This is a genomic window from Phenylobacterium ferrooxidans, assembly GCF_042714595.1.
Taxonomy (GTDB): domain Bacteria; phylum Pseudomonadota; class Alphaproteobacteria; order Caulobacterales; family Caulobacteraceae; genus Phenylobacterium; species Phenylobacterium ferrooxidans.
Window position 1 is genome coordinate 1 of record NZ_JAOTJD010000005.1, and the last position, 52,910, is coordinate 52,910.

At 67.5% G+C, this 52,910-nt stretch carries 64 protein-coding genes (1 of these 64 running past the window's edge); 24 read left to right on the forward strand and 40 right to left on the reverse strand.

Annotation, left to right across the window (positions count from 1 at the left end; translation table 11 throughout):
* Positions 1-121: 121 nt before the first annotated feature.
* From OCL97_RS03825 to OCL97_RS03835, 3 genes are read right to left on the reverse strand one after another with little or no spacing between them, the layout of a single operon-like run.
* Positions 122-466, reverse strand: coding sequence for a DUF423 domain-containing protein (locus tag OCL97_RS03825; RefSeq protein ID WP_377367746.1), 345 nt, complete (start codon positions 464-466; stop codon positions 122-124).
* 5 nt (positions 467-471) lie between these two features.
* The gene (locus OCL97_RS03830) at positions 472-1,902 is read right to left on the reverse strand and encodes an amidase (RefSeq protein ID WP_377367748.1); all 1,431 of its coding nucleotides are present in this window, start codon (positions 1,900-1,902) and stop codon (positions 472-474) included.
* Positions 1,903-1,905: 3 nt separating this feature from the next.
* The gene (locus OCL97_RS03835) at positions 1,906-3,186 is read right to left on the reverse strand and encodes an aminotransferase class III-fold pyridoxal phosphate-dependent enzyme (protein WP_304777277.1); all 1,281 of its coding nucleotides are present in this window, start codon (positions 3,184-3,186) and stop codon (positions 1,906-1,908) included.
* Positions 3,187-3,268: 82 nt separating this feature from the next.
* On the opposite strand from OCL97_RS03835, the gene OCL97_RS03840 reads away from it, so the two are divergent.
* Complete coding sequence (locus OCL97_RS03840) at positions 3,269-4,267, forward strand: DUF1176 domain-containing protein (protein WP_377367750.1); 999 nt, start codon at positions 3,269-3,271, stop codon at positions 4,265-4,267.
* A 4-nt stretch (positions 4,268-4,271) separates the two neighbouring features.
* Here OCL97_RS03840 and OCL97_RS03845 read toward each other — a convergent pair whose 3' ends face one another.
* Positions 4,272-4,895: an exopolysaccharide biosynthesis protein gene (locus OCL97_RS03845; RefSeq protein ID WP_377367752.1), complete on the reverse strand. Its 624-nt coding sequence runs from the start codon at positions 4,893-4,895 to the stop codon at positions 4,272-4,274.
* Positions 4,896-5,012: 117 nt separating this feature from the next.
* Here OCL97_RS03845 and OCL97_RS03850 point away from each other — a divergent pair, with 117 nt between their 5' ends.
* The 5 genes from OCL97_RS03850 to OCL97_RS03870 all read left to right on the forward strand — a co-directional run bounded on the left by OCL97_RS03850 (position 5,013) and on the right by OCL97_RS03870 (position 9,696).
* Positions 5,013-6,173, forward strand: a complete 1,161-nt coding sequence (locus OCL97_RS03850; RefSeq protein ID WP_377367754.1) for an MFS transporter — start codon at positions 5,013-5,015, stop codon at positions 6,171-6,173.
* A gap of 104 nt (positions 6,174-6,277) precedes the next feature.
* The gene (locus OCL97_RS03855; RefSeq protein WP_377367756.1) at positions 6,278-7,294 is read left to right on the forward strand and encodes a zinc-dependent alcohol dehydrogenase family protein; all 1,017 of its coding nucleotides are present in this window, start codon (positions 6,278-6,280) and stop codon (positions 7,292-7,294) included.
* Between the two features lie 106 nt (positions 7,295-7,400).
* Positions 7,401-7,925, forward strand: a complete 525-nt coding sequence (locus tag OCL97_RS03860) for a VOC family protein (protein WP_310539854.1) — start codon at positions 7,401-7,403, stop codon at positions 7,923-7,925.
* The gene (locus tag OCL97_RS03865) at positions 7,925-8,569 is read left to right on the forward strand and encodes a carboxymuconolactone decarboxylase family protein (RefSeq protein WP_377367758.1); all 645 of its coding nucleotides are present in this window, start codon (positions 7,925-7,927) and stop codon (positions 8,567-8,569) included. Before OCL97_RS03860 ends, OCL97_RS03865 begins: the two co-directional genes overlap by 1 nt.
* Before the next feature lie 128 nt (positions 8,570-8,697).
* A complete protein-coding gene (locus OCL97_RS03870) occupies positions 8,698-9,696 on the forward strand; it encodes a PhoH family protein (protein ID WP_377367760.1) in 999 nt (332 codons plus the stop codon).
* Positions 9,697-9,702: 6 nt separating this feature from the next.
* Here the strand turns inward: OCL97_RS03870 and cysN are convergent, their stop codons facing one another.
* Together cysN and cysD are read right to left on the reverse strand one after the other, a co-directional pair.
* The gene (cysN, locus tag OCL97_RS03875; protein WP_377367763.1) at positions 9,703-11,625 is read right to left on the reverse strand and encodes a sulfate adenylyltransferase subunit CysN; all 1,923 of its coding nucleotides are present in this window, start codon (positions 11,623-11,625) and stop codon (positions 9,703-9,705) included.
* Complete coding sequence (gene cysD, locus OCL97_RS03880) at positions 11,625-12,563, reverse strand: sulfate adenylyltransferase subunit CysD (RefSeq protein WP_377367765.1); 939 nt, start codon at positions 12,561-12,563, stop codon at positions 11,625-11,627. Before cysD ends, cysN begins: the two co-directional genes overlap by 1 nt.
* Positions 12,564-12,764: 201 nt before the next feature.
* Between cysD and OCL97_RS03885 the strand changes: the two genes are divergently transcribed.
* The 4 genes from OCL97_RS03885 (at position 12,765) to OCL97_RS03900 (ending at position 18,038) form a co-directional block, all read left to right on the forward strand.
* Entirely contained in the window at positions 12,765-14,276 is a 1,512-nt protein-coding gene (locus tag OCL97_RS03885) for an AlkA N-terminal domain-containing protein (RefSeq protein WP_377367767.1), read from the forward strand.
* A complete protein-coding gene (locus OCL97_RS03890) occupies positions 14,257-14,796 on the forward strand; it encodes a methylated-DNA--[protein]-cysteine S-methyltransferase (RefSeq protein ID WP_304775829.1) in 540 nt (179 codons plus the stop codon). Before OCL97_RS03885 ends, OCL97_RS03890 begins: the two co-directional genes overlap by 20 nt.
* Before the next feature lie 237 nt (positions 14,797-15,033).
* Positions 15,034-15,258 (forward strand): hypothetical protein, encoded by a 225-nt coding sequence (locus OCL97_RS03895; RefSeq protein ID WP_304775826.1) that lies wholly within the window; start codon positions 15,034-15,036, stop codon positions 15,256-15,258.
* A gap of 170 nt (positions 15,259-15,428) precedes the next feature.
* A complete protein-coding gene (locus OCL97_RS03900; protein ID WP_377367769.1) occupies positions 15,429-18,038 on the forward strand; it encodes a polar localization protein TipN in 2,610 nt (869 codons plus the stop codon).
* Between the two features lie 139 nt (positions 18,039-18,177).
* Here the strand turns inward: OCL97_RS03900 and OCL97_RS03905 are convergent, their stop codons facing one another.
* A complete protein-coding gene (locus OCL97_RS03905; protein WP_377367771.1) occupies positions 18,178-18,516 on the reverse strand; it encodes a heavy metal-binding domain-containing protein in 339 nt (112 codons plus the stop codon).
* A gap of 159 nt (positions 18,517-18,675) precedes the next feature.
* Here OCL97_RS03905 and OCL97_RS03910 point away from each other — a divergent pair, with 159 nt between their 5' ends.
* From OCL97_RS03910 to OCL97_RS03920, 3 genes are all read left to right on the forward strand, one after another.
* A complete protein-coding gene (locus OCL97_RS03910; protein ID WP_377367773.1) occupies positions 18,676-19,137 on the forward strand; it encodes a DUF4112 domain-containing protein in 462 nt (153 codons plus the stop codon).
* Positions 19,138-19,223: 86 nt separating this feature from the next.
* Positions 19,224-19,607, forward strand: coding sequence for a DUF4112 domain-containing protein (locus OCL97_RS03915; protein WP_377367775.1), 384 nt, complete (start codon positions 19,224-19,226; stop codon positions 19,605-19,607).
* Positions 19,608-19,741: 134 nt separating this feature from the next.
* On the forward strand, positions 19,742-21,028 hold the full coding sequence (locus OCL97_RS03920; protein ID WP_377367777.1) for a SulP family inorganic anion transporter: 1,287 nt from the start codon (positions 19,742-19,744) through the stop codon (positions 21,026-21,028).
* Here OCL97_RS03920 and OCL97_RS03925 read toward each other — a convergent pair.
* The 3 genes from OCL97_RS03925 to OCL97_RS03935 form a co-directional block, all read right to left on the reverse strand.
* Positions 21,009-21,731, reverse strand: a complete 723-nt coding sequence (locus tag OCL97_RS03925; protein WP_377367779.1) for a M23 family metallopeptidase — start codon at positions 21,729-21,731, stop codon at positions 21,009-21,011. The genes OCL97_RS03920 and OCL97_RS03925 overlap by 20 nt on opposite strands.
* An 84-nt stretch (positions 21,732-21,815) precedes the next feature.
* A complete protein-coding gene (scpA, locus tag OCL97_RS03930; RefSeq protein WP_377367781.1) occupies positions 21,816-23,972 on the reverse strand; it encodes a methylmalonyl-CoA mutase in 2,157 nt (718 codons plus the stop codon).
* Positions 23,969-25,399, reverse strand: coding sequence for a methylmalonyl-CoA mutase family protein (locus OCL97_RS03935; RefSeq protein WP_377367783.1), 1,431 nt, complete (start codon positions 25,397-25,399; stop codon positions 23,969-23,971). The genes scpA and OCL97_RS03935 overlap by 4 nt, the downstream gene beginning before the upstream one ends.
* Positions 25,400-25,537: 138 nt before the next feature.
* Between OCL97_RS03935 and OCL97_RS03940 the strand changes: the two genes are divergently transcribed.
* Together OCL97_RS03940 and OCL97_RS03945 are read left to right on the forward strand one after the other, a co-directional pair.
* Complete coding sequence (locus OCL97_RS03940) at positions 25,538-26,542, forward strand: NAD(P)H-dependent flavin oxidoreductase (RefSeq protein ID WP_304775803.1); 1,005 nt, start codon at positions 25,538-25,540, stop codon at positions 26,540-26,542.
* A gap of 66 nt (positions 26,543-26,608) precedes the next feature.
* A complete protein-coding gene (locus OCL97_RS03945; RefSeq protein ID WP_377367785.1) occupies positions 26,609-27,634 on the forward strand; it encodes an alpha/beta hydrolase in 1,026 nt (341 codons plus the stop codon).
* Here the strand turns inward: OCL97_RS03945 and OCL97_RS03950 are convergent.
* The 3 genes from OCL97_RS03950 to OCL97_RS03960 are packed head-to-tail and all read right to left on the reverse strand — an operon-like array spanning position 27,631 to position 30,268.
* Positions 27,631-28,434, reverse strand: coding sequence for an ABC transporter permease (locus OCL97_RS03950; protein ID WP_377367787.1), 804 nt, complete (start codon positions 28,432-28,434; stop codon positions 27,631-27,633). The genes OCL97_RS03945 and OCL97_RS03950 overlap by 4 nt on opposite strands.
* 4 nt (positions 28,435-28,438) lie before the next feature.
* A complete protein-coding gene (locus tag OCL97_RS03955) occupies positions 28,439-29,272 on the reverse strand; it encodes an ABC transporter permease (protein ID WP_377367789.1) in 834 nt (277 codons plus the stop codon).
* Between the two features lie 3 nt (positions 29,273-29,275).
* Positions 29,276-30,268: an ABC transporter ATP-binding protein gene (locus OCL97_RS03960; RefSeq protein WP_377367791.1), complete on the reverse strand. Its 993-nt coding sequence runs from the start codon at positions 30,266-30,268 to the stop codon at positions 29,276-29,278.
* 126 nt (positions 30,269-30,394) lie between these two features.
* Here OCL97_RS03960 and OCL97_RS03965 point away from each other — a divergent pair, with 126 nt between their 5' ends.
* Together OCL97_RS03965 and OCL97_RS03970 are read left to right on the forward strand one after the other, a co-directional pair.
* Entirely contained in the window at positions 30,395-30,682 is a 288-nt protein-coding gene (locus OCL97_RS03965; RefSeq protein ID WP_377367793.1) for an ASCH domain-containing protein, read from the forward strand.
* 256 nt (positions 30,683-30,938) lie between these two features.
* Entirely contained in the window at positions 30,939-32,231 is a 1,293-nt protein-coding gene (locus tag OCL97_RS03970) for a tyrosine-type recombinase/integrase (RefSeq protein WP_377367795.1), read from the forward strand.
* Here OCL97_RS03970 and OCL97_RS03975 read toward each other — a convergent pair.
* The 5 genes from OCL97_RS03975 to OCL97_RS03995 all read right to left on the reverse strand — a co-directional run bounded on the left by OCL97_RS03975 (position 32,228) and on the right by OCL97_RS03995 (position 36,545).
* A complete protein-coding gene (locus tag OCL97_RS03975; RefSeq protein WP_377367797.1) occupies positions 32,228-32,680 on the reverse strand; it encodes a DUF4031 domain-containing protein in 453 nt (150 codons plus the stop codon). The two genes, OCL97_RS03970 and OCL97_RS03975, sit on opposite strands and share 4 nt — an antisense overlap.
* Complete coding sequence (locus tag OCL97_RS03980; protein ID WP_377367799.1) at positions 32,677-32,949, reverse strand: DNA-binding protein; 273 nt, start codon at positions 32,947-32,949, stop codon at positions 32,677-32,679. The genes OCL97_RS03975 and OCL97_RS03980 overlap by 4 nt, the downstream gene beginning before the upstream one ends.
* Positions 32,949-34,166, reverse strand: a complete 1,218-nt coding sequence (locus OCL97_RS03985; protein WP_377367801.1) for a hypothetical protein — start codon at positions 34,164-34,166, stop codon at positions 32,949-32,951. Before OCL97_RS03985 ends, OCL97_RS03980 begins: the two co-directional genes overlap by 1 nt.
* 52 nt (positions 34,167-34,218) lie before the next feature.
* Positions 34,219-35,547 (reverse strand): hypothetical protein, encoded by a 1,329-nt coding sequence (locus tag OCL97_RS03990; protein ID WP_377367803.1) that lies wholly within the window; start codon positions 35,545-35,547, stop codon positions 34,219-34,221.
* Positions 35,548-35,612: 65 nt separating this feature from the next.
* Positions 35,613-36,545 (reverse strand): PD-(D/E)XK nuclease-like domain-containing protein, encoded by a 933-nt coding sequence (locus OCL97_RS03995; protein WP_377367805.1) that lies wholly within the window; start codon positions 36,543-36,545, stop codon positions 35,613-35,615.
* 236 nt (positions 36,546-36,781) lie between these two features.
* Between OCL97_RS03995 and OCL97_RS04000 the strand changes: the two genes are divergently transcribed.
* The 7 genes from OCL97_RS04000 (at position 36,782) to OCL97_RS04030 (ending at position 43,284) form a co-directional block, all read left to right on the forward strand.
* Positions 36,782-37,024, forward strand: a complete 243-nt coding sequence (locus OCL97_RS04000; protein ID WP_377367807.1) for a hypothetical protein — start codon at positions 36,782-36,784, stop codon at positions 37,022-37,024.
* Positions 37,021-37,797, forward strand: coding sequence for a DNA cytosine methyltransferase (locus OCL97_RS04005; RefSeq protein ID WP_377367809.1), 777 nt, complete (start codon positions 37,021-37,023; stop codon positions 37,795-37,797). The genes OCL97_RS04000 and OCL97_RS04005 overlap by 4 nt, the downstream gene beginning before the upstream one ends.
* Positions 37,794-38,288 (forward strand): hypothetical protein, encoded by a 495-nt coding sequence (locus tag OCL97_RS04010; protein ID WP_377367811.1) that lies wholly within the window; start codon positions 37,794-37,796, stop codon positions 38,286-38,288. Before OCL97_RS04005 ends, OCL97_RS04010 begins: the two co-directional genes overlap by 4 nt.
* Positions 38,285-38,551 (forward strand): hypothetical protein, encoded by a 267-nt coding sequence (locus OCL97_RS04015; RefSeq protein ID WP_377367813.1) that lies wholly within the window; start codon positions 38,285-38,287, stop codon positions 38,549-38,551. Before OCL97_RS04010 ends, OCL97_RS04015 begins: the two co-directional genes overlap by 4 nt.
* Positions 38,548-39,975, forward strand: coding sequence for a DEAD/DEAH box helicase (locus OCL97_RS04020; protein WP_377367815.1), 1,428 nt, complete (start codon positions 38,548-38,550; stop codon positions 39,973-39,975). Before OCL97_RS04015 ends, OCL97_RS04020 begins: the two co-directional genes overlap by 4 nt.
* Before the next feature lie 94 nt (positions 39,976-40,069).
* Positions 40,070-40,468 (forward strand): VRR-NUC domain-containing protein, encoded by a 399-nt coding sequence (locus tag OCL97_RS04025; RefSeq protein WP_377367817.1) that lies wholly within the window; start codon positions 40,070-40,072, stop codon positions 40,466-40,468.
* Positions 40,465-43,284, forward strand: a complete 2,820-nt coding sequence (locus OCL97_RS04030) for a toprim domain-containing protein (RefSeq protein WP_377367819.1) — start codon at positions 40,465-40,467, stop codon at positions 43,282-43,284. The genes OCL97_RS04025 and OCL97_RS04030 overlap by 4 nt, the downstream gene beginning before the upstream one ends.
* On the opposite strand, the gene OCL97_RS04035 is transcribed toward OCL97_RS04030, so the two are convergent.
* The 22 genes from OCL97_RS04035 to OCL97_RS04140 form a co-directional block, all read right to left on the reverse strand.
* A complete protein-coding gene (locus OCL97_RS04035; protein ID WP_377367821.1) occupies positions 43,281-44,048 on the reverse strand; it encodes a deazapurine DNA modification protein DpdA family protein in 768 nt (255 codons plus the stop codon). The two genes, OCL97_RS04030 and OCL97_RS04035, sit on opposite strands and share 4 nt — an antisense overlap.
* 371 nt (positions 44,049-44,419) lie before the next feature.
* Complete coding sequence (locus OCL97_RS04040) at positions 44,420-44,872, reverse strand: hypothetical protein (RefSeq protein WP_377367823.1); 453 nt, start codon at positions 44,870-44,872, stop codon at positions 44,420-44,422.
* Positions 44,873-45,079: 207 nt separating this feature from the next.
* Positions 45,080-45,268, reverse strand: coding sequence for a hypothetical protein (locus tag OCL97_RS04045; RefSeq protein ID WP_377367825.1), 189 nt, complete (start codon positions 45,266-45,268; stop codon positions 45,080-45,082).
* A 48-nt stretch (positions 45,269-45,316) separates the two neighbouring features.
* Positions 45,317-45,688 carry a hypothetical protein gene (locus OCL97_RS04050; RefSeq protein ID WP_377367827.1) on the reverse strand — a complete coding sequence of 124 codons (372 nt, stop codon included), beginning with the start codon at positions 45,686-45,688 and terminating at the stop codon, positions 45,317-45,319.
* Positions 45,685-46,086: an ASCH domain-containing protein gene (locus OCL97_RS04055; RefSeq protein ID WP_377367829.1), complete on the reverse strand. Its 402-nt coding sequence runs from the start codon at positions 46,084-46,086 to the stop codon at positions 45,685-45,687. Before OCL97_RS04055 ends, OCL97_RS04050 begins: the two co-directional genes overlap by 4 nt.
* Positions 46,083-46,745 (reverse strand): hypothetical protein, encoded by a 663-nt coding sequence (locus OCL97_RS04060; RefSeq protein ID WP_377367831.1) that lies wholly within the window; start codon positions 46,743-46,745, stop codon positions 46,083-46,085. Before OCL97_RS04060 ends, OCL97_RS04055 begins: the two co-directional genes overlap by 4 nt.
* A 2-nt stretch (positions 46,746-46,747) precedes the next feature.
* The gene (locus OCL97_RS04065) at positions 46,748-46,915 is read right to left on the reverse strand and encodes a hypothetical protein (RefSeq protein WP_377367833.1); all 168 of its coding nucleotides are present in this window, start codon (positions 46,913-46,915) and stop codon (positions 46,748-46,750) included.
* Complete coding sequence (locus OCL97_RS04070; RefSeq protein ID WP_377367835.1) at positions 46,915-47,184, reverse strand: hypothetical protein; 270 nt, start codon at positions 47,182-47,184, stop codon at positions 46,915-46,917. The genes OCL97_RS04065 and OCL97_RS04070 overlap by 1 nt, the downstream gene beginning before the upstream one ends.
* A 131-nt stretch (positions 47,185-47,315) precedes the next feature.
* Positions 47,316-47,681 carry a hypothetical protein gene (locus OCL97_RS04075; RefSeq protein WP_377367837.1) on the reverse strand — a complete coding sequence of 122 codons (366 nt, stop codon included), beginning with the start codon at positions 47,679-47,681 and terminating at the stop codon, positions 47,316-47,318.
* Positions 47,682-47,756: 75 nt separating this feature from the next.
* Positions 47,757-47,963: a hypothetical protein gene (locus OCL97_RS04080; protein WP_377367839.1), complete on the reverse strand. Its 207-nt coding sequence runs from the start codon at positions 47,961-47,963 to the stop codon at positions 47,757-47,759.
* A gap of 243 nt (positions 47,964-48,206) precedes the next feature.
* The gene (locus OCL97_RS04085; RefSeq protein WP_377367841.1) at positions 48,207-48,641 is read right to left on the reverse strand and encodes a hypothetical protein; all 435 of its coding nucleotides are present in this window, start codon (positions 48,639-48,641) and stop codon (positions 48,207-48,209) included.
* Between the two features lie 57 nt (positions 48,642-48,698).
* Positions 48,699-49,067 carry a hypothetical protein gene (locus OCL97_RS04090; RefSeq protein ID WP_377367843.1) on the reverse strand — a complete coding sequence of 123 codons (369 nt, stop codon included), beginning with the start codon at positions 49,065-49,067 and terminating at the stop codon, positions 48,699-48,701.
* 2 nt (positions 49,068-49,069) lie between these two features.
* Entirely contained in the window at positions 49,070-49,414 is a 345-nt protein-coding gene (locus OCL97_RS04095; protein WP_377367845.1) for a hypothetical protein, read from the reverse strand.
* Positions 49,415-49,449: 35 nt separating this feature from the next.
* Positions 49,450-49,923 (reverse strand): hypothetical protein, encoded by a 474-nt coding sequence (locus OCL97_RS04100; protein WP_377367847.1) that lies wholly within the window; start codon positions 49,921-49,923, stop codon positions 49,450-49,452.
* Positions 49,917-50,276 carry a hypothetical protein gene (locus OCL97_RS04105; RefSeq protein ID WP_377367849.1) on the reverse strand — a complete coding sequence of 120 codons (360 nt, stop codon included), beginning with the start codon at positions 50,274-50,276 and terminating at the stop codon, positions 49,917-49,919. The genes OCL97_RS04100 and OCL97_RS04105 overlap by 7 nt, the downstream gene beginning before the upstream one ends.
* 136 nt (positions 50,277-50,412) lie before the next feature.
* Complete coding sequence (locus OCL97_RS04110) at positions 50,413-50,958, reverse strand: hypothetical protein (protein WP_377367851.1); 546 nt, start codon at positions 50,956-50,958, stop codon at positions 50,413-50,415.
* A gap of 111 nt (positions 50,959-51,069) precedes the next feature.
* Complete coding sequence (locus tag OCL97_RS04115; RefSeq protein WP_377367853.1) at positions 51,070-51,243, reverse strand: hypothetical protein; 174 nt, start codon at positions 51,241-51,243, stop codon at positions 51,070-51,072.
* Positions 51,243-51,866: a hypothetical protein gene (locus OCL97_RS04120; protein WP_377367855.1), complete on the reverse strand. Its 624-nt coding sequence runs from the start codon at positions 51,864-51,866 to the stop codon at positions 51,243-51,245. The genes OCL97_RS04115 and OCL97_RS04120 overlap by 1 nt, the downstream gene beginning before the upstream one ends.
* Positions 51,867-51,875: 9 nt before the next feature.
* Entirely contained in the window at positions 51,876-52,151 is a 276-nt protein-coding gene (locus OCL97_RS04125) for a hypothetical protein (RefSeq protein WP_377367857.1), read from the reverse strand.
* A 116-nt stretch (positions 52,152-52,267) separates the two neighbouring features.
* Positions 52,268-52,600 carry a hypothetical protein gene (locus tag OCL97_RS04130; RefSeq protein ID WP_377367859.1) on the reverse strand — a complete coding sequence of 111 codons (333 nt, stop codon included), beginning with the start codon at positions 52,598-52,600 and terminating at the stop codon, positions 52,268-52,270.
* On the reverse strand, positions 52,597-52,782 hold the full coding sequence (locus tag OCL97_RS04135; RefSeq protein ID WP_377367861.1) for a hypothetical protein: 186 nt from the start codon (positions 52,780-52,782) through the stop codon (positions 52,597-52,599). The genes OCL97_RS04130 and OCL97_RS04135 overlap by 4 nt, the downstream gene beginning before the upstream one ends.
* Before the next feature lie 119 nt (positions 52,783-52,901).
* Positions 52,902-52,910 carry the 3' end of a hypothetical protein gene (locus tag OCL97_RS04140; RefSeq protein ID WP_377367863.1) on the reverse strand. It continues 234 nt past the right edge of the window, so the window shows 9 of its 243 coding nt (coding positions 235-243); its start codon lies beyond the right edge, outside the window; it ends in the stop codon at positions 52,902-52,904.

Consider the following 52,910-nt stretch of genomic DNA (forward strand, 5'->3'; position numbering starts at 1 on the left):
TCAACAGCGGAACTCGATCAATCAACTCCGCCGGGCCAACCAAGCCGAGACCGGAACTCACGTTTTTCCACGGCCTCGGTCGATCCCGGTCATTCGCTCTCTCGTCGAGCCGCGGCCCGACCTAAGACCTCGGTCGGCTCCAGGCCAGCGCCGCCCAGCCGGCCATGAAGGCTAGCCCGCCCAGCGGCGTGATGGCGCCCAGCCAGCGGGGCGCGCCCAAGCCCATGGCCCAGAGCGAGCCGGAGAAGAGCACCAGGCCCGCCAGGAACAGCGGCGGCGCCAGGCTCGCGCCGCGTCCGCTCCGCTGTCCGGCGGCGAAGACCGCCAGCACGTGGACAAAGCCATAGAGCGCGCCGGTCTTCAGCCACTCCTGGGCCTTGGGATCGGTGATCCCGTGGGCGGCGAAGGCGCCGAAGCCGACGCAAAGCAGACCGCCGACAGCGGCCACGCGGAACCAGGGACCCATGCGAACTACCCCCAGACCGCGGGACGGCGGCCCTTCCAGGGGGCTTCCTTCTCAAGTTGCGCGGCCAGGCGGAAGAGGGTGGCTTCGTCGGCGTAGCGGGAACTGAACATCATGCCGATCGGCAGGCCGTTCGAATCCATCTCCAGCGGCAGGGAGATCGAGGGCTGACCCGAGAAGTTCATCGGCGGGGTGAAGGGGAAGACCTGGCCCTGGCGGCGATTGACCTCCTTGGGCTCCAGGTTCACCGGATCGATGAAGCCGACCTCCGGCACTGGCGTGCCCAGCACCGGGCAGAGATAGACGTCCCAGTCCTCGAAGAAGGCCAGGGTGAAGCGGTTCAGGGCGCGCAGGTCCTGCAGGGCGCGGAAGGCCTGGGCGCCGGTGACCTTGCGGCCGCCCTTCAGCGAGGCCCAGGTCAGCGGCTCCAGCTCGTCCTGCTCGGGCTCACGGCCCACCTCGTCGATCAGCCGCTCCATGCCGCCGGCGAAGTTGGCGCCGCTCACCGGGCCGCGCGCGGCGTAGAGGGCGCGGTAGTCGATGCCCAGGCCTTTCTCCACCACCTCATGGCCGAGGCCTTTCAGGAGGATGGCCGTGCGTTCCAGCGCCGCCTGGATCTCCGGATCGATGGGGCGGCCATTGGCGGTCTCACTGGACCAGGCGATGCGCAGTTTGCCGGGAGAGGTCTCGATCTCCTCGGCATAGGGCCGCGCCTTGGGGGGCGGGGCGTAGGGGGAGCCCGGTTCGGGGATGCCGGTTGCGTCCAGCATGACGGCGCTGTCGCGCACGGTGCGCGTCACCACATGATCCACCACGAAGCCGGCGGCGTAGTCGTAGGCGTCGGGCAGGTTGGGCACCCGATCGCGATTGACCTTCAGCCCCACCAGGCCGCAGCAGGCCGCCGGGATGCGGATCGAGCCGAGGCCGTCCGAGGCATGGGCCATGGGCACGATGCCGGCCGCCACCGCCGAGGCCGCCCCGCCCGAGGACCCGCCCGCGATGTGGGCCGGGTTCCAGGGATTGCGGCACGGGCCCAGCAGAGCGCTCTCCGTCGTGCCGGTGATGCCGTATTCCGGGGTGTTGGTCTTGCCCAGCGGCACGACGCCAGACTCGCGGTAGCGCCGGGTCAGGCCGCCGTCCTCGGTGTCGACGATGTGGCGCGCGAACCGGCTGCCCGAGGTGCGCGGCCAGCCGGCCACCGGCATGCCCAGGTCCTTGATCAGGAAGGGCACCCCCTTGAACGGGCCGTCGGGCAGGGGCCCCTTGGCGCGCTCGCGGGCCTCGTCATAGGCGGTGTGGACCACCGCGTTGAGGGCGCCGTTGTGCCGCTCGATGCGCTCGATGGCGGCGTCCACCAGCTCCAGGGGCGTGACCTCGCCCTTGGCCACCATCTGGCCCAGGGCGACGCCGTCGTGCTCGGAATAGTCGGTGATCGGCATGGTCTAACCTTGGCTGGCGGGCATGAGGAAACTCATCTTGGCGACGGGTTCGAGGCTGGGCGCCTGGCGCTTCAGGACGTCGAAGGAGGCTTCCGCCGCGTCGAGCGCGGCGTCGATGTCGCCCTCGGTCATCGCCGCGCACATGAACATGTTGTGCCACGGGTGGACGTAGACGCCACGGTTCAGCATCTCGCTGGACCAGCAGAAGCCCTTGCGCAGGTCCGGGTCGTCGTCGAACAGGAACAGCGGCATCTGCACCGGTCCCGAAACCCGGAAACCAAAGCCCGCCGCGCTCGCCCGCTCTCGCAGGCCGTCGGCCAACCGGTCGCCCAGGGTCTGCAGGCGCTCAAGGTAATCGGTGTCACGCACCAGCCGCAGGGTCTCGAGGGCGGCGGCCATCGGGGCGGCCTGGAACCAGAAGGAGCCGGTGACATAGATCTGCGAGGCGGCTTTCCTGGCCTTGTCCGCGCCCAGCATCATGGAGATCGGGTGGCCGTTGGCCAGGCACTTGCCCCAGGTGGACAGGTCCGGCTGCACCCCGATCCGCGACCAGGAGAGGTCCCGCGAGAGCCGCAGGCCGGCGCGAACCTCGTCTACGATCAGCAGGGCGCCGGTCCGGTCGCAGATTTCCCGGGCCTTGCGGGCATAGGCAAGATCGGGGTCAGCCTGGTCGATGAAGGCGTCGTGCTTGAAGGGGGCCGCGAAGATGCCGGCCAGGTCGTCCCCGGCCTGGGCCGCGGCGGCCTCGAGGCTGGCCACGTCATTGTAGTCGCAGAAGATCTGGTGGGCCTGATCGCTGGGGACCGTGCCCGCGGGACGGTTGACGCACCAGGTGGCCGCGCCGTGATAGGCGCCCTTGGCCCGGATGATGGTCTTGCGGCGCGTATGCTGGCGGGCGGTGGAGAGCGCCATGGAGGTGGCGTCCGTGCCGTTCTTGCAGAAGATCGCCCAGTCGGCGTGGGTGACGAGCGCGGTCATTTCCTCGGCAAGCCGCACTATCAGCTCGGTGGGACCCGTCAGGGTGTCGCCGAGGCCAAGCTGGCGGACATAGGCCGCGTCGATCTCGGGATGGGCGTAGCCGAACAGGTTGGGCCCGTAGGCGCACATGAAGTCGAGATACCGGTTGCCGTCCACGTCCCAGAGGTGGGCGCCCTCGGCCCGGGCGAAGAACTGCGGATAGTCGTCGGGCAACAGGCCCACCCCCTGGTGGCCGTACATGCCGCCCGGGATCACGGCGGCGGCGCGCTCGCGCAGGGCGCGGTCTCGGCTGTTGGGTCGGCTCATCGGTGTCCCTCGGTGTTCGCCAATTGCCATGGCTTGATCTGACCTTACGCTCCGCGCTGTCCTCGGCAACCGGGAGCGGACGATGAAGGCGATGATCTTGGGCCTGCTGGGCGCCATGATGGCGACGGGCGTGCAGGCGGCGAGCAGGAGCTTCCAGGACTGGACCGTGGTCTGCGACAACACCCGCGAGTGCTCGGCCTTCGGCTTCTCGGAGGACAGCTTCGAGGACCGCCCCTTCCTGCATGTGCGGCGCTCGGCGGGGGCTGACGCCGCGCCCGTGATCCGGCTCGTCCTGGTGGGGCAGTCCGGCGTACTGACGCCGTGGGCCGTGCGGGTGGACGGCAAGCCTGTGCCCGGTCTCGCGCCCAAGGCCGAGGGCGACGCCGAGTTCGTCCTGACGCCCATACAGGCTACGGCCCTGCTGGCCGCGATCCGCAATGGCCAGCGCCTGACCCTGGCGCCGGGCCGCAGCGATGTGCTGCTGACCGGCGCTTCGGCGGCCCTGCGCTGGATGGATGATCAGCAGCAGAGGGCGGGCACGGTCACCGCCCTGGTGGCGAAGGGCGGCAAGCCCGCCTCGATGGTCCCTGCGCCGCCATCGGTTCCCCTGGTCCGCCCTGGCCCGGCGGTGTCGCAGGCAGGCCTCCCAGACAAGCTGCCGCCCGGCATGCGGGCCCAGCTCGGCGAGGATTGCGACACCCAGCCGCCGAAGGACTTCAGCCCGATCATCGCCCGCCTGTCCCCCGGTGTCATCCTCTTCGGAGAACGATGTTATCTTGGAGCGTACAACGAAATCTACGCCTTCATGCTGGCCGACGAGCAGGGCGGCCAGATCCGCCCGGCCGAGATCCCCAACCTCGATGGTTTCTCCACAAACCTGCTGATGAACGCCAGTTTCGACCCCGAGACCCAGACCCTGAGCAATTTCGAAAAGGGCCGTGGGATCGCCGACTGCGGCGGCGTCAACAGCTGGATCTGGGACGGCAAGGCGTTCCGCGTCAGCGATCAGACCGAGATGCCGGCCTGCCGCGGGCTGAGCGCCGAGGCGTGGCCGGTGCTGTTCCGCTCGCGGCGCAAGTGACCGGTTAGAACAGCCCCATCAGAGTGGCGAAGAAGGCGACGATCGCGGCGATGATCGCCTTGGACAGGACGCCCAGGACCACGATGCTGACCGCCGCCATCACCCAGCCGATGATCGCGGCATAGCCGTCCCGTTCCGCCGTGCCGATGGCGAAGGCGGCGATGGCCAGGGAGGGCAGCATGTTGCCGAAGGGGATCGGCAGGAAGACGATGATGGAGAGCGAGAAGCAGATCGCGCCCATCAGCCGGTCGGCGAAACGGTTGTACATGAAGGTCAGCCGCGGCTTCAGCCGCCGCTCCAGCCGCTCAAGATGCGGCATCAGCTTTTCCGACAGGTTGCGGAAGTCCGACATGCTCATCGTCCGAGCCAGCAGGGCCTTGGGCAGCCACAGGGTGCGGCGGCCCAGCATCCACTGGGCGGTGATGAACGCCAGGGGCGCGCCGAGAATGGCCGAGACGCCGGGCGGCATGGGCAGGACCAGGGGGGCGGCGAACACGAACATCAAGGCCCCGAAGGCGCGGTCGCCAAAGGTCTCCAGGATGTCGGCCACCGACACCTTGCGAGTCTTGCGCTGTCCGATCAGGACGAGCAGTTCGGAGACACTGGCGGCGTGGGCTTTTTCGGTCATCGCAGCCCTGCGGCTACCATGCTTGGGCGTCGCTGCGGAAGGCCTGCTGCGATCACTTCGCACTACCGACTGCGCCTGGGAGAAATCGGCGTCCGACTCGGGCTAGCAGGGTGAACGATGTCGAGCCCGGTGCGCCTTGGTCTGTTCTACGGAGCCATCTTCATCGGGGGCGGCGCGGCCTCGCCCTATATACCGGTCTGGTTCGACCATCGCGGGCTGAGCGGCGCCGAAATCGGCCTGATCCTGTCGGCGCCGCTGCTGGCCCGCACCGTCACCGCGCCGCTGCTGGCCATGTGGGCCGACAGCTTTTCCCTGCGTCGGACCCCGCTGATCCTGATGGGCCTGGCGATGGCGGCCGGTTACGCCCTGATGGTGGCGCCCCTTGGCTTCGCCTGGTGGTTCGGCCTGTGGTTCATCGCCTCGACGATATACGCGACCGTAGGTCCCCTGACCGACGTGGTGGTCCTGGCCAGGTCCCAGAAGGACGGGTTTAATTATGGCTGGCCACGGGGCATTGGCTCGGTGGCCTTCATCATCGCCAATATCGGGATGGGCCTGATCCTGGCGCGGGGTTCGCCGGAACTGGTGCTGGTCTGGATCACGGTGTCGGGCCTGTTGGTGGCCTTCGGCGCACGCTATTGGCTGCCCCCCGATCCGGTTCGGGTTGGCGGCGGGACCGCGGCCCTGGCCGAGCGGATGGCGGGTTTGCGCGAACTGTTCGCAGATCGGGACTTCATGCTGGTGGTGATCTCGGCGGGCCTGATCCAGTCGGCCCACGCCTTCTACTACTCCTTCTCCACCCTGGCCTGGCGCGACCAGGGCATCCCGGAGTCGATGACCGGCCTGTTGTGGGGGGTCGGCGTCGCCGTCGAGGTGATCTTCCTGTGGTTCATGGAGCCCTGGCGGCGGCGGTTCGGCGCGCGAAACCTGCTGGTGCTGGGCGGGGTCGCCGCCGTGGTGCGCTGGGGCGCGCTGGCCATGTCGCCGCCCCTCTGGATGGTGTTCCCGATCCAGGCCCTGCACACCTTCACCTATGCGGCCACCTTCATCGGGGCGCTGCAGCTGGTGGATCAGCTCTCCAAGCCCAGCAACGCCTCGGCGGCCCAGACCATCAACTCCGCCCTTTCCGGTGGCGTGCTGAGCGGGGTGGCGACCATCGTCTCCGGCGCGCTGTTCGACCGTATCGGGGCGCACGGCTACTTCGTGATGGCGGCCATGTCCCTGGCCGGGCTGGCCGGCGCGGTCAGGCTGTACGGCGTCCGGCGGCTGGATAGCTGAGACAGCGCTTCCGCTTCGGGAGGCGGGGGCCTTACGCCACGACAGGGTTGCGGGCCGCCCCGATGGGGCGACTATGGCCGCAAAACAAAAGCGGGAGGAACGCCGTGCGCGCGTTGGAAGTGACGGCCCCCTGGGGCGGCGACCAGATCCGGGTGGTCGAAAAGCCCGATCCGACGCCCGGGCCAGGCCAGGTCCTGGTGCGCATGAAGGCGGTGTCGCTGAACTATCGCGACATGCTGATGATCAACGGTTCCTATAGTCGCGGTTCGGGCCAGGCGGCGACGATCACGCCGTTTTCCGATGGCTGCGGGATCGTCGAGGCGATCGGGCCGGGCGTCACGCGCGTGGCGGTGGGCGACCGGATCGCCACCCTGTTCTTCCAGAGCTGGCAGTCGGGCCGTCCGACCGTGGAGAAGCTATCCTCGTCCCTCGGCTTCCCGATCCCCGGCGCGGGGTCCGAACTGCAGCTGTTCAGCCAGGAGGGCGTCTCCAAGGTTCCGGCCTATCTGAGCGATCAGCAGGTGGCGACCTTGCCCTGCGCGGCGCTGACGGCGTGGCGGGGACTGTTCGAGGATGCGCGGCTGGAGCCGGGCGACACCGTGGTGCTGCAGGGGACGGGTGGGGTGTCGATCTTCGGCCTGCAGTTCGCCCACGCGGCGGGCTACCGGACCTTCATCACCTCGTCCTCCGACGAGAAGCTGGCGCGGGCCAAGGCGCTGGGGGCCGACCACCTGCACAACTACAAGACCGATCCCGAGTGGGGAAAAGCCGTGCGTGCGGCGACCGGAGGGGTGGGGGCCGACTTCATCATGGAGGTCGGCGGCGGCGGCACCATCCACCAGAGCCTGAGGGCGATCCGCATCAACGGCCACATCGCGGTGATCGGGGTGGTGGCGGGCGCGGGCGAGGGGCTCAATCCGGGCGCCCTGATCGGCAATTCGGCTAGGCTGCAGGGGCTGTCGGTGGGCTCGCGGGAGATGTTCGAGGCCATGTGCCGGGCGCTGGAGTTGCACCGTATCGCGCCTGTCGTCGACAAGGTGTTTTCCTTCACCGAGGTGAGCGCCGCCTTCGCCGCCATGGCCGCCGGCGAGCATTTCGGAAAGATCGTTCTCACCTTCTAGGGCGGGTTCAGGCCGGTCCGCCTGAACCCGTCCTGGTTTCAATTTGGCGCGCGTCGGACGCTAAACCGGTGTCCACTTTCGCTGACGCGCTTACGAGGAGCCGTCCGTGCGTACCAAAGGCATCAACCACTTGGCGCTCGTCTGCCGCGACATGGGCGAGACGGTGAGGTTCTATCGCGACGTGCTGGGCATGCCGCTGATCAAGACCATCGCCCTTCCGGATGGCGGCCAGCACTTCTTCTTCGACTGCGGCGGCGGGGCCAGTGTGGCCTTCTTCTGGTGGCCGGAGGTGCCGGCGGCCGCGCCGGGGATCGCCTCGGTGGCCAAGTTCCCCCAGGCGCCCAAGTCTGCCGTCGGCTCAATGAACCACGTGGCCTTCGACATGGAGGCTGACGACCTTCAGGCTAGCATCAAGCGCCTGCAGGCAGCAGGCGTCGAGGTTCTGCCCATGGTGGTCAATCACGACGACAGCGCCGCCGGGGTGGCGGCCGAGCTGCATCCCGGGGTCTTCGTCCGCTCGGTCTATTTCACCGATCCGAATGGCATCATGCTGGAGTTCGCGGCCTGGACGAAAGGCTTCGGCCCGCAGGACGTGGCCCATGAACCAGCCGGCGCGGCGGCGGAAGTCTGATGCCGCGCCTCAAACAGGTCTCGCGCGCGGAGGCTACATCCGAGGTCGTCACCAATACCTACGACCTTTTGTTTGGCGACCGTGATCCGGTGGCGCAGCCGGGGACCGCCACCGGGACGAACGGCGACTGGTGGACGGTGTTCGCCAACAGCCCCGACATCCTGAGGCACGCCAACCAGGGCTTCGCCCTCTACCGTTCGCCCGATCGCAAGCTCGATCCGGTGCTGCGGGAACTGGCCCAGACCCGGGCCGGCTGGGCGCGGGGCAGTCAGTTCGTCTTCTCCCAGCACTGCAAGTCGCTGCGCGGCCTGAAGGTCTCCGAGGAGCGGATCGCCTCGGTGCCGCACTGGCAAGTCGCCGATTGCTACGACGCCCAGGAGCGGGCGGTCCTGGCCTATGCCGATTGCCTGGTGCTACAGGGCGGGAGGACGCCAGAGACGGTGTTCGCCGCGCTGCGGGCCTTCCTCGACGACGAACAGATCCTCGAGCTGACCTACATAACCACGCTCTACGACATGCACGCGGTGATGAGCCGGGCCCTGCGCCTGGAATTCGACGACCGCGACGATCCCATCGTCGAGGTCGCGCCGCCGGAGGATTTCAGCGCGCGGGACTTCCTCGATACGGCGCGCCGCTCTGATTGAGTTTTGCACGTTATGGATGGTATTCGCGGGTCCTGGAGCGGGATTGCGGGCCATTTGCTTAAGTCTATTTTGAATCTTCGATGGGATGTTGCTGTCACTGTTCGTTGTGGCGGTGTGCGGAGATTCACTTGGAGTTGCATCACGACCCCACCCGGGCGACCGCGACGAAGGTCGTCAGCCTGCCGCCGCCGCTTGTCGAGCGCCTTGTCGCGGGGCAGGGGGCCTCAATGCGGCGGATCGCAGACGCCCTGCGGCCCTACCACTTGCAGGTCTCGCCGCGCCCAGAGGCCCTGGCCCTGACCGGCGAAGAGATCGCCGTGACCCTGGCCGCGGCGATTGTCGAGAAGATCGCCGAGCTGCTGCGCACCGAGGGCGGCCATGAGGGTCTGGTGGATGCGGCGATCGGCGGCGTCCTTAGCCACGCCTTCAAGTTCGAACTGGCCTATCGGCTCAAGGGGATCACCCAAGCCGTCCGGCCGATGTCCCTGAGCCAGGTGGGGTTCATGAACACCCTGCTGATGTCCGACCGGTCCCTGATCTTTGGCGTCGGCCCCACCGGCACCGGCAAGACTCATCTGGCCATCGCCGCCGGACTGAGCCTGCTGGCCGAAGGTCGGATCAAGCACCTGGTGATGACCCGGCCGCGGGTGATGCTGGAGGGCGAGGCCATGACGGCAGTCCTGCGGGCCGAGACCGCCTATGACGAACAGCTGACCCCGATCGAGGATGAACTGCGCCAGCTGATTGGCCACGACGAGATCCGCCAGCTCACCGAGCGGGGCATGATCGAGGTCATGCCGCTGGGCCGGATGCGCGGCCGGACCTTCAACGACACCATGCTGCTGGTCGATGAGGCCCAGAACATGACGGTGGGCAAGATGCGGATGGCGGCCACCCGCATCGGCCGCAACGGGCGGCTGGTGGTGACCGGTGATCCGGCCCAGGTGGACCTCGTGGGCGGCGACGAGGTGTCCGGCCTGGCCCACTTGCTGAAGCTGGTCGCCGGAACCGACCTGGCGGCCGTGCATCATTTCGAGGCCTACCAGATCATCCGCAACCCCGTGGTGGCCCGGTTGGAAGCCCTCTATTCCCACAGCAGCGGCGGGGAGATGCAGGCCGCGGCCTGAGAGGCCCTAGATCGAGTAGTCCAGCTCGCCTTCCAGCCAGGCGGTGATCTGCTCGGCCGCCTCCGTCGGCGATGTCTTGGTGGTGTCGATGACGATTTCGGCGGCTTCCGGAGCCTCATAGGGGCTGTCGATGCCGGTGAAGTTCTTCAGCTCTCCGGCGCGGGCCTTCTTGTAGAGGCCCTTCACGTCCCGGGCCTCGGCGACCTCGAGCGGGGTGTTGATATAGACCTCGACGAAATCGCCCTCCGCCTGGAGATCGCGGGCCAGCCGGCGTTCGGCGCGGAACGGCGAGATGAAACTCACCAGCACGATGAGGCCGGCGTCCGCCATCAGCTTGGAGACCTCGGCGACGCGGCGGATGTTCTCCACCCGGTCCTCGTCGGTGAAGCCCAGATCGCGGTTGAGGCCGTGGCGGACATTGTCGCCGTCCAGCAGATAGGTGTGGCGTCCCTCAGCGTAGAGCTTCTTCTCCACCAGGTTTGCGATGGTGGACTTGCCCGAGCCTGAGAGGCCGGTCAGCCAGACCACCCGGCCGCGCTGGCCCTTCAGCGCCGCGCGCGACGCCTTGTCGACGTCCAGGGCCTGCCAGTGGACGTTCTGGCTGCGGCGCAGGGCGAAGTGCAGCATGCCCGCCGCCACGGTCCGGTTGGAGATCCGGTCGATGAGGATGAAGCCGCCCAGGTCGCGGTTCTCGGCATAGGGGTCGAAGGCGATGGGGGCGTCGAGGCTGAGATTGCACACCCCGATCTCGTTGAGCTCCAGCCGCTTGGCGGCCAGGTGCTCCATGGTGTTGACGTTGACCTTGTACTTGGGCTCGGTGATCGAGGCGCCGACCGTCCGCGTACCGATCTTCAGCAGGTAGGGACGGCCGGGCAGCATGGCCTCGTCGTCCATCCAGACCACCGTGGCCTCGAACTGGTCGGCCACCGGCGGGGGGCTGTCGGCGATGGAGATGACGTCGCCGCGGCTGATGTCGATCTCGCTCGCCAGGGTGAGCGTCACCGACTGGCCGGCCACGGCCTGGTCCAGATCGCCGTTGAAGGTGACGATGCGGTCGACGGTGCTCTCGCGGCCCGAGGGCAGGGCCTTGATCTTGTCGCCGGGCTTGATGACGCCGGTGGAGATCAGGCCGGAGAAGCCGCGGAAATCCAGGTTCGGGCGGTTGACCCATTGCACCGGCATGCGGAACGGCCGGCTTTGAAGGTCATCCTCGACCGGCAGGGTCTCCAGCAGGTGCATCAGCGGCGGGCCGTCGTACCAGGGGGCGGCGTCCGAGTGCTCGGTGATGTTGTCGCCCTTGAGCGCCGACATCGGGATGGCGGTGAAGTCGGTGATGCCGATCTGGGCGGCGAAGGCGCGGTACTCGGCCAGGATGGTGTCGTAGGTCTCCTGGCTCCAGCCGACGAGGTCCATCTTGTTGATGGCCAGGATCACGTGACGGATGCCCAGCAGGCTGACGAGGTAGGAGTGCCGCCGCGTCTGGGTCAGCACGCCGCGCCGGGCGTCGATCAGGATCACGGCGGCGTCGGCGGTCGAGGCGCCGGTGACCATGTTGCGGGTGTACTGCTCGTGGCCGGGGGTGTCGGCGACGATGAACTTGCGCTTGTCGGTGGAGAAGAAGCGGTAGGCGACATCGATGGTGATGCCCTGCTCACGCTCGGCGGCCAGGCCGTCCACCAGCAGGGCGAAGTCGATGTCGCCGCCCTGCGTGCCCACCCGCTTGGAGTCGGCCTCCAAGGCGGCCATCTGGTCGTCCAGGATCATCTTGGAGTCATAGAGCAGCCGGCCGATCAGGGTCGACTTGCCGTCATCCACCGAGCCGCAGGTGATGAACCGCAGCAGGCTCTTGTGCTCGTGGGCCTGGAGGTAGGCGTCGATGTCCTGGGCGATGAGGTCGGACTGGTGGGTCCCGGCGGCTTGAACCGACATCAGAAGTAGCCCTCCTGCTTCTTCTTCTCCATCGAGGCGGCCTGGTCGTGGTCGATGGCCCGCCCCTGACGCTCGCTGGTGGTGGTGAGCAGCATCTCCTGGATGATCTCCGGCAGGGTAGCCGCCGTGCTCTCCACGGCGCCGGTCAGCGGGTAGCAGCCCAGGGTGCGGAACCGCACCGACTTCATCATCGGGGTCTCACCCGGCCGCAGGGGCATGCGGTCGTCGTCGACCATGATCAGCATGCCGTCACGCTCCACCACCGGGCGTTCCGCCGAGAAGTAGAGCGGCACGATGGGGATGTTCTCCAGGTGGATGTATTGCCAGATGTCCAGCTCGGTCCAGTTGGAGATCGGGAAGGCGCGGAAGTTCTCTCCCGTGGCCTTGCGCGTATTGTAGAGATGCCAGAGTTCGGGGCGCTGGTTCTTGGGGTCCCAGCGGTGCTGGGCCGAGCGGAAGGAGAGCACCCGCTCCTTGGCGCGGCTCTTTTCCTCGTCGCGCCGGCCGCCGCCGAAGGCCGCGTCGAAGCCGTACTTGTCGAGCGCCTGCTTCAGCCCCTCGGTCTTCCACATATCGGTGTGCAGGCTGCCATGGTCGAAGGGGTTGATGCCTCGTTCCCTGGCCTCGGGGTTTTGGTAGACCAGCAGGTCGGCGCCCAGCTCGGCGGCCATCCGCGCGCGCATCTCGTACATCGCCTGGAACTTCCAGGTCGTATCGACGTGCAACAGCGGGAAGGGGAGCTTGGAGGGGAAGAAGGCCTTCTGCGCCAGGCGCAGCATGACGGCGCTATCCTTGCCCACTGAATAGAGCATGACCGGGTTCTCGCACTCCGCCACCACCTCCCGGAAGATGTGGATGCTCTCGGCCTCCAGGCGCTGGAGGTGGGTGAGCGTGGCCGGGGTGATCTCCGGCGAGGATGCGAGAGCGGGGACCGCCATCAGGAAACCTTGCAGTTCAAAATCGGCCAGACCTTGGCCAGGCGGCTGACTTACGAGAGGCCCGCCTGGGATACGACAGAGAATTCCTGACAGCGTGTGGAGGAAAGAGCCACCGCCTTCAGTGTCCGAAAACCGCCAGCAACATGGGGTGATGTCCGAAAACCGCGAGACATCGAGAACCCGCGAGCAGACTATCAGCTCATGGATATGAACGACGACGCCTGTTACCGCGCCTTTTCGATGCGAGACGCCCGTTTCGACGGACGCATCTTTGGCGCCGTGAAGACCACCGGCATCTACTGCCGCCCAGTCTGCCCCGCCCGCACGCCCAAGCGCGAGAACATCGCCTTCTACCCCTCGGCGGCGGCCGCGCAAGAGGCCGGGTTCCGCCCCTGCCTTCGGTGCCGGCCGGAGACCTCGCCAGATCTCGGCTCTTGGAAGGGCACCTCCAACACCGTCTCGCGCGCCTTGTCGCTGATCGAGCAGGGGGCGCTGGACGAGGGCGATGTCGACGGCCTGGCCGACCGGCTGGGCGTCGGGGAGCGGCAGCTCAGGCGCCTGTTCCGCCAGCACCTGGGCGCCTCGCCCGTCGCGGTGGCTCAGACCCGCCGGGTGCTGCTGGCCAAGCAGCTAATCCACCAGACCCGCCTGCCCATGGCCGAGGTGGCGATGGCCTCGGGCTTCGGCAGCGTACGACGCTTCAACGAGACCTTCCAGCAGCTCTTCGACCGTCCGCCCGGCGCCCTGCGCCGCTCCGGAGCGGCCGATGTGGGCGCCGACGACGGGGCGGGGACGACGATCCGGCTGCCCTATCGCGCGCCCTATGACTGGGACGCCATGCTGGCCTTCTGGACCCTGCGCGCGATCCCAGGCGCCGAGACGGTGGTCGGCCGCCGCTATGCCCGCCTGCTGCAGGTGGGGGACGCCCACGGCCTGGTGATCGTAGGGCAGGGGGCCGGCGATTGGCTGGACGTCACCCTGCGCTTCCCGAAGGTCCAGGCCTGGCCGGCGGTGATCGCCAAGCTGCGCCGGGTCTTCGACCTGGCCGCCGACCCGGCCCTGATCAACGGCCATCTCTCGGAGGACCCGGAACTGGCCGCCCTCGTGGCCCGGCGTCCCGGCCTGCGGGCGCCCGGCGCCTGGGACGGGTTCGAGCTCGCCGTCCGCGCCGTGCTGGGCCAGCAGATCACGGTGGTCGCCGCCCGCAACCTGGCCGGCAAAATCACTGCGGCCTATGGCTCGCCGGTCCAGGACGATGCGGCCAACACGCTAGGCCTCACCCATCTGTTCCCGACGCCGGAACAACTGGCGAGCGCCGATGTCGAAACCCTGGGCATGCCCCGCGCCCGCGGCCGAGCCCTGGTCTCTCTGGCCGAGGTCGCCGCCGCCGATCCGAGCCTGTTTGGCATGAAGCGCAGCCTGGAGGCGGCGGTGGCCCAACTCCGCGCCCTTCCAGGCATCGGCGAATGGACCGCCCAATACATCGCCATGCGCGCCGTGCGCGAACCCGACGCCTTCCCACACGCCGATCTCGGCCTGCTGCGGGCCCTGGAGGACGAGAACGGACAACGGCCCACTGCGGCCGAACTGCTGACCCGCGCCGAACGCTGGCGCCCCTGGCGGGCCTATGCCGCCTCCCATCTCTGGGCGTCCGACGCGGCGCTCGACCCGAAGATCACCAAGGAGAAATCCCATGACCAAGTCGCTGCCTGAGACCCTGATCCTTGACCGCGTCGAAACCCCAGTCGGCGAGGCCCTAGTGGTGGTGGACGAAGCCGGCGTCCTGCGGGCCTTCGACTTCGCCGACTACGAGGCCCGCATGCTCAGGCTGATGGGCCGCCACTATCCCGGCATGGCGCTGACCCCTGGCCGTGCGCCGGAGCCGATCCGGGCGGCCGTCACGCGTTATTTTGCAGGCGACCTCTCCGCCTTCGACGGGATCGCCTGGGCTACCAACGGCACCGCTTTCCAGCGCAAGGTCTGGGAGGCGCTCTGCACGATCCCGGCGGGCGAGACCCTGAGCTACAAGGGCCTGGCCGAGCGGATCGGATCCCCCAGCGCCATGCGCGCCGTAGGCCTGGCCAACGGCTCCAACCCGGTGGCCATCGTCGTGCCCTGCCACCGCGTGATCGGGGCGAACGGAGGGCTGACCGGCTACGGCGGCGGCCTGCCGCGCAAACGCTGGCTGCTGTCCCACGAGGGCGCGACCTTCAAGGACGCGGTCGCAGCGTGAGCGAACCCAGCCCGTCATCCCGACCTGGCCTGCCGGCCGTCTGGGAGACGGGCGTTATTCTGCGGTGAAGGTGGGGCAGCCGGCACGTCCGTCGCCCTGATCGCCTGGTTTCAGGGTCGATCCACCCGGTCCCCCGTTACATGACGAAAATTTCACGTTACATGGCGTCGCGCCATTGCGGCGCTTGTCGTATACCGACGATAGACGGAATCGCATCGGGCTCGGGGAGGTGTTCCAGTGCAGACATTGACCGAACTGGTTGCGGCCGTGGTGGTGCATTCCTCCGCCGTCGCCTACTCGCACTTTGGGGTCGCAATCGAGGCTCCTCGCGCCGAGCCCGCCCCCGCCGAACGCACCATCGCCCGCACCGCCACGCCCAGGCCCGCGGCGGTAAAGGTGCTGGAGCGCGTTCAGAAGGCCTCGGATTGCCCCACCCAGAGAGCCCAGGTCGTCAAAACCTGACGCCCCATTTCGGGACTCCGCGACAATCAGTCTCCACTGGACATGATTCCGTCCAATGACGCTTTCCGCGCGCCCGGTTCGCCGGTAATCCTTTCGTTTGGGGCGCGAATTTCGGGCCGCGCGGAGTTTCGCGTCGGCCCGGTCGCTGGGGCGCTTGAGACAGGCCGCGAATGAAGATCAAGAAGCGGCATCCGCCGGTAGACTTCCAGAGCCTGACCGACGAGGACGCCACCCAGCGCCTGGGCGCCGTTGCGCCGGAAGCCACCCCGGATCTCGACCTCGCCGCCGCGGTTCCTCCGCTCAGCCCGCCCGTGGCCGAGCCGCAAGGCTCCGCGCCCTTGTCGCCAATCCCACCGGCGGCCGACCTCGCCCCGGCCAACGTACAGATCCCGGCCCCGCGCCCTGATCCCGCCCCCAACAAGACCATTCGCGCCGATATCCCGTCGGCCTGGCCGATCTATCTCGCCGCCCTCGTCGTGTCGGTGCTGTGGGCCCTGGCGCCCATAGCCTTCGCTTTCGGCTATCGTCGGGCGGTGTCACCCTTCGATTTCGACCCCTTCGCTCTGACAGTGCTGGCGGCCATGGCGCTCGGGCCGGCCGCCTTTGTCTGGATTGCGGCCTATATGATCCGCCAGGGCCAGAAGCTGGGGGCCGAGGCCCGCCGCGCCAAACAACTGGCCGATGAGATGGTCACGCCGGCCATGTCCGCCGGGGCGCGGGCCAGCGATGTCGTCCAGGCCGTGCGCGAGGAGATCGTGCGCGCGGGAACCGCAGCCGACGAGGCCCGCGAGACCCTGCTGGCTCTGCGCCAGGCCCTGGCCTCGGAGAGCGAGCGCCTGATCGAGGCGGCCTCCACGAGCGCGCGAACGGCCAATGAACTCACGGGCGTGCTCGGTCAGGAGCGGACCCAGATGGCCAGCCTGACTCAGGCTCTAGACACCCAGGCCGGCGCCGTGGCCGACGCCATCACCAAGCAGGCCCGGATGGTGGCCGAGGCCTCGGACCTGGCCGAGACCCAACTGCGTGAAGCCGAGGCCGCCCTTGCCGCCCGCGCGGCCGACCTGGCCGCCGCGGCCGGGGAAGCCAGCGACGCCGCCCGCACCGCCGGTGAGGATCTGACCCGTCACATCTCCCGCCTGGAGACCGCCGGGGTTGGGGTCGCCGATCAGATCCGCGGTGTTGAGCAGGGCCTGACCGAGCAACGCGCCGGCCTCGTCACCACCGCCCACGCCCTGCGCGCCGAGCAGGAGGCCTTCGGCGCCCAGTCGGAGACCCACGCGGCCCAGCTTTCCGAATTCATCAGCCAGGCCAGGCTGTCGACCGCCGAGATGGGCGACCGCGCCGTGAAGGGCGGCGAGGCGCTGCGCGAACTGATCGCCGAGGCCGCCGAACAGTTCCGCGAGTTGGCGGAGTCGGCCAAGGCCGAGCGCGACGAGTTCGGCCAGTCGACCCTGCACTCCATGGAGGCCGTCTCCCAGGCCGCCGCCGAGGAGCGCCGCAAGCTGGAGGAGCAGACCCGCGCCGCCATCGACGGGCTGGGCCAGGCCGCCGAGGAGACCCGCAAGGCCGCCGAGGCCCATGCCGTCACCGCCCGCGAGCAGGTCGACCAGCTGTCCGAGGCCGCATTCAGCGCCGGCCAGAAGGCCAACCAGGTCTTCGAGCAGCGGCTGGCCGAGGCTCGCGACCTGATCGAACGCTCGGCCCAGATGGTCGAACAGGCCGGGGCCGCCACCGCGCGCAAGCTGGAGGAGGGGGCTGTTGCGGCCCGCGCCACCCTGGACGAACTTGCCGGCATGATGGCCGACATCGAGGCCCGTGCGACCCGGCTGCCCGCCGCCGCCCGTGGTCAGGCCGAAGAGGTGCGCCAGGCCGTGGCCGACAGTATCGAGGACCTGATGGAACAGGCCCGTCGGACTTCAGATGAGACCCAGGCCATCGACGCCGCCTTCCAGGAGCGCGTGCGCCGCAATTACGAGATGCTCAGCGAGGCCGTGCGCCTGATGGGCACGGTGGCGGGCGGCGCCAGTAGCCCGGCCCCGCCCCAGCCCGCCCAGATGCGCGAGCGCATCGCCGCGCCGCCGCCGAGGGCCGCCCGGCGCCGCGAGCCGGAGCCAGAGACCCTGTTCGCCGACATCGAGGACGACGAGGACGACGAGGCCCTGGAACTGACCCAGTCGGTGGCGCCCGAGCCCGCGGCCCGTCGCCCGCGCACGCTGGCGCCCCTGCCTGAACCCGAGATTCCGGCGCGGCGTCGCCTGCGTCTGACGCCCACCGCCACCGACGAGGAGTTCTCCAGCGTCTTTGAACAGGCCGGTGGTCGCCCTGAGGCCCCCACGCCGGCGCCCGCCGCCGAGGAGGCGGGCGATGAGTGGACCTGGAAGGATCTACTGTCCTCGATTGACGAAAGCGGCGCACCTGGCAAGCCCGGCCTGCAACAGGTGCTGGCCGCCGAGGTGGCGGCTATGGGCATCGACCCGGTCGCCCTCCTGCCCAGGGGCCGCATCGACGAGATCAGCGCCGCCATCCAGGTGGAGGACGTCGACGGCGCCCGCGAGGTGGTGCGCAAGCTGGCGCCCGCCGCCACGCGCCGCCTGGCCCGCCGCCTGTTCACCGACGGGACCCTGCGCCAGCAGGTGGTGACCTACCTCAACGGCTTCCAGGACATGCTGGACGACGCCGCGGCCCGCGACCACCAGGGCTTCGAGGTCGGCAAGCTGCTGTCCAGCGACGCCGGCCGCACCTACCTGCTATTCGACGCCGCGGCCGGGGACCTGGTCTAGGTTCTAGTGGTCCAACGGCCCCCTCACCCTAGCCTCTCCCCCGCATAGGGGGAGGGGATGCTTCGAGGTCTGCCGTTGATCGCTCCTCTCCCCCCTGGGGGAGAGAGTAGGGTGAGGGGGTCTCTCAGCCGCAGGGCTTTTAGAGAATGACCGCCGAGCCGTTCACCGAGACCATCAGCATCGAACCATTGGGCCCGACGGTATTGTAGTCGAGGTCCACACCGACGATGGCGTTGGCGCCCAGAGCGCGGGCCTCGGCTTCCAGGTTCTTCAGGGCGTCGGCGCGGGCCTGGGCCAGGACGCGCTCATACCCCTTGGAGCGCCCGCCGATGAAGTCGCGGATGGCGTTCATGAGATCCAGCACCACATTGGCGCCGAGGATCGCCTGGGAGGACACCATGCCCAGGTGCTGACGCACGGGACGCCCCTCGATGAAGTGGGTCGTGACGATCAGGAGAGGCGTATCGTTCTTGGCCATGACCCAACATAGGGTGAATCCAGCGCCATCGCGAGGCGCCCTCCCGTCATACGCGCAAAGCCCATGCCCGGTTTAGCCTCACGGGCGAAAAGACCTCGTGCGGGCTTTGAGGTCCTGCGCGCTTGCGGCAGAGTGCCCGCCCAAGCCTAGGAGCGGTGAATGCTTTTCGCGCAGTCGCACATCGACCTGCACAACATCCGCAACAGCATCGAGCGGACGAAGAAGCTTTCCGACAATGTCGTGGGCATCGGGCCGTTCGGCGTGGGCCTGGACGGCCTGCTGACCTGGATCCCCGGCGCCGGCGCCCTCTACAGCCTGGGGGCCGGCGCCATCATCATCTTCGACGGGGTGCGGGCGCGGGCCGAGGCGACGGTCCTGCTGCAGATGTTCGCCATCATCGCCGTCGACACCTTGGTGGGGGAGGTCCCCGTGGCCGGCAAGTTGGCCGACCTCCTGTTCACCGGCCACAAGTGGTCGGCCGACATGCTGCTCAAGCACATGGAGGACACCATCTATTTCGAAGGCACGCGAAAGGACGCCGCCAACAGCCCGGAATACAAGGATGTTCTGTCGCGGATTCGCGCGGGCAAGGAAAAGCGCCGGGTGGTGTTTCTCGGCTAGGTGCAGCTTTCCGAAGAGGAGCGCGTTCAGCGCGGATGGCGGTTTCAAGAGATCGAGCTCATCAATCCTGGCGCGCCGCCGAGCGTGTGAAAGGCCTGTCGGACCGGCTGGTCGGGATCGGGCCGTTCGGCATCGGCCTGGATGGGGTGCTGGCCTGGGTGCCGGGCCTCGGCACGGCCTATAGTCTCGCGGCCGGGGGCGCCCTGATCCTCTCGGGCATCACCGGCGGCGCGTCGCTCGCGACCCTGCTGCGGATGGGCGCCTATCTGGCGGCCGACTCCATGAGCTCGACCGTGCCTGTGGCCGGCTGGGCCATCGACACCCTGTTCCCCGCGCACCTGATGGCGGCCAAGGCGCTGCAGAAGGATATCGAGAAGCGCCACGGGCCAGCGGAGATGCCGCTAGGCTGGGGCGGGAAGAAGAAGCGCGCTCGAGGCGGCAAGCTGCGGAACGTGACCCCTCGGCTCTGATCGGCGCGCGCCGTCGAAGGGCGATCGCTTCCTGGAACACGGGTCCGCTCCATGAGTTGATCTGGCGCAAGGCGCCGCCAGGGGCGTTGGAGGACAATCTTCAACGCGGCGCGGCGCGCATCTAGGGCCCTGGCATGACCGACATCGGAAGGCCCCGCTTCGCAGGCGCATTTACGCCGAAGCTGGCGACCATTCTCGCCGAGGGCTACGGACCGAAAGACCTGCGCGCCGACGCCATCGCGGGCCTGACGGTGGCGATCGTCGCCCTGCCGCTGTCCATGGGTATCGCCATCGCATCGGGGGTGTCGCCTGACCGGGGCCTCTACAGCGCCATCGTCGGCGGGTTTCTGGTCTCCGCCCTGGGGGGCAGCCGGTTCCAGGTCGGCGGACCAGCGGGGGCCTTCATCGTTCTGGTGGCGGCGACCGGCGCCAAGCACGGGATCGACGGCCTGTTGCTGGCGACCATGTTGTCGGGCCTGATGTTGACCCTCGGAGGCCTGCTGCGCCTGGGGTCATTGATCCGCTACGTGCCTCACACCGTGACCGTGGGCTTCACCACCGCCATCGCCGTGGTCATCACCGCCAGCCAGCTCAAGGACCTGTTCGGCCTGCGGCTATCCGGCCCCGAGCCGGGGGAATTCGGACCCAAGCTGCTGGCGCTGGGGCAGGCCCTCCCGACCGCAAATCTCGCGGCCCTGGCGGTCGGCGTCACCTGCGTCGCCGTGGCCCTCGCTCTGCGCCGGTGGAGGCCCACCTGGCCCGCCCTGCTGATCGGCGTGGTCGTAGCCACATTGGCGGCTGTTTTCCTACCCTTGGACGTCGAGACGATCGGCAGCCGGTTCGGCGGGATTCCAAGCGGCTTGCCGGCGCCCCACCTGCCGGTGATGACAATGGCGAAGGTCCTGGCGGTTCTGCCGGCGGCCGCGGCCTTCACCCTGCTGGGAGGCATAGAGAGCCTGCTGTCGGCGACGGTGGCCGATGGCATGAGCGGGCGGCGGCATCGCTCCAATATCGAGCTCGTCGCCCAGGGCGTGGCCAATATGGGCGCGGCCCTGTTTGGCGGGATCAGCGTCACCGGGACCATCGCCCGGACCGCGACCAATATACGCGCCGGGGCCAGGGGGCCGGTTGCGGGCATGCTGCACAGCCTGTTCCTGCTGGGCTTCATGGTGCTTGCCGCGCCGCTGGCGGCCTATGTGCCCCTGGCCGCGCTCGCTGGAATGCTGGTGGTGGTGGGCTGGAACATGGCCGAGCGGGCGGAGTTCGCGCGGCTTGTCGGCCTGTCATGGCGCACGGCGGTGGTGCTGCTGGCGACCTTTGGCCTGACCCTGGCGCGCGACCTGATCACCGGGATCTCTGTGGGCTGCCTTCTCGCGGCGGTGTTCGCCGCCGAGGCGCGGCTCAGGACGCGGCGAGCCTGATGTTCTTCGGATAGAGGCGCTCGCCGGCGACGGCGGTGTCCAGCAGCAGCTGGGTGGGGTTGCGCATTTCCTTGGGCGGGGGCGAGCCCACCGGCCACTTGATATTGCGCGTGACGCCGGACGCATAGGTCTCGGTGTGGAGCTGCGCGGTGCCGCTGACCACGCCGATCGGCTGGCCGGCCGCCACCTGGTCACCGACCTTCAGGCCGCGGGCCGTCAGGCTGTTGGCGCGCACCTCGCCGTAGAGGGCCACATAGTCCTTGTGCTGGATGAGCACGGCGTAGGTCTTCTCACCGCCCACCGAGGCGGCGCGGGTCAGAAATGGGTAGAAGTTGACGATCTTGCCGCTCTCCATCGCCACCACCGTGTCGCCCTCGGCGGCGGTCAGGTCGACCCCCACATGGCGGCGGGTCTGGACCTTGGAGGGGTCTGCGGGCCGACGGCTGTCGAAGCTGCGCAGGGGCGCCCCCTGGACCTTGCCGTTGAAGAGGTGCGCGGGGGCGACGGTGGCCTGGGACAGGTTGGTGACCACGGGCCAGTAGCGGTGCGTGACGGTGCTGGCAGCCATCGGAACCGGCGCGCGCTGCGGAACTGCGGCGGCCAGGGTGCGTTCCCTCACAGGAGCATTTGCGCTGGCCACCTGGGTCAGGGTAAGCGCGCTCAGTCCGACGAGGGCGAGCGCGAGCGTTTTCGTACGGGCCAAGATGCCGCTCCTCAGACGTTCGTTGGAACCATCACCGATATGGGTTTAAGGCGCAACCCGCCTGCGGCGACACGCCGCCGGCAGCTAGACCTTGTCCAACTGGGCGTAACCCAGCTGCTCGTTCAGCCGGTCGAGCACCTCGATGGCCGCCTCTGGCACTACCGAGCCAGGGGTGAAGATGGCCGCGACCCCCGCCTCGCGCAAGGCGTCGAAGTCCTCCGGCGGGATCACCCCGCCCACCACCACCAGGATGTCGGCGCGGCCCAGCCTGGCCAGTTCGTCCTTCAATTCGGGAACCAGGGTCAGGTGGCCGGCGGCCAGCGAGCTGGCCCCCACGACGTGAGCGCCATCGGCGACGGCCTTGGCCGCCGCCTCGGCCGGGGTCTGGAAGAGATTGCCGATGTCGACGTCGAAACCGAGGTCGGAGAAGCCTGAGGCGATCACCTTCTGGCCGCGATCGTGGCCGTCCTGGCCCATCTTGGCCACCAGGATGCGCGGCTTGCGGCCGTCGGCCTGGGCGAAGGCCTGGGTCATGGCCTTGGCCTTGTCGCTGGCGGGCGTGGGGCCGGCCTCGCGAAGATAGACACCGGTGACCGCGAAGGCCTCGGCCGAGTGGCGGCTGAAGGCGAGCTCGAGGGCCAGGCTGATCTCGCCGACCGTAGCCTTGGCCCGTGCCGCGTTGACCGACAATTCCAGCAGGTTTGCGGTTCCGCGCGCCCCCTCGGTCAGGGCGTTGAGGGCGGCCTCCACGGCGGCGGGGTCACGTTCGGCCTTCAGCCGCGTGAGTTTCTCCAGCTGCCGCTCGCGGACGGCGGAGTTGTCCACCTTCAGCATGGGGATCACCTCGGCGATGTCCGAGCGGTAGCGGTTCACGCCGACGACACTCTGGCGGCCGCTGTCGATGCGCGCCTGGGTGCGGGCGCTGGCCTCTTCGATGCGGCGCTTGGGCAGGCCGTCCTCGATGGCCTTGGCCATGCCGCCGAGCGCCTCGACCTCGGCGATATGCTCCATGGCCCGCGCGGCGAGGTCCGCCGTCAGGCGCTCGACGTAGTAGGAACCGCCCCAGGGATCGACCACGCGGGTCTGGCCGCTTTCCAGCTGCAGGAAGAGCTGGGTGTTGCGGGCGATGCGGGCGGAGAAATCCGTCGGCAGGGCAAGGGCTTCGTCCAGCGAGTTGGTGTGCAGGCTCTGGGTCTGGCCGCCCACCGCCGCCATAGCCTCGATGAGGGTGCGGGGGACGTTGTTGTAGACGTCCGAAGCCGCAAGGCTCCAGCCGCTGGTCTGGGTGTGGGCGCGCAGGGAGAGCGACCGGCTGTCCTTGGGATCGAACTCGTCCTTCATCAGCTTGGCCCACAGCAGGCGGCCGGCCCGCTGCTTGGCGATCTCCATGAAGGCGTTCATGCCGGCGTTCCAGAAGAAGGACAGGCGCGGCGCGAACTGGTCGACGGTCATGCCGGCGGCCACCCCGGCCCGCACGTACTCGATGCCGTCGGCCAGGGTGTAGGCCAGCTCCAGGTCCAGCGTCGCCCCGGCTTCCTGGATGTGATAGCCGCTGATCGAGATCGAATTGAACTTCGGCATTTCGCGCGAAGTGTAGGAAAAGATATCCGAAATAATCCGCATCGAAGGCGAGGGCGGGTAGATGTAGGTGTTCCGGACCAGGAACTCCTTGAGGATGTCGTTCTGGATGGTGCCCGACAGCTTGTCGTGGCTGACCCCCTGCTCCTCGGCGGCGACGATGTAGAGGGCCAGGACCGGCAGGACCGCGCCGTTCATGGTCATCGAGACGCTCATCTTGTCGAGCGGGATGCCGTCGAACAGGGTCCGCATGTCGTAAATCGAGTCGATGGCGACGCCGGCCATGCCGACATCGCCCTTCACACGGGGGTGGTCGCTGTCATAGCCACGGTGGGTGGCCAGGTCGAAGGCGATGGAGAGGCCCATCTGACCTGCGGCCAGGTTGCGGCGGTAGAAGGCGTTGGAATCCTCGGCCGTGGAGAAGCCCGCATACTGGCGGATGGTCCACGGGTTGGTGAGGTACATGGTCGGATAGGGACCGCGCACGAAGGGGGCCAGGCCCGGATAGCCGGCCAAGTCGTCGAGTCCGGCGATATCGGCGGCGCCATAGGCCGACTTCACCGCGATACCCTCCGGGGTTTCCCAGGACGGCGCGGCGGGGACGGGGGAGACCGCGACCTTGTCGTCGAAGGCCAGGGTGGAGAAGTCGGGGAAGCTGCTCACGCTTTCACCTCATAGGCTTCGGCGAGCCGGATGGGCGCAAGGCCCGGGCAATGGCTGTCGGGGCCGGGCAGGCGCGGCGAGGGGGCCTCGACGGCCTTGGGCGTGGCGCTGACCACCTCCACCGGCGCCTGGTCGGGCTGCGGGAAAGCGGTCACCCCGACGATCTTCAGCGGCCCGGCGGCGACGCGGGCCTCGCGCACCTTGGCGGTCTCGGCGGCGATGTGGCCGTCGGACAGCGCCGCGATCAGCCCGCCCTTGGCCTCGATAACCTGGAAGGCCGACCAGGCGGCGCGGGCGATTTCGTCGGTGAGGGCTTCGACATAGCCTGAGCCAGCGCCCGGATCGGCGACGCGGCCCAGATGGGCCTCTTCCATCAGGACGAGCTGGGCGTTGCGGCTCTGACGTCGGGCGAAGGCGGTGGGCAGGCCGAGCGCGTCGGTGAAGCTGCCCAGCACCACGGCGTCGGCGCCGCCGATGCTGGCCCCGACCGCCGAGGCCGTCAGCCGCAGCATGTTGGTCCAGGGGTCGTGCGCCGCCAGCATGCGGTGGGATGAGCGGGCCTCGATGCGTGGCGCGGCGCTGATACCGCAGGCGGCGGTCACCCGCGACCAGACGGCGCGCGCGGCGCGGAGCTTGGCCAGGGTGGCGAAGTAGTCGGCGTCGGCGGCCAGGCCGATGACGATCCGGCCCCAGGCGTCATCCATGCTGAGGCCCGCGCGGACCAGGGCCTTGGCGTAGGTGAGGGCCGCGGCCGTCGCGAAGGCCAGTTCGCCGGCTTCGCCACCCCCGGCCTCGTGGACCACCTGGCCCGAGGCCAGGAACAGGCCGGCGTCGGGATAGGCGTCGGCCATGCGGCGCGCCACGGTGGCGGCCGAGACGAGGTGGCTCTCGATGGGGCCCGGGCTCTGGCCTGTGCGGGCGAAGGCGCTGAGCGGATCAAGGTGGAAGAACAGCTTGGCTGCTGGCGAGCCCTTGGCGGCGGCGGCCAGCCAGTCAGCCGCCTTGGGGCCGAGGAACCCTGCGTCCAGGGCCACGGGCGCCAGCTCGAGCATGACGCCGTCGAGCACCTGGGCCAAGCCCTGGGCCGAGCCGATGGCGACGCCGTCCTGCCCTGTCGGATCGATGCGGATGAGGGCGGACGCCGCGCCACCCTCCAGGTCGGTCATCAGGTCGATGTTGGCCTGGGCGGCGTCGGGATGGGTGACGCGGCCGCGGATGTCCCAGGGGCGTTCGGGGTTGAAGGGGCGCGGGGTGAAGGCCGGCGCCTGGTGGGATCCCTCGTAGAGCGGCGCGATCGGCAGGCCCTCGGCGGTCTGCCGCTGGAGGCTCTCGAAGGGCTGGTCCTTCAGGGTCTTCTCCACCAGGGCGCGCCAGTCGGCGGCGCTGGCGGGGGGGAAGGCGGCGGCGAGGGGGGCGAGGTCGGTCATCGCGGCCCAGATGTGCCGCCCGCATGGCCCTCGTCAAGTTCACGCGAGGGCAGGTGGAGAGACCGGCTTGCACGATCTCGCGTCTTGCGTGTACGTTGTAAAAATAAGATCCAAATGCATTATCAGAGGAAACAATCCATGGCCCTGCCGCCCATTCTCTCCGAGCGTCTGCGTATTCCGGTGATCGCCTCGCCGCTGTTCATCATCTCGGGGCCCGAGCTGGTCATCGCCCAGTGCAAGGCCGGCATCGTCGGCTCCTTCCCGGCGCTGAACGCGCGCCCGGTGAGCCAGCTGGACGAGTGGCTTGCCCAGATCACCGAGGAATTGGCCGACTGGGACCGCAAGAACCCCGACCGCCTCTCGGCGCCCTTCGCCGTCAACCAGATCGTCCACAAGACCAACAACCGGCTTGAGGAAGACGTGGAGCTGGCGGTGAAGTACCGCGTGCCGATCACCATCACCTCGCTGGGCGCGCAACAGGCGGTCAACGACGCCATCCATTCCTACGGTGGCATCGTCCTGCACGACGTCATCAACGACAAGTTCGCCCGCAAGGCGGTTGAGAAGGGCGCCGATGGCCTGATCCCGGTGGCGGCCGGCGCCGGCGGCCATGCCGGCGGCCTGTCGCCCTTCGCCCTCATCCAGGAACTGCGCGAGTGGTTCGACGGCCCCATCGCGCTGTCGGGCGCCATCGCCAATGGCCGCGCCGTCCTGGGCGCCCAGGCCATGGGCGCGGACCTGGCCTATATCGGCTCGGCCTTCATCGCCACGCAGGAGGCGCGCGCCGTCCAGGGCTACAAGGACATGATCGTCGAGAGCTCCGGCGAGGACATCGTCTATTCCAACCTGTTCACCGGGGTGCATGGCAACTATCTGCGGCCCTCCATCGAGCGCGCCGGCCTCGATCCCGACAACCTGCCCCAGGCCGATCCGTCGAAGATGAACTTCGGCTCGGGCGGCAACCAGGAAGCCAAGGCCTGGAAGGACATCTGGGGCTGCGGCCAGGGCATCGGCGCGGTGAAGTCCATCCCCACCGCCGGCGAGCTGGTGGACCGACTGGCGGCCGAGTACGAGCAGGCCAAGGCCGAACTCGCCGCCAAGACCTCGCTGACCCGCGGCAAGGTGCTGATGGCCGCCGAATAGCCAAGCTCAGGCTTGAAAACGCTCGCCAATGGGTTGCATTCTTCCTGAGCGATCAGGGGGAATGCAATGGCCAATGTGCGCGTCTACTTCGCGACCAACCGGAACCTGCTGCCCGACAACAAGCTCGAGATGTTCGGCGCGGCGTTCAATCCCGACGGCGTGGCGGCCCTGCGCTTCGGCCACGCCGACTTCACCACCGATGGCGCCCGGCCCACGGCGGTGGACGTCTATCCCGAGGAGCCCGGCGACGCCGAGTTCAAGGTTCTGGGCAGCGAGCGGTTCCTGAAGGAGCTGCACGGCAGCATGGCCGGCGCGGCCACCGACACCCTGGTCTTCATACATGGCTTCAACGTCACCTTCATGGGCGCGCTCACCGCCGCGGCCGAACTGGCCCGGGAGGTGAAGATCGGCGACCATTCGCTGAATGTGGTGCTGTTCAGCTGGCCCTCCGACGGCAAGGCCGTGCCGCTGATGTCCTATTACAGCGACCGCGAGGACGCCCGGGTCTCGGGCCCTGCCGTGGCTCGCGCCTATCTGAAGCTGAAGGAATTCGTCAGCGGCCTGAAGCGCGACGACCACTGCCAGCAGCGGCTGCACCTGCTGGCCCACTCCATGGGAAACTATGTGCTGCGGCAGGGACTGCAGGCGGTGTGCGCCAAGGATTCGAAGGCCCTGGTCCGGCTGTTCGACCAGATCATCTTGGCCTCGCCCGACGAAGACGACGACGCCTTCGAGGACGACGACAAGCTGAAATGCCTGCCCGCCCTGGCGCGGCAGGTGACGGTCTATCACAATCCCCATGACCTCGCCCTGGTGGTCTCCGACAAGACCAAAACCAATCCCGACCGGCTGGGGTCCGATGGTCCGCGCCTGATCGACCTGCTGCCCAAGAAGGTGGTGATCGTCGACTGCCGCAACGTGGCCAAGGGCGCCGACGAGAAAGTGCAGCACAGCTACTATATAAACTCCAAGGCCATGGCCCAGGACATCGGTTCGGTGTTGGCGGGCACCGAGCCGGAGCGGTTCCCCAACCGCGAGTATATTCCCACCCGCCGCGCCTGGCGGGTGATCGGAGAGCTGCCCTCGGGCTAGCTGCCCGTCGAGGTGTACTTCGAGACGCCGAACCGCCAGGCGAGGAACGCCAGCCCCAGGAAAACGAACCCCGCCGCCGGCGCCAGGGGCAGGAACCAGTCCGGCGCCCCCAGCGGGTCGCTGCGCCCCAGGATCGCCAGGACCGGGAAGTAGGACACGCAGGCCAGGGGCACGATGAAGATCAGGAAGGTGCGGAACCAGCGGGCGTAGAGGCTGATCGGGAACTGGCCGGCATAGACCCCGCCATAGGTCAGGGCGTTGACCGCCTCGAGGCTCTCCACGGTCCAGAAGGCCATCACCGCCTGCAGGACGAAGAGGGCCCCGAAGAAGGCGACGCCGCCGGCTATGGTCCAGAGCGCCAGCAGGATGGCCTGCGGCGTCCAAACGAAGCCCAGCGTCCCCGTGGCGATGGCCAGGATGATGGACGCCTGGAAGAAGCGCCCGAAGCGGCTGATGCGGAAATCGTGACCCACAAGCTGGAGGGCGGCCGATCGGGGGCGCAGCAGCAGGCGGTCAAAGGCGCCGGTGCGAACGAAGTCGGATCCGAACACGTCGAAGCCGCGGGTCAGGAAGTCGGCGAAGGAGAAGCTGATGCCGATCAGGGCGTAGAAGAACATCACCTCGCCGAACGCCCAGCCCTTCACCGCGCCGAACCGGTCGAAGAGGGCCCAGATGGACACGATCTCGATGGCGGTGGAGGCAAGCTGGGCCAGGGTCAGCATCATGGCCGAGGCCGGATACTGCATCTGGCTGCGCATCGAGGCGCCAAAGTAGCGGCCGAGCAGGGAGAGGGCGTTCACAGGCCTAGCCTCCCTGCACTTCGAGGCGCGACATGACCCGGCCCAGCCAGAACCGCCCGAGCACGACGAAGAGCACGGTCCAGAACACCTGCAGCCCGATGCCCGCCCAGGCCATCTGGCCGGTCAGGTCGCCGAAATAGATGCGGTTGGGGATGTCCAGCGTGCCCGCGAAGGGCTGGATGAAGAGGGCGACGCGGACGGCGTCGGGATAGAGGGCCAGGGGCAGCAGGTTGCCGGTGAAGATGATCACGATCGGCTGCATCAGGATGTTGATCCCCCGGGCGTTCAGGGTGGCCACCACGATGATGTTGATCAGCATGACGATGGCGCAGGCCAGGGCGATGGCCAGGGTCTCCGAGAGGGCGAAGAGCAGGGCGGCCGACAGGCTGGACGGCGGCTGCCAGGCCCATTGGCCCTGGCCGATCAGCGGCAGGGCGATCCCGGCCGCCAGGATCATCAGGGCGACGCGGGGGACAAGGCGGGCGGTCATCCAGCCGGCGGCGCGGACATACCAAAGGGCGTAGGCGTCCACCGGTCGCAGGCGGTCATAGCTGATGGATCCGGTGCGGACCCCGGCGGCCACCTCGGGATCTCCATTCCAGGGCATGACCGCCAGCAACCCCTGGGCCAGCCAGGTGTAGGTCACGGCCTGGGAGAGGGTGATGGGGCTTGCGGCGGCCGCCTCAGGCGCGCCGAGGTAGAAGGCGGCCAGGACCATCACATGGACCGCCCCGAACCAGCACTGGGTGAAGAAGCCGGCCAGGGCCGCGGCCCGGTACTGCATCATCAGCAGGAACCGCGAGTTGAACGCCGCGATGTAGGGGCGAAGCGCGTCCACGGATCACGCCTCGTTCGCGCCGTGCAGGTCGTAGAACTTGGCGATCACTTCCTCGATGGCCGGTTGCTCGACGTGGATGTCCTCCACTGCGTGGCGGGCGGTGATGGCGGCGATCAGGGCGGGCGCGCTGGTGACGCGAGGGTCGAAGGCCAGCTCCAGGGACCGGCCGTCGCGGTTGCGGACCTCGGCGCCGGGCAGGTCGAGGGCGGGGGCGTCCCCCGCGAAGTCCACGAACAGGCGGCGTTCGGCGAGCACATTGGCGCGCAGGGCCTCGAAGGGGCTGTCGGCCAGGACCTGACCATGGCCGATGACGATCACCCGTTGGGCCAGAGCCTCGATGTCGTGCATGTCGTGGGTGGTGAGCAGGACGGTGACGCCGCGCTCCTGGTTCAGCTTCTTGACGAACTCCCGCACCGCCAGCTTGGACGGCGCGTCCAGGCCGATGGTGGGTTCGTCGAGGAACAGGATGGAGGGCTCGTGCAGAAGGGCCGCAGCGATCTCGGCGCGCATGCGCTGGCCGAGGGAGAGCTGACGCACCGGCTGGTCCAGCAGCTTCTCCAGCCGCAACATGGCCACCAGTTCATCGCGGGTGGCTTTGTAGCGCTGCGGATCGACCCGGTAGATATCCCGCAGCAGGTCAAAGCCGTCGATCACCGGCAGGTCCCACCAGAGCTGGGTCCGCTGACCGAACACCACGCCGATGCGGGCGACGTGCTTGATGCGGTCGGCATAGGGGACGAGGCCCTCGATCTCCACGCGGCCGCCATCCGGGCGCAGGATGCCCGACAGGATCTTGATGGTGGTGGACTTGCCGGCGCCGTTGGGTCCGATGAAGCCCAGCAATTCGCCGCGTTCCAGAGAGAAGCTGACGTCCTTCAGGGCCTCCACCGTGCGCCAGCGGCGGCGCACGAGTCCGCGCACGGCCCCGAGCATGCCGGGGTCGCGTTCGGCCACGCGATAGGTCTTCGCCAGGTCCTGAACCAGGATCTGGGGCATGGGGGCCGCCTTCGATGTCAAAGAAGAGGCCGGACGCTATGGGCGGGCGTTAACCGCGTCAATGGCGCCGCTTCCGGTTTTCCGGGGGCGGGGCCAGGATGCCGATCGCCTGAAAAAGGATTGGCGATGACCTTCACCAAGAAGCTGCGCGAACCGATCATGCGCGGCGAGATTTGTTGCAGCGTACGCATCTGGCGAGCGCCACGCGTGAAGGTCGGCGGACGCTACCGGCTGGGGGATGGCGCGGTGGAGGTCATGTCGCTGCGGCAGATCGAACTGACTGATATCACGCCACAATTGGCGCGGGACTCGGGGTTCGAGGGCGTGATCGACCTGCTGAAGACGGCCAAGCATGGCCTTGGCGACAAGGTCTATCTGGTGGGCTTCGAGTACCGCCCGGACACCACTTGTTGAACGACAAAACCCCAGATTCCGCAGGGGCATAGAATTTTGCACGCTTGCGTCTTTGGCCGTCCTCTGCCACTGCGGATTCACTCACTTAGAGTCCGACTGGCATCCCGGCCACTCCCCAGTCATCCCCAAAACTCCTGTAATTTCCTCAGTTTCCCTGTATCTTTTTGGATGCGGGGTGCTAAACCTGGACGCCTGTAGGCGGTACGTGAATTCGCACAAACCGCCTACGGAACCGCCACTGGATCGGGAGGCTCGCATGATCACTGAAGCCGGCATCAAGGCTGCCATCCGCAACGCGCCGCTGAGCGGCAAGGCGGTCACCGAACTGAAGGACGACGGCGGCCGCGGCGAGGGGCGCCTGGCGCTATTCGTGCGGCTGTCCGGAGAGAGGGTCACCACGGAGTGGTATGCGGTCTGGTGGCGCGACGAGAAGCGGAAGATGGCGAAGCTCGGCACCTACCCAACGATGGGCTTGGCCGACGCGCGGAAGGACTTCCGCGAGAACTACGCACCGGTGATCTCAGCCGGCGGCGATCCGACCGGGCCGCGCGCTCGACGCACCCGCGAAGGGGCCACCGTCAAGGAGCTGTTCACCGCCTACGTCGAACACCTCAAGGCGGCCGGCAAACCGTCGTGGTCTTTCGCTGAGCACGTGCTGCTGGGAAACATCGGCGCGGCCAAGGCTTTCGGTGAGGATACCCTGGCCAACCGGGTCACGGTGGATGACGTTCGCGACCACCTCGCCACCATCTATGAGCGCGGCGCGATTGTGAAGGCAGGCTCGGCGCGCGGGTATCTGCATGCCGCCTTCGGCTTCGCGATCCGCTCGGCCAACTCCTACACGAGCAAGGTGGGACTGGTGGATTGGGGCTTGGCGTTCAACCCCGTCAGCGCGATCCCTACGGATCCTGACGCCAGCCGGGCCGGAGAGCGCCACCTGACGCCGGCGCAACTGAGGTCGTTCTGGCAATGGCTTGAAGGCCGGGATGATGACAGCCGAGTCGCGCCTGCGCTGCGTTTGGAAATTTGCACTGGTCAGCGCGTCACCGAGATCCTTCAGCTCGGCCCGGCCGCCTATGACAAGGCTGAGGAGATGCTCGACTGGTCGAAGACCAAGAACGGAATGCCGCACGCTATCCCCCTACCGACCCAGGCGGTGCCGATCATGGAAAAGCTGATCGCCAACAAACACGGGCTCTATTTCCCGCACGCTGTTCGGCCGGATGAACCCGCCTCGATCGACTCCATGGAGAAGTTGGTCCAGCGCTACCTCAAGAAGTTCCCCGCCGTGCCGCACTTCACACCGCGGGATCTACGGCGGACCTGGAAGACGCTATCGGGCGCCGCGGGGATCCCGAAGGAGGTTCGCGATCGGCTTCAGAACCACGCCATGAAGGACGTCTCGTCGCGCCACTACGACCGCTACGACTACCTGGTTGAGAAGCGGGCGGGGATGGCCACCTGGAGCGCCTACCTGGATCGCATCCTGGCCGGCGAGCTGGACAACCCGGTCACCAAGGTCGAGTTCGGGAAGGCCGCGGAGGCTTAGGCGTCTGAGGATTGACGGTAGAGTTCGGGGACCTGGTCCAGCAGCCACGCCTCGACCCTCTCCAGTTCCCAATGGCCGGGGCGGCCGTCGCGGGCGCGAAGGATGCGCAGCGGATCCGGCCGCGGTGTGAGCTCAAGACCCGGTAGTTGATAGAGCGCGATCTTGGAGATCGCCGACATCTGGTACTTGTCGACTTCCTGCGCGCCGTAGCTGATGGCCAGCGCGCGCTTCACCTTCGCGATGTCGTAGTGCGGAGCGGAGACCCGCATCGTGCGCGGATCCTGGAACCATCGCCTGGCCACGCCGATGCGATCGGCCATGGCGTGCAGATCCTCCACCCACGGCGCCACCATGTGGCACATCACCATCCGCCCATAGGGGTGGATGGGGGCGTCGACGTAGACGCGGACCGCCGGAGCTGGCGCGGCCCGCGCTGGGGCGTCGCTCATCGGTCCTTCTTCCCGTAGTCCTTGGTCGTGCCGTAGGAGTTTTCCTCTTCCCAGGTCTCCAGGTCGGCGACCGGGTAGAGGATCCGGTTTCCGAAGCGCTTGAAGCGCGGACCCTTGCCGACTTCGTCGCAGCGCCAGTTGGCGAGCGTCTTCGGCGTGATCCTGCCATCCCAGCGCTCGCTCACCTCCTGAGGGGTGAGGTAGGTGGCGGCTCGCGCCGGGGGATCGCCCCCCAGCGCGGCCACCTCTTTCAAGGCGGGAAGGGCCATTAGAACACCGCTTCCTTAGGCAGGCCGGCGGCGGCCGGGGCGGCCGCAGGCGCGGGCGCGGGCGCGGAGGCCGGTTGAGCCTGTTCCTTGGTGGGTTCGGCCACCTCCTCGGCCGCCGGAGCGGGTACAGGAGTGGACTCGGCGGCCGGCTCCGGGCTCTCGCTTTCCGGAGCGGCCGCGGCGGCCGGCTCAGCGGCCGCCTGGGCCGCTTCGGCCGGCTTGGCGGCCTCCGGGGCGTCCGCGGCCTTTGCGGGCTCAGCGGCCTTCTCCTGGGCCTTCTCCTGCGGCGCTTCCTTCGGCTTGTCAGCGGCCTTGGGGGTGGCCGGCTTCTTGGCGGTCTCTGCCGCGCCCTTGGCTGCGTCGGCGATCGCCGTCAGCGCGGCCGGCTCCTCCTTCTCGGCCTGAGCGTCGGCGCCGAAGTATTCCGACGGCTTGGCCCCCTCCTTCAGCGCGTTGTAGATCCCGGACATGTCCGCCAGCTCGTCGATCGTGGTCTGATCGAGCGCGTGGCTGAGGTAGGATTCGAGGTGTTGCGGCGTCACGCCGTAGGGCGCGAAGGCCTGGGTCATGTCCCGGATGCGCTGCGCCATCGGCTTGTCCACCCCGCCAGCCAGGGTCTGCTTGCACTGATCGAGGAACGCCTCTTTCAGCCAGACCGGGACGAGCGACATGATGAGGCCACGCATGGCCTTGGACGCCTTGTTGGCGATCAGATCATCGATTTCCTTCTGGTCCCGCAACGGCCGTGGGCCTTGCTTGGTGTCCAGGAGGTGCATGACTGTGATCTGACGGGTGCGCTGAGTGTTCTTTTGCATATCCCAGGCGAACACCTCGACCTCGGACTTCACGTCGTCCCGCGACAGTTCGCGGTGGCCATAGCTGATGTTCCCGATCACGCGGGCCATCTCCTCGGCCGCGCGGATGGAGGGGCCGGTGACGTTCCCGTTTCCGCGCGGCACCTTGTAGAAGGCGACGCCGGCCATCGCGACCATCTTGGCCGACTCCATGGCGTCCGCGTAGGCGACGTTGAGGTCGCGCGGGCATCGCTGAGCGATCAGGATCTTGCCCTGCACCTCGGCGATCGCGCGTTCTTGCTCGATCGACACGGCGCCGGAGTTGATCCCGGCGAAAGCTGGCGCCGTGGATCTGCTTCCGAACATGGCCGCAGGCGCCTGGGCGAGCGGGGTCGCTCGCTCGATAACGGTAACGTCTGACATCTGATTTCCCTTTCGATGCTGGCGAGGGTTCCGACCCCCCGCCGTTTGTTGGTCAGCCCTGCGCGCTCATGGCGAAGTCGCCATCAGTCACGCGGGTGACGAAGAGTTGGAGGTCCGACTCCAGTGCGCGATCGCGGAAGGCGCCGAAGTTGTCGCTGTCCAGCAGTTCGATCCCGTCCACGCAGATCACGCCCAATTCGCCGGCGCGGAGCTTCGCGATCTCGACGGCGATCTCGACCTTCTGCTGGGTGTTGAGGCGGTCGAAGACCACGCCGTGGCGGAGGATCTGACCGTCCTCCACGGAGAGGCCGTCGATCGGTAGGGATTTGAGGAGCTCCAGCTTGTAGGCCTGGAGCTTGGTGAGGGCGGCCGTCTGCTGCTCCTGGTCCTCGAGGAGCGTGGCGGCCTCGGCGCGCATCACCTTGATCGTGTCGGCCGTCTGCGCGGCGCGTGCGACCGCCTCGGCGTTGGCCCGGATCACGGCGATACGCTCGACCAGGGGCTTTCGCTGGGCGCTGTTGGTGTCGATGGTCGCCTGGCGCTGGATACCGGCCTTGCCGGAGATCTCGGCGAAGGCGTTGCGCTCGCTGTTGATGATGGTGCGCTTGAGCTCCACCTGCTGGAGGAGGCCGTCGATCTCGCCCTGGATCTCGTCGACCCGGCCTTGAGACGCCAGTCGCAGCCCCTCGAGCTTCTCCGCGATCCGGGTCAACTCGGTATCTTTCACCGAGTCGAGTTGCGCGAGCTGCGTCTCGAGCTCCCCGATGCCGCCCTCCGGCGCGGAGGCATCCTCCGGTGGCATGGTGGCCGCGAGCTGGTTGATGGTGGCGTCCTTCTCCTTGATCGCGCGGTTGGTGCCGGTGCGTTCGTCGAAGATGACCTTGTAGATGGTGTCGATCTGGGTGAGGGCGGGGGCGTCCTCCGGGTACTTGACCTTCATGGGCGCGATCATCTCCGCCAGGCGGGCCGGGTCGGCCTTGATGGGGAGGCTGTCGAGCAGAACGTCGACACGGCGCTTGGGGTCGGCGCCCAGGAATTCGACCGGGTTGATGCTGATGCGGTCGACGAGCGACTTGATCCGAGCGCCGGGCTTGCCGGCCTGGCTGCCGTCGGCCTCCTTGACCGTGGAGTAGCTGCCCTTCGGCGTGATGCGGCGCTTCAGCTCTGTGCCGTCGTCCATGACCAGAACGATTTCGCCGGCCTCGGCGCCCTTGCGCAGGAGGGTGGCGTCTTCACCGCCGTTGCAGAGCGCCTTGATGGCCTCCAGGACGGAGGTTTTCCCTTGGCCGTTGCGGCCGGCGATCGTGTTGAAGGCTCCGGCCTCGAATTCGAGGTGTTCGATCCCGAGCACGTCGTGGATGCGGAGGTGGGCGATTTTCATGGGCGATTGGTCCTTGGAGACGGCGTTAACTTCTCACGGATGTTCCGTTTATGTTCTCTTTTTATTCACGCATACGACCGGAGTTGACGTGCCCGGACTTGACGGCGAATGCGAAGCGGTCCCGGCGTGCTGCCCTGGTCTGGCCAGGGATCCGGGTGGCCGGAGGCCTCGGCGGCCTTGCACTCCAGGATCCGGTGGAAGTCCCGTCTGGCCATGGCGCGGGCCGGGGCGATGTCGTCGTGCTCGAGGTAGTAGATGCCGACGGCCTTCGCCGGCCCCTTCTCGATGGCGACGAAGACGAAGTGCTTCACGAGCGGCTGATTGTACGCCGCGTGGATCACGTCCGGATACCAGACGCCCTGGACGTCATATCGGTACTTGGTGGCTGAGCCGCCGAACTCGTCTTCGCCGGCCGACTCCGTGGTCTTAAGGTCGACGATCATCTCCGCCGCGGCGATCCGCTCGTAGTCGGTCCGACACTTGATGACGGCGCCGGTCTCGGGGTCGATCGCGAAGAAGGTCTGCTCAGCATTGCCGCCGGTGAAGAGGTGGCGCGCGACCGGGTGGGTGTGGATCGCGTCGCGGCACTCGACCACGGTCTGCATGTCGTCCGCGTCCATGACGAACTTGCCGCGGTTCTCGTTCTGGAAGCCTGTCCAGAATTCCATCGCCTCGATCGACTGGGGCGACGGCTTCGCCGCGTTCCACTGGGTGATCGACGGGTACTTGGGCGCGTCCTTGGGCGGGACCGCGAAGTGAACCGAGACCAGGTCCGGCTCGAGAACAGCCTTGTGGATCGCGTCGCCCAGGATGAGCGCCGGCGTCTTCACGTAGGGCTCGCGGTCCGGCTTTAGGCGCTTCGCCCAATAGTGATGCGGCGTGTTCCCGCACTCCGGCGCGATGTCGTCGAGCTGCGACTTCGAGACGCCCTCGGCGGCCTGATAGGCGTCATTGGTCATGCCCGGAGCAAGCCCCGGCGCGAAAATTTGGGTGTTCATATTGGGCATTGCCCCGACTAGGTAGTGTTCCGACTTGGTCTCACGGTGCGGCAGATTCCTCCCGCTGTATAGTCGAAAAATACGCAAGGTCCCGCGTATTCCCGCGACATCCCGCGCCAACACTAGTCTTCACTATTGACCCCGCGTTATCCCCGTTTTGCTTGAGACGGCCAAGCATCAGCTAGGTAGATTGCTTCAAATCAGATGCGAATGCGTCGGTTGCAGGCAGACCAAACATGTCTACAGGTAGACCAAATGCCGACGCCGGGGCGCTCTTTATTGAGCAGGTCGAGCAAGTCATCCGGGATGCGAAGGCCGCCGGCGTTTCAATGGCCGAGGTTTGCTCAACTATTGGCGCTAGTCGCGCCACTCACTCGCGGTGGATGCGTCGTCTGCCGGCAACCATCGTCGTTTTGCAGCGCATGCAGGACGAAGTGTCGCAGCGCCTCGCGGCAAAAGCCGCGGCGAAAACGCGATGAGTTGGCGTGTCGTCGATCTGTGCTCGGGCGCCGCGGGCGGATGGTCTCTCGGCCTGCATCGCGCCGGAATGAAGACGGTGGCGGCCTGCGAGGCCGAGCCCTGGCGCCGCAAGTTGTTCGCCGCGAACAATCCTGGAGTCCTGACCTATGACGACCTGCGCACGCTCGGAGCCGACGCGCTCCAGCGAGATCTCGGCGAGCTGCCCGACATCATCGTCGGAAGCCCCCCCTGTAAGGAGTATTCCGAGGTCAATAGCCGCGGCCGAGGCCTCGACGGCGACGATCTCTTCCTCCATGCGGTCCGGCTCGTCGATGAGTGCCGACCACGTTGGGCGGCTTTTGAGAACAGCCCTCGGCTACGAACTCGCGGCTATGACCGGATCGCCGGTGCGCTGGAAGCGATCGGCTACACCTGCTGGCCGTTCATGGTTCAACGCCTCGGGGCGCGCCATCGACGCGGGCGATCCGTCGTCATTGCTGCCGACCTGTCGCGCCCACAAAGGCGGCCTGCCGGACAGCCACGGGAATACGTCGATGTGGGGGGATCTGCTGATCTCGGAGCCGGGCGCTTCGCTGGCCGAAATTGGGGAACGCTTGGGCCTGTCGGGACGGCAGATCTTGGCCGCCATGTACGAGAATATGATGGGGTTTCCGCCCGGCTATCTGAGCAATGCCGTGAAGCCTACGGCGACGCCGTCTTCCCCCAACTGACCGCGGCCGTCGGCCGGGCCATCCTCCAGGTCGAGGCGGCGCTTGCGCTGGACGCGGCGTGAGCCAGTTCCGGCGCTGGCCGACTGAGCGGGTCACTCGGCTGCAAGAGCTTCACGCCGCCGGCGGCCGGCCCGAAGACATGGCGCCCAAGCTTGGCATTTCGGCGGCGGCTGTTCGGGCGAAGGCTTGGACATTGGGCCTGAAATTCGGGCGATCGCCCAACTCGGGCTTCAAGCCGCAGCCGACGGTCGTCGCGCCCAACGTTCTGCCACTGGTCGAGGCCGCCTTGCGAGAGTGCCCTGCCGCAGCCGCAAGGACGTTCGGCAACCGTGGCTCCCAAACGACCTGTGAGAAGTCTTGGCCGCTGCACCTCGCAGCCTACGTGGTCAACGCCGAACTCGGTTTCAGCCTGGTGGTCGCCGGCCGCGCGATCGGTCGCGACGCCAATCTGGCCGCCTATGCGGTTCGCCGTATCGAAGACCGCCGGGATGAGCCGGCCTTCGACGCCTTCATGGAGCGCCTCGGCGATCGCGCGCGGGAGATGGTGGCGTGAGCCCTGACTTGATCAATGGGTGTTTCGAGCTCCTAGGCGCCGCCATGCTTGCGCTCAACGTCCGCCAGCTCTGGCGCGATCGGGTCTTGGCCGGCGTCCACTGGGCGCCGACGGTCTTCTTCGCTGCCTGGGGCGCCTGGAACCTCTTCTACTACCCCAGCCTGGGCCAGTGGTTCAGCTTCGTCGGTGGGTGCGCCATCTCGGCCGTCAACCTCGCGTGGCTCGGATCCTTGATCTACTTCCGCACGAGGCGCCGCTCGTGAGCTTCACCCCCTATCCCCACCAGGACGAGATGATCGCGGAGGCGCGCGCCGCCTCGCTCGAGCACGGCGCCGTCATCATCCGGTCGCCCACCGGCTCGGGCAAGACCGTCATCGGCGCGGTCATGGCGCACAACGTGGTCCAGAAGGGGCTTCGCGTCATGTTCACGGTGCACCGGGATTTCCTGGTGGGCCAGACGGCGGAGACGTTCCAGGACGTCGGGCTCCAGGCCTACGGGATCATCGCCGCCGGCGTGACGCCGAACCTGCGAGCGAGGGCGCAGATCGCCGCGATCGACACGCTGAAGAACCGGCTGGACAAGGTCCCGGTCCCCAATCTGCTGATCGTGGACGAGTGCCATCACTCCGTCGCGGCCGGCTGGGCGAAGGTGATCGCGTTCTACAAGTCCAAGGGGACGGTGATCGTCGGCCTGAGCGCGACGCCGATCCGGCTCGATGGCCGCGGCCTAGCCGAACATTACGATCACATGGTGCAGGGGCCGTCGGTCCGCTGGCTGATCGATAACGGCTTCCTCTGCGACTACGAAGCCTACATCCCCTCGACCGTCGACCTGTCGTCGGTGCACACGCGGATGGGCGATTTCGTCAAGGCTGAGGCTGAGGCTGAGGTCGACAAGCCAACGATCACCGGCGACGCGATCCGGGAATACAAGCGCCTGGCGCCCGGCAAGCGCGCCGTTGTGTTCTGCATCTCCGTCGCGCATTCCCTGCACGTCCGGGCGCAATTCGAGGCGAGCGGGATCCCCGCGGCTCATATCGACGGCACCACGCCGAAGGATGAGCGCAAGTCGATCCTGGCCGCGTTCCGCCGGGGCGACATCCAAGTCCTGACCAGCGTGGAGATCTTCGGCGAGGGCTTCGACCTACCGGCGGTGGAGGTGGCGATCCTGCTGCGGCCGACCCAGTCGCTGTCGCTGCACCTGCAACAGATCGGCCGCGCGCTGCGCATGTCGGCCGGCAAGGAGCGGGCGATCATCCTGGACCACGTCGGCAACCTGATGCGCCTCGGCCTACCGGACGGCGACTTCGAGTGGACCCTCGAGGGGCGGAAGAAGAAGAAAAAGAAAGACGGTGAGCAGGTCATGGTGAAGCAGTGCGAGAGCTGCTTCCGGGCCTTCTGGCCGCCTCCGACCTGCCCGTACTGCGGTCACACCCACGTCGTCGTGGGGCGCGCGATCGAGGAGGTGGACGGAGAGCTGACCAAGCTCACGCCGGAGATGATCGCGGCGGCCAAGAAGCAGAAGCGCATGGAGGTAGGCAAGGCTCGGACCCTGGAAGAGCTCCAGGATATCGGGAAGGCTCGCGGCTACAAGGACACCTGGGCGCTCAACATCTGGCAGGTCAAAGAGACTGCGGCGCAGCGGCGCGTGGAGGCGCAGGCGCAGGCCTACGGGAGGTTCCTGTGAGGAGCGCCGCTGGTCGTGAGCCCATCCTGGAATTTCAGAATTTCGCCCGGCGCGAGTCGGGCTGTGGGGTGTGTGCGTGAACGAGACCGGAATCATGCGCTCGGCGCTGCTGGCTGTCTCCAAGGCCGGCGCTGTGCTGTTCCGTCAGAATGTCGGCCAAGGCGTGGTTGGGCGAGTCGAGTGGGTCCGGGCGGCAAAGCGCGTGGCCGTGGGTCCTGGCGACGCCATCGTGCGGGGCGCCCGTGTGTTTCGGGCCGGACTGATAAAGGGCTCGAGCGATCTGATCGGCTGGACTCCCGTCGTGGTGACCCAGGAGATGGTTGGCAAAACGGTGGCGATCTTCACCGGAGTCGAGACCAAGGCCGCCAACGGCGACGAGCGGACCGATCAGGAAAACTTCATCAAGCAGGTCACCGATGCCGGCGGCCGCGCCGGGTTCGCCTACAGCGCCGAAGAGGCTGTCGCGATCGTCACGGGCGGGTGCGCTCGGTGAGCGACTTCAGCGAAGACCACATCACGTCCTTCCGCGACGCCATGGCGAAGGAGGGGATCGTCTACAACGGCCCCATCGACGCCGACGGCCACCTGCACCGCTTCCAGGTCGAGGGCGACGCCAAGGGTAAGCGGAACGGCTTCTACACGCTCTACATCGACGAGCACCCTGCCGGGGTCTTCGGCTGCAACAGACGCTTCGGCAACGATCACAAGTTCCACTGGACGGGCAAGGGCTCGGTCCGCCTGACGCCGGAAGAGCGAAAGATCCTGGCCGACAAGGCCGCGGCGTCGCGCGCGGCGAAGGTGAAGCGGACCCAGGAGGAGCACGCCAAGGCGGCCGCTATGGGCACCAGGATGTGGGACGCCGCGGCGGAGGCCGGCGCGGACCACCCCTATCTGGTCCGCAAGGGGATCAAGCCGCTCGGCGCCCGCGTCGGCGACTGGATTAAGGAACGGCGCGACGGCACGACCTATGTCGCGGCCCGCAACGCCCTGCTGATCAAGATCAAGGACGGCTCCGGGCTGGTGGGGCTCCAAGCGATCTTCGGCGCGCCCCAGAAGATGGGCGAGGATCTGCGCGACAAGGACTTCATCTACGGACAGAAGAAGCGCGGCGCCTGGACCACGATCGGGACGCCGACCGAATTCGACGGCACGATCACGCTGCTGATCTGCGAGGGATTCGCCACCGGCGGCTCCCTGCACGAGGCCACTGGCCTGGCCGTCGTCCCCGCGTTCGACGCCGGCAACCTGATCAACGTGGCGCGCGAGCTGCGGCGCCTGATGCCCGGATCCCGCATCGTGATCTGCGGCGACAACGACCAGTGGACCGAACGGCCAATCAACAATCCCGGCCTGACGCGCGCGAAGGAGGCGGCTGCGGCCGTCGGCGGCGAATATGTCGTGCCGCGCTTTGCCGATCTGGAGGGCGAGCCCACCGACTTCAACGACCTGCACGCGGTCGAGGGCCTTGGCGCCGTCGCTAAGCAGGTCATGGCTGTGCTGCGGCCGCCGGCGCCGCCGACCCAGGAGGCCGCCGACTATGGCGCGCCTGGCGACGCGGCCGCGGCCGGCGAACCCTCGGCGCCGATGGAGCGGCCGCCGCATCGCGACGACCCCCCGGCCGACGATAAAGACGAGGACGTCGACAATCGCCACTTCAGCATCCGCGGCCACGACCGCACGAAGATCTACATCTACCAGAACGAGATGAAGATGATCGTGGCGCGGGGCATGTCGGATTGGTCCGACGCGGCCCTGACGTCCGTGGCGCCCCTGGACTGGTGGGAGACCAATTTCCCCGGCGAGAGCGGCTTCAACAAGAAGATGGCCGTCAACTGGCTCCAGCGGACCGCGTTCCGGCGTGGCTATTTCGACCCGGACACGTGCCGCGGCCGCGGCGCCTGGATCGACGACGGCCGGATCGTGTTCCACTTCGGCCACAAGGTCATGGTCGACGGCACTCTGATGGACGTGACGTCGATCGACTCCGCCTACGTCTATGAGCAAGGCCGCCGGCTGCGGCTCCCGGCCGACGATGAGATGGCGTCGGAAGACGGCCGCAAGATCTTCGACGTCCTCAAGAGCTTCTCCTGGACCCGGCCGGCGTCGGCCATCCTGCTGGCCGGCTGGGCCGCCCTGGCGCCCGTGAGCGGCGCCCTGCGCTGGCGGCCGCACGTCTGGCTCACCGGCGGCGCGGGGTCGGGCAAGTCGACGATCCTCAACCTGGTCGACTGGCTGATGAACGGCGCGGCGATCTTCGCGCAGGGCAACTCGACTGAGGCCGGGATCCGGCAACGCCTGAAGTCCGACGCGCTGCCGGTGATGTTCGACGAGTCGGAACAGAACACCGATCGGGAGGAGATGCGGGTCCAGGCGATCATCTCGCTGATCCGCCAAGCCTCCACCGAATCCGCTGCCCGCACCCTCAAGGGGACGCAGGGCGGCGAGGCGATGGACTTCATGATCCGGTCCATGTTCTGCCTGTCGTCGATCCAGGTGAACATGAAGCATCAGGCCGATATGGAGCGCATCTCCGTCCTGGCCTTGAAGCCCAAGCGCGCGGCTGACCAGGCCAAGGCGGCCGAAGCCTGGGCGGAGATCTCCGGCGCCATCAACAAGCTGCGGGTCGACGCCGACCTGCCGGCGCGCATGCTGCGCCGCGCCATCAACCTGTTGCCAACCACCATCATCAATATCGAGATTTTCGGGCAGGCCGCGGCGGAGAAGTTCGGGTCGCAGCGAGACGGGGACCAATACGGCACCCTGCTGGCCGGCGCCTGGTCTTTGATCTCGAACAAGGTAGCCACGATCGACGAGGCGCGCAACATGATCGCCCGCTACGACTGGTCGGACTACCTGGAAGGCTCCGAGACTGAGGAATCCGAGAAGGCCCTGAACGCGCTCACCGGCCGATTGGTCCGCGTGGCCAACCAGGACGTCAGCCTGTTCGAGCTGATCTCACGCGCCGCCCTGCGCGACACCGACATGAAGAACATCTCCATCAAGGAGGCGGAGGCGGTGCTGAAGCGGCACGGCGTCATGGTTCGGTTCAAGGGCGGCAACTCGATCGAGCATGCGCAGCTCCTGGTCGCCTACAAGCACGAGGAGCTTGACCGGCTCATGGCGGGCACGGCCTATGCCGCCGACCTGAAGGGGCAACTGCTGCGCGTCCCCGGCGCCGCCCGCGGCCCGGATCCGGTCCGCTTCCTGGGCGTAACGTCGCGGGTTGTCGAACTGCCGCTGGCCGCTCTCCTGGACGGCTCGAGCGAGGCCCTGTCCGACGCGGAATACAACGACTACATCGAGTTCTAATAGCCGAAGTGTAGCTGCTCAGGCTCTCGGGCTGGGGTCGAGACCTTCTCCAGGAATGCTCGAGCCTCGCGCCAGTCGTTGCCGTCCCGACCCTGCTTTCGCGCGGAAAACGACCATGCCATGCTGTCGGCGCTAAACAGCAGCCGACGCACCGCCGCGTTGACGAGAGACGTCAGCTTCACACCAAAACCGTGCAGCCGAAGGTCCGGCCTGGCCGTCTTTATTGCCCGCAGAATGTCTTCAACGACCACCGCCCGACCCTGGCGTTTGCACACTGAGCCGACGCCGACCCACATGCGAAACCCGAGGCGCGGACCGTACATTTCGATATGACGAAGGTAGTCGGCGATGCTCTGGCCCTGCAGGACAGGCATCACTCGAAACGGGATCGCGTTGCCGAAAAGGCGACGCAACTCTTCCAGTAGAGCGTCGTAACGCTCTACCGTGAGCCTCTGATGCTCCTCAATCGTCAACCCCGTCTTGGCCCTGATGTGCGGCTCGCACATGTAATCCTGTGCTGCGGCGACCGCGATCCTGACTATGTTTTGCGCGTGCAGCTCGTAGAGGCGTGCGGCATAGGCCTCAACTGAATGGCTCGGAGGATAGTAACCGTGTTTGTCGAGGACGGTATAGGCGCCGCTGTCGATGAAGTGCGGGCCTCCGCCTACAGGCTTCCGGCGGGTCCATAGGCGGTTGATGCTGATGCATCCACGACGAAAATGGACCGCGTCGCTGACTTGGTGTAATCCTGGAAAGAAGATCACCCGCCACGCTCAAAGCTCAGAAGCTGACCTCTAGTGTCGATCTGACCAAACCGAATGCGGCCCGCCACGTGAGGCTTATAGATGGTCTTGACCCCCCGCGACGTGATTGCGACGCGATAGCGAAGGCCAAGGGTAGCGATTTCCACCAGCGCTCCATGGGGGACTAGTACCTTCCACACCGTCATGACTGGACGCCGGCAGCGCGACGCGCCTTCCGTTCAGCCCAGGTCTCCGTCAGATACTTCTCATCCCAAACGGCGGGACCACGCACCAACTTCCTGGGTCTATAGTCGGGGTCAGCTCGGCGGCGAGCTTGGATGTAAGCGCTCTCGGTTTGCGGGAGAGCGAGACGCTCCTCGTGGAGGGCCGACCTAGGCATGCGCCGGCTCCTCTGCGGGTCTGCTGGCGTTGGCCAACTCGGCCTCGGTGAAATACGGGTGCTGCCCCCTGCGCGGCCCTACGGGGATCCGGACGGCCTTCGCGAGCCAGGGGTAGAACTCGGCTGGGTTCTCTCCCTCGGCGCGGACCTTGGCCACGAGGTCTGCCATGGTGATGGGAAACGGGACGCCAAGCACTTCGGCTCCGACCGCGCCGGCGTGGCTGTGGCCGCCCTGGCAGTGCTGGGCGCTCAGAAAGAGGGCGCGCCGGAGAGCGGGCATGGCGACCGACTTCGGATCGTTCGCGGCGCGGCCGGCGCGGATTTCCGCCACCAGGTCATCGGCCGGGCCGCGGGTCTCGAACATCTGCACGATGTCGCCGATCTCGGACGGCTCTGTCGTGACCACGGGGTAGCCGGTCGCGTCGGTGCACACGAAGAAGGTCATGCGGGTGTCTCCTTGGGGAGCTGCGCCAGGCGCGCGCGGACGTGGTCCACAAGCTGGCGATATGCGTCGGGGACCTGGGTCTTCAGGATCTCGCGGAACGCCACGGCTTCGGCGCCCTCCCACGCGGCCTGGATGCCGGCGCGGTCGAGGTCAGGCAGGCGTAGCGAGAAGGCGCCCCCCCAGGTCAGGGCGGCGTCGTGGGGCCGATCAGCCCTCGGCGGAGAGCTTGGGGTCGGTGAACCGCTTGTGGGCGATGAGGCCTTCGATGAACTCGACGGCGCGGAGGAGCTCGGCGCGGTCATCGGCCGACGCCTCGGCCATGGACGCCTTCAGGCGCGGCAAGGCGGCCTTCTCCAGGGCGAGGATCGTGCCACGGGTGATCGGCGGTCGGCGCATGTCGTCCTCGTAGCGCGGCGGCGCCGATTTGGCGAGGCCTGCGGGTCATCAGTTGTTCCGCTTCAGGATCGCGTAGGTGAGCGGGTAAGTCTGGCCGGTGCGGCCGAAGCCCGGCTTCACGCCGGCGAGGTCGCCCTCCTTCTTGCAGGTCACGGTCATCTCATCCCAGACCTTGTCCAGGCGATCCCAGGCGGCGCTCTTCTTGCCAAGCGCGGTCACACCGGCGCGGGCCTCGGGGACGGCGGTGATCAGGCGGAGGCAGCGCCCAAGATCCGCAATGTCCCATGGGATGTCGGCGTCACGTTGCGGGACCGCGCCAAGACAGGCACGCGCAATGTTCTTGCTCGAGATTCCCGTGTCGTCACCGAGCGCCCAGAGTGCGATCGCCTCCACCGCATTCTGGTTCACGATCGCGCTCACGTCGTCGGCTCCACATACTCGGCCGCGAAGATGTTGAGCTGACCCCTGAGCGGCATGAAGGGGAGCGGCCGGGCGTTGGCCAAGACGAAGCCGTAGTCGCCGACGAACCAGGGCGAATCCGACTCCGAGACGCAGTCCACGATGTCAGCGACGCCGACGATGCCTCCGACCGGGTAGGGGTTGCTGTGCTGGCCCGTCCAGGTGTCGTGGGTCACGGGGTGGTGGCCACCGATCAAGGCACCGTGGCAGTCGGCGTCCATCTTCAGGCTGGCGTGAATCAGGACCGGGCCGCGGTGCTTGGTGCGCCAGTCGCGGTTCTCGATGTCCTTGAGGCCGGCAACGATAAGCCATGCCCAAGGCTGGCGGATCGAGAGGGCGACGCGCGGTAGGGCGGTCACGCGGCGGCCTCCGCCAGCGCCTTGCGCACGACGTGCTCAGGCAGGCCGGACTCCTTGACGATCGAGGCTACCTCGGCGTCGGGATCGAGCGAGGGCGCGGCGGCTGGTGTATCTAGGCCGCCGGTGAGCTCCTCGAACCGCGTGAGGAACCGGTACATGGCCTCGGCCTGCCGCCACGGATGGATCTTCTTCGCCAGCGGCGGATAGTTCTCGGCGCCTGGCCAGTCGTGGCCGGCGCCGGCGGTGAGGTCGCGCTTCTCGGTGAAGAGGGCGATCAGGTCGGCGCGCTTGACGCTCGGGTGGAGCGGGTGAGGCACCCTGAACCGGGCGAAGAGCTCCGCCTCGCACCGCTTCTCGATGGCTTTGTATTCCGGGACGAGCTGCTTGAGCGGGCCGTTCATGTCGCCCACCACGAACTCGACCGCGTCGTGCATCAGGGCCGCGTAGGCGTGCTCCGGCTCGACGATGTGCGAAACGATCACGCTGTGCTGGGCGACGGAGTAGTGCTCCACGCTGTCCAGCAGGTGGCCGGTGAACCGGCAGATTCGGGAGAGCGCGGCGGCGATGTCGTAGATGTCGTAGACCGACGCGGCGGGGTTCTCGTAGTCGTAGTAGGTCCCGCCGCGGGTGATGATGGTGGCGCCGATGATGCCGGGCATGCTCACAGCCAGATCCCCCCCAGGATGAAGACGTGGAGGGCGGCGACCTTGGCGGCACCGGCCCAGATCCTGGGGCTTCGAGCAATGCCGTAGTACCGGACGCGCGCCCACCAGGGCGACAGCGCGATGAAGGTGGCGGCCGTGGCTGCGAGGTTGACCGCCAACTCCATCAGGCGCGGACCTTCAGGGCCACGACACCGTCGTGGGCGTTGCGGAGGTCGCGGGCCGCGCCGCGGAAGTATTCCTGGACGCCGGCCGGGAGCGACTTCAGCCCAGCCACCTCGAGGAGCTTGTGCTCCATGGCGACCATGTCGCCGAGCATACCGAGGGCGACAAAGCCGGCGGCAGCCTTGGCCTCGTCCATGAGGCGCGCGGCGGTCTGCACCGCGCTCTCAACTTTCGACGTGTTGTCGGCCACCAAGGTGGGGCGGTTCTGCATGTCTTCGTCTCCGTTCCGATGCGGGTGTGGAGACGACGGTGTCAGCTACCCAGGCGGGACGCAAGCAAAAACTACGGGAGTTTTAAAGAAAATCCGAGAGTTTCCGGGATTATGCGGGAACGTGCGGGATGTCAGTCGACGTTAAATCCTTCGCTGTTCGAGCGGGCACGGCTCCACCCACTAGCTCCTTCGTAATGGTCGCGGACGCTCGGGATCTGCTCCACGACCTGGGTCCAGACATGGTTGTCGGGGTAGGCCTTGGCGATCGCCAACAGGGTTGGGGTGACGCACTCCTTCACCCGGCCGCCGTCCAGCGGGGCGAGGAGTTCGGCCGCGTCGTGCCAGGTCGTGGCCTTCACCAGGCGCAGCTCGTAGGGGCCGCGCTGACCGGGCCGCATGGTCCAGTGGAGGATAGACACGGCGCGCATGCCGGCGACGGCGCCGACGGTCGGGACGGCCTGGGGCCGCGGCTCAACTACAAGGGGGTGGGGTTCCATGGCCGCAATCGGACCATGGCCGCCCGGATCCCACTACTGGGATACCAGGGCAATCGCGGGACGTTGCGGGGCGCGCTAGGACGGGTCGGGAGCGCGGCTTGTCGTTTCGTCCAGGGCGACGACGGCGGCGCTGATGGCGGCGTCCTTTGACCCGAACTTCGTGCGGAGGCGTTCCAGGGCCTTGATGGGCTCCGGCTCAAGCCAAACCGTCACCTTTGTGGAGCCGGTCATCTTTCGACGCGCGACATAGTCAGCATTTATTTCGGTGCGCGACTTCGCCATCGATATGTCCCGTTGGGCAGCCACACGCATATGGCGATCCCGGGGGGTCGCCAAACTGCGCAACGCCTCGCCCCCCTTTCCTACCTTCGTCTCTACGATGATCTTCCCTCCAGATTCAAGGCTGTGCACGCGAGGATTGTGGTTAAGCTAAGAAAGGCGTCCCAGTTGGGTAACGCCGGTCTCTAAAGTGGAGCTCAAACAGGCATCTATAACCGCGACTCGCGTAGGGTCTTTCTCTTTTGGCTACGCGGCCACCCTGAGCGCGTCGCGAATGGGCTCGAGGTCTTGTTCGTCGGCGCCGGCCTGGGCGAGGTCCGCGACCGTGAGGCCCGCCTCCCGCAACAGGCTGAAGCTGTCCCCGCCACGCAATACCTGGGCGAGCGCGTGGGCCAGGCCGCGCTTGAAGCCCGCGCGCCCGGCCGCAGCGTACAGGGAGTCTGGCTCGCCGTCCGTGGCGGGCTGGTCGGACGGTGCGGCGACCTTGTGGGTGGCGTGGAGAACGATGAACTTCCGGCCGGGGTTACGCAGGGCCAGGCGATCGGCCTCCTTCTCGGCCTCGGCCTGGGTATTGTGGCGGAAGCGCGGCACGCGGCCGTTCTTCGTCCAGACCATGTGGAAGTCGCAGGTCTCGCGGACGAGGGCCGGCTCCGGCGGCGCGGCGGTCAAGGTGTCGGTCATCGTTCTCTCCAGGTTTGGTCTACTGGTAGACGGTTGTAGGGCTCGTCTACCCGCAGATCAAGCGCCGATCTCTCCGAGGTCTCCGTTCTCGATCGAGTCCGTGAACAGATAGACCGACGCCGACTCCGCCACGGTCTGGGCGGCGAGCTTCACGTGGGTCAGGACGTCGTCCGGATCCCCGTCGGCGTTCTCAACGATGATCATGGCCAGCGCCCTTGCCGCGACGGCGAACTTGGCGGCCTTGGCCATGTCGCCGGCGATCGCGAAGCCGTCACAGATGGAGCGGGCCACCGCGGCGGCCTCCTCGGTCTTGGCCTCAATCGCGGCGATGAGCGGGTCGGTCTGGGCCGGGGTGTCGGGCCGCTTCAGGCCGGCGAGGTCGGGGACGCTGGCCATGAGGCCGGGGCGGGGGTTGATGATGGGCATAACTATGCTTCTTCTCCAGGGGCAAAGGGGGTGCAGACTAGCTTCGAGCCGTCGAAGCCGAGCGCGCGCATGGTGTGGATCTCCACGCCGGCCTTGGACGCTGCGGCGAGATTGCGGTGCATCATTCCGGCGCGACTCTCAGCCTCTTGCGCCTCGAGGAGCGCCAAGGCGTAGGAGAAGCCCGGCGTGCGGCGGTTGTCGGGGACGTCCTTGAGGGCGGCGACACACTTGGCGATCCCGCTCCACTCGCCGATCTGCATCAGGTGGCGGGAGTTGGTGATCTCGACTTCGGTCGGGAGCGTCTCGGGGTAGAGGTCTTCGGCCTGGCTGGGCGCGGACTGGGGCATGTGGGTTCCGATTCGGTTGAGGTGTCAGGCTTTGGTCACGACGGGGCTGTGGAGAGGCGTTCGATCTCGCTGGCCGCATCAAGGCGCTCACGTATGAGACGTTCGGCCAGCGCCCCATCCGTGATGCGATGTGTGGCGAAGGCCTCGGAAACGATGGGCTCGCGCAGGCGTTCGATCAGGCTCTTTGACCCGTCATAGGAGGGGGGCTTGGCGTGACGAAGCTGGCCCACGATGTCGCAGAGGCTCGGGCGCTCGGCTCCACCTTCACCGTTCAGCAGAACATCAAGCTCCCTCACCAGACGGCGGTGATCGGCCAGAACTTCCTCGTAGTCTGCGACGGTCAGCGCCTCGTCATCTGTGTAGGTCTTCGCCCCTTCAGCGCGGGCGGCGTCGAGGATGTCCTGCAACGTCTCCGGGTACTCCTCTGCGATGCCGGCCCCGGTGTTGCCGCGAGAGGCGAAGACGCGCTTCAGAAGGGCCTTGTCGCGTTCGTTGAAGTCCTTCAGCACTGGCTTTCTTCCTTCATGGAGGAGGTGGAGAGGGCGGCCCACAGGAGCTTGCATCCGAGGTGGATCGCCTGATCGGTGTTGAAGTCGATCTTGCCGCGACACTTCAGGTCATCGGTGATGGCGTGCGCGGCGGCCTCCGCGAGACCGAGCCGCCAATCACGGGTGATCAGCGCAACAATCCCGCCGTGGATGACGGCGTGCGCGCCCAGCGCCTGCCACCAGGGCACGCCTGGAATCGGGGCGGCGCGGTTCTTGGCCTTGGAGAGGAAGTCACCCTGCAAGGGATAGTCGGCGAGCGCGTGGCCGAAAATCATCAGGCCGGTCAGCTTCACCCCTTTGTTGGTGGGGGTCATGCGTCGGTCTCCGTCCACGTCCGGCCACATTCGCGGCAATGCCCGTGGCGGGTGTTCATGCCGTAGGGCTGGACGATCCAGTCGTCTCGGTGGAGCGCGGCGCAGACGAGCGCGGCGAACCATTTCTTGAGCATGCTCATCCCGACACCGGCTGCAGGCCAGTTGTCGCGTGCCAGTAGTAGAACCGACCGTCGACGGCGCAGCCGATCTCGTCGGCGTCATAGAGCCGCTCGAGCCGGCGCAATGCCTGTTTCGTGGTGAGGCTGAAGTAGTCCGCGACCTGGCGCGTCGAGCGCAGGCCGTCGCCACCCTTCAGTCGGTCCTTGACCGTCATGCGCGCGAGGTACTCGGGGATGGTTTCGGGGCCGCCCTTCGGAACCGGCTCCATGTAGGCGAAACTCGCCTTGTCCAGGTTCTCCGCGAACCACCTATAGGCGGCGTCGCACCTCACCAGGGGGCGATAGACACGAGCCGGCCCATCGTTGAGCGGCTCCACATTGGCGACGCCCTTGGCCACCAACTCGTCTAGTGCGGCCTGGCCTCGCGCGTTCGGACGGTTCTCCACCATCTGGAATGTCAGCATGCCCATGCGCGGCCACATCATCAACCCGAAGTGGGCGCCGGCCATGGCCTTGGCGTCGTCGGACAGGGCGTCCAGGTCGAGGGTGGGGGATTCGGTCATGTGGGGGCTCCTAAAAAACGACGGTAGCGATCACGCCCCACGACAGGGTGCTCGCGACCACGATGAAAGTGAGGGTCCAGCGCAGGGGCCAGCGGGGGTCTTCGGACGGCGTCATGGCCACCTCTCCTGGATCTCGGCGCCGCCCACCATGGCGGTCACGGCCGCGAAAAAGAGGCCCGAGATCTGGCCCGCGCCGTGCTGGACCAGGGTGCCGACCGTGACCGCGAAGAGCAGAAGCCCGAGCGCGCACAGATAGGCGATGAGGGGGTGGCGGGACCGTTTCATCAGCCCTGCTCCTCGGTGACCACGAATTGATCCGGAGCGGGGCGCTTGGCCAGCGTCATGACGTGGCGCTGCAGCGCGGTTTCAGCGTCCGGAGCCCGGACCCGCACGCTCGAGCCTGTGGCTGGGTTTTCGGTGATCCGGTAGCCCTTCAGGTCCAGCCCGCGGGCCTGGTCCAGAACGGCTTCGATCTGGTCGTAGAGCTCAGTGGCGCGGTTGAACGGCTGGATGAAGTCCATCGCCTCGCGCAACAGCTCGTACATCGCGGGGCCGGCGTCGCGCCTCTGGTGGTAGGCGGTCTTCTCCGCGTCCCAGGCTTCCTGGAGAGTGTCGGCGGCCGCCTGGATCTCGCGAGCCTTGGCCAGTTCGGTCTCGTAGAGCGGGGCGATGCCCACCAGGACCGCGGCGATGCGCTCAGGCGCCGGCTTCGGGTTGGGCACCCACTCGCGCTCGAAGGCGTAGCGGGCCTTAGGGTTTCCCTTCCTGTAGAGCGTGAGGTTCGAGGCTCGGCCGTCGTAGTAGACCTTGCAGGCGTAGCCGTCGTCGAACGCAGCGATCGCCGTCATGCTCGGCCGAACCAGGTCGAGGCGGTGGATCTGCGGCTGGGTGAACTCGATGACTTTCATTCCGGCCTCCTAGGCGAACAGGGCGAGTTGAACGGGGGCGGCCGGGCGAGCCGCGATGCGGGCCGCGCGGACCTCGGCGCTGTGCACGCGGGCGGCGACGTCACAGGCAGCGAGGGTCTGAGCGGCGAGGCGCTCGTGGGTGGCCTCGGCCTCGTGAAGCGCGGCGAAGTTCTTGGCCGACTTGCTCCGGCGAAACGCTGTGAGAGCGGCCCGGTAGGTCACGCAGGCCTCGTCGAACTGGGCTTCGAGAGCCTCTCGGGCGGCGTTGGCTTCGGCGTAGGTCATGCGGTCTCTCCGTCTACTGGTAGACCGTCTACTGGTAGACCGGATACGTCAAGAGGAAATCGCATCAAAACGGATACTCAACGTGCATGTTGAGAATTAGCCAAGTGCCTAAGTCCTCACCCTGGGTGCTCGCGCGACCAGCCCTGGACGTGGCCCAACTCATGGCAAAGCGTCGCGGCATACGGCTCGTCTGGGTAGGCGCACGGGTTCGGCATGTAGACCCGGCCGTCCTGGACGCAGGCGACGTAGGCCATGCCCACCGGCGGAGGGCCGCGCATCAGCAAGCCGCACACGTCGCCGATGTAAGCCGGGTCGATCGTCTGGATCCGCGCGCTCGTCTCGTCCTGGTAGCGGGTTGGCGGAACGGCTGAGCTGAAGATCCCGGCCGCGGCCTGGAGCGACAGGGCGGCGAGCGTGAGGCCAATGGGGATGGAGAGTGGGTGTCTCATCGCGCGGCCTCGACAGCGTCGATCACGCGCTCGATCGTGCCGGACCACGCCGGCCGGCCGCCTAGCTCCTGGGCCGCTTGCATCTCGGCTTGGGGCCTGGCCATGCCGTGGTCGTACTCGAGAACGCCGGCGCGCTCCTCGAAGGCGGCTATGTGTTCGGCGAGGGCGAGTCGGGCGGACATAGCCCTAGGCTCGCGTCACGACTCGCGGCTGGCCTCAGATCGGGGGCGCGGACTCGCACGTCACGAAACTGACGGAAGCCGCAAAGCCTTATTGCATAAGGGGTTGTGGGATCGGCCGGCTACCTGCT

Bases quoted from the DNA above. Each gene is read 5' to 3' on its own strand.
- OCL97_RS03825 (WP_377367746.1), bottom strand. From the start codon at position 466: ATGGGTCCCTGGTTCCGCGTGGCCGCTGTCGGCGGTCTGCTTTGCGTC.
- OCL97_RS03830 (WP_377367748.1), bottom strand. From the start codon at position 1,902: ATGCCGATCACCGACTATTCCGAGCACGACGGCGTCGCCCTGGGCCAG.
- OCL97_RS03835 (WP_304777277.1), bottom strand. From the start codon at position 3,186: ATGAGCCGACCCAACAGCCGAGACCGCGCCCTGCGCGAGCGCGCCGCC.
- OCL97_RS03840 (WP_377367750.1), top strand. From the start codon at position 3,269: ATGAAGGCGATGATCTTGGGCCTGCTGGGCGCCATGATGGCGACGGGC.
- OCL97_RS03845 (WP_377367752.1), bottom strand. From the start codon at position 4,895: ATGACCGAAAAAGCCCACGCCGCCAGTGTCTCCGAACTGCTCGTCCTG.
- OCL97_RS03850 (WP_377367754.1), top strand. From the start codon at position 5,013: ATGTCGAGCCCGGTGCGCCTTGGTCTGTTCTACGGAGCCATCTTCATC.
- OCL97_RS03865 (WP_377367758.1), top strand. From the start codon at position 7,925: ATGCCGCGCCTCAAACAGGTCTCGCGCGCGGAGGCTACATCCGAGGTC.
- cysN (WP_377367763.1), bottom strand. From the start codon at position 11,625: ATGTCGGTTCAAGCCGCCGGGACCCACCAGTCCGACCTCATCGCCCAG.
- cysD (WP_377367765.1), bottom strand. From the start codon at position 12,563: ATGGCGGTCCCCGCTCTCGCATCCTCGCCGGAGATCACCCCGGCCACG.
- OCL97_RS03885 (WP_377367767.1), top strand. From the start codon at position 12,765: ATGGATATGAACGACGACGCCTGTTACCGCGCCTTTTCGATGCGAGAC.
- OCL97_RS03890 (WP_304775829.1), top strand. From the start codon at position 14,257: ATGACCAAGTCGCTGCCTGAGACCCTGATCCTTGACCGCGTCGAAACC.
- OCL97_RS03900 (WP_377367769.1), top strand. From the start codon at position 15,429: ATGAAGATCAAGAAGCGGCATCCGCCGGTAGACTTCCAGAGCCTGACC.
- OCL97_RS03905 (WP_377367771.1), bottom strand. From the start codon at position 18,516: ATGGCCAAGAACGATACGCCTCTCCTGATCGTCACGACCCACTTCATC.
- OCL97_RS03910 (WP_377367773.1), top strand. From the start codon at position 18,676: ATGCTTTTCGCGCAGTCGCACATCGACCTGCACAACATCCGCAACAGC.
- OCL97_RS03920 (WP_377367777.1), top strand. From the start codon at position 19,742: ATGACCGACATCGGAAGGCCCCGCTTCGCAGGCGCATTTACGCCGAAG.
- OCL97_RS03935 (WP_377367783.1), bottom strand. From the start codon at position 25,399: ATGACCGACCTCGCCCCCCTCGCCGCCGCCTTCCCCCCCGCCAGCGCC.
- OCL97_RS03940 (WP_304775803.1), top strand. From the start codon at position 25,538: ATGGCCCTGCCGCCCATTCTCTCCGAGCGTCTGCGTATTCCGGTGATC.
- OCL97_RS03945 (WP_377367785.1), top strand. From the start codon at position 26,609: ATGGCCAATGTGCGCGTCTACTTCGCGACCAACCGGAACCTGCTGCCC.
- OCL97_RS03960 (WP_377367791.1), bottom strand. From the start codon at position 30,268: ATGCCCCAGATCCTGGTTCAGGACCTGGCGAAGACCTATCGCGTGGCC.
- OCL97_RS03965 (WP_377367793.1), top strand. From the start codon at position 30,395: ATGACCTTCACCAAGAAGCTGCGCGAACCGATCATGCGCGGCGAGATT.
- OCL97_RS03970 (WP_377367795.1), top strand. From the start codon at position 30,939: ATGATCACTGAAGCCGGCATCAAGGCTGCCATCCGCAACGCGCCGCTG.
- OCL97_RS03975 (WP_377367797.1), bottom strand. From the start codon at position 32,680: ATGAGCGACGCCCCAGCGCGGGCCGCGCCAGCTCCGGCGGTCCGCGTC.
- OCL97_RS03980 (WP_377367799.1), bottom strand. From the start codon at position 32,949: ATGGCCCTTCCCGCCTTGAAAGAGGTGGCCGCGCTGGGGGGCGATCCC.
- OCL97_RS03985 (WP_377367801.1), bottom strand. From the start codon at position 34,166: ATGTCAGACGTTACCGTTATCGAGCGAGCGACCCCGCTCGCCCAGGCG.
- OCL97_RS03990 (WP_377367803.1), bottom strand. From the start codon at position 35,547: ATGAAAATCGCCCACCTCCGCATCCACGACGTGCTCGGGATCGAACAC.
- OCL97_RS03995 (WP_377367805.1), bottom strand. From the start codon at position 36,545: ATGAACACCCAAATTTTCGCGCCGGGGCTTGCTCCGGGCATGACCAAT.
- OCL97_RS04000 (WP_377367807.1), top strand. From the start codon at position 36,782: ATGTCTACAGGTAGACCAAATGCCGACGCCGGGGCGCTCTTTATTGAG.
- OCL97_RS04005 (WP_377367809.1), top strand. From the start codon at position 37,021: ATGAGTTGGCGTGTCGTCGATCTGTGCTCGGGCGCCGCGGGCGGATGG.
- OCL97_RS04025 (WP_377367817.1), top strand. From the start codon at position 40,070: ATGCGCTCGGCGCTGCTGGCTGTCTCCAAGGCCGGCGCTGTGCTGTTC.
- OCL97_RS04040 (WP_377367823.1), bottom strand. From the start codon at position 44,872: ATGACCTTCTTCGTGTGCACCGACGCGACCGGCTACCCCGTGGTCACG.
- OCL97_RS04045 (WP_377367825.1), bottom strand. From the start codon at position 45,268: ATGCGCCGACCGCCGATCACCCGTGGCACGATCCTCGCCCTGGAGAAG.
- OCL97_RS04060 (WP_377367831.1), bottom strand. From the start codon at position 46,745: ATGCCCGGCATCATCGGCGCCACCATCATCACCCGCGGCGGGACCTAC.
- OCL97_RS04065 (WP_377367833.1), bottom strand. From the start codon at position 46,915: ATGGAGTTGGCGGTCAACCTCGCAGCCACGGCCGCCACCTTCATCGCG.
- OCL97_RS04070 (WP_377367835.1), bottom strand. From the start codon at position 47,184: ATGCAGAACCGCCCCACCTTGGTGGCCGACAACACGTCGAAAGTTGAG.
- OCL97_RS04075 (WP_377367837.1), bottom strand. From the start codon at position 47,681: ATGGAACCCCACCCCCTTGTAGTTGAGCCGCGGCCCCAGGCCGTCCCG.
- OCL97_RS04080 (WP_377367839.1), bottom strand. From the start codon at position 47,963: ATGGCGAAGTCGCGCACCGAAATAAATGCTGACTATGTCGCGCGTCGA.
- OCL97_RS04085 (WP_377367841.1), bottom strand. From the start codon at position 48,641: ATGACCGACACCTTGACCGCCGCGCCGCCGGAGCCGGCCCTCGTCCGC.
- OCL97_RS04090 (WP_377367843.1), bottom strand. From the start codon at position 49,067: ATGCCCATCATCAACCCCCGCCCCGGCCTCATGGCCAGCGTCCCCGAC.
- OCL97_RS04095 (WP_377367845.1), bottom strand. From the start codon at position 49,414: ATGCCCCAGTCCGCGCCCAGCCAGGCCGAAGACCTCTACCCCGAGACG.
- OCL97_RS04105 (WP_377367849.1), bottom strand. From the start codon at position 50,276: ATGACCCCCACCAACAAAGGGGTGAAGCTGACCGGCCTGATGATTTTC.
- OCL97_RS04110 (WP_377367851.1), bottom strand. From the start codon at position 50,958: ATGACCGAATCCCCCACCCTCGACCTGGACGCCCTGTCCGACGACGCC.
- OCL97_RS04115 (WP_377367853.1), bottom strand. From the start codon at position 51,243: ATGAAACGGTCCCGCCACCCCCTCATCGCCTATCTGTGCGCGCTCGGG.
- OCL97_RS04120 (WP_377367855.1), bottom strand. From the start codon at position 51,866: ATGAAAGTCATCGAGTTCACCCAGCCGCAGATCCACCGCCTCGACCTG.
- OCL97_RS04125 (WP_377367857.1), bottom strand. From the start codon at position 52,151: ATGACCTACGCCGAAGCCAACGCCGCCCGAGAGGCTCTCGAAGCCCAG.
- OCL97_RS04130 (WP_377367859.1), bottom strand. From the start codon at position 52,600: ATGAGACACCCACTCTCCATCCCCATTGGCCTCACGCTCGCCGCCCTG.
- OCL97_RS04135 (WP_377367861.1), bottom strand. From the start codon at position 52,782: ATGTCCGCCCGACTCGCCCTCGCCGAACACATAGCCGCCTTCGAGGAG.